This window comes from Flavobacterium sp. ov086 (assembly GCF_900187965.1).
GTDB lineage: Bacteria > Bacteroidota > Bacteroidia > Flavobacteriales > Flavobacteriaceae > Flavobacterium.
The window spans coordinates 57,672-115,342 of sequence record NZ_FZNL01000022.1 but is presented as its reverse complement, the minus strand read 5'-3'; the positions used below and the strand labels follow the sequence as shown (position 1 = coordinate 115,342).

55 protein-coding genes (2 of these 55 cut by a window edge) are annotated in these 57,671 nt (G+C 34.2%); 14 read left to right on the top strand and 41 right to left on the bottom strand.

The window, feature by feature from the left end; translation table 11 throughout:
- On the bottom strand, nucleotides 1–817 hold part of the coding region annotated (locus CHB81_RS20970; RefSeq protein ID WP_217899736.1) for a SprB repeat-containing protein (this coding region is incomplete at its 3' end). 3,331 nt of the annotated region lie to the left of the window's left edge; 817 of 4,148 annotated nt are visible.
- 510 nt (nucleotides 818–1,327) lie between these two features.
- Between CHB81_RS20970 and CHB81_RS20965 the strand changes: the two genes are divergently transcribed.
- The 7 genes from CHB81_RS20965 to CHB81_RS20935 all read left to right on the top strand — a co-directional run bounded on the left by CHB81_RS20965 (nucleotide 1,328) and on the right by CHB81_RS20935 (nucleotide 11,644).
- Nucleotides 1,328–2,668 carry a regulatory iron-sulfur-containing complex subunit RicT gene (locus tag CHB81_RS20965; protein ID WP_089353789.1) on the top strand — a complete coding sequence of 447 codons (1,341 nt, stop codon included), beginning with the start codon at nucleotides 1,328–1,330 and terminating at the stop codon, nucleotides 2,666–2,668.
- Complete coding sequence (locus CHB81_RS20960; RefSeq protein WP_089353788.1) at nucleotides 2,652–3,131, top strand: gliding motility lipoprotein GldH; 480 nt, start codon at nucleotides 2,652–2,654, stop codon at nucleotides 3,129–3,131. Before CHB81_RS20965 ends, CHB81_RS20960 begins: the two co-directional genes overlap by 17 nt.
- A gap of 9 nt (nucleotides 3,132–3,140) precedes the next feature.
- Nucleotides 3,141–5,447: a penicillin-binding protein 1A gene (locus tag CHB81_RS20955; protein WP_089353787.1), complete on the top strand. Its 2,307-nt coding sequence runs from the start codon at nucleotides 3,141–3,143 to the stop codon at nucleotides 5,445–5,447.
- Nucleotides 5,448–5,728: 281 nt separating this feature from the next.
- Complete coding sequence (locus tag CHB81_RS20950; protein WP_089353786.1) at nucleotides 5,729–6,430, top strand: CoA transferase subunit A; 702 nt, start codon at nucleotides 5,729–5,731, stop codon at nucleotides 6,428–6,430.
- Between the two features lie 404 nt (nucleotides 6,431–6,834).
- Nucleotides 6,835–7,719: a class A beta-lactamase, subclass A2 gene (bla, locus tag CHB81_RS20945; RefSeq protein ID WP_089353785.1), complete on the top strand. Its 885-nt coding sequence runs from the start codon at nucleotides 6,835–6,837 to the stop codon at nucleotides 7,717–7,719.
- 115 nt (nucleotides 7,720–7,834) lie between these two features.
- The gene (locus CHB81_RS20940; RefSeq protein WP_089353784.1) at nucleotides 7,835–8,491 is read left to right on the top strand and encodes a 3-oxoacid CoA-transferase subunit B; all 657 of its coding nucleotides are present in this window, start codon (nucleotides 7,835–7,837) and stop codon (nucleotides 8,489–8,491) included.
- Nucleotides 8,492–8,860: 369 nt separating this feature from the next.
- A complete protein-coding gene (locus CHB81_RS20935; protein WP_089353783.1) occupies nucleotides 8,861–11,644 on the top strand; it encodes a M4 family metallopeptidase in 2,784 nt (927 codons plus the stop codon).
- A 282-nt stretch (nucleotides 11,645–11,926) separates the two neighbouring features.
- Here the strand turns inward: CHB81_RS20935 and CHB81_RS20930 are convergent, their stop codons facing one another.
- Nucleotides 11,927–14,581: a TonB-dependent receptor gene (locus tag CHB81_RS20930; RefSeq protein ID WP_089353782.1), complete on the bottom strand. Its 2,655-nt coding sequence runs from the start codon at nucleotides 14,579–14,581 to the stop codon at nucleotides 11,927–11,929.
- Nucleotides 14,582–14,795: 214 nt separating this feature from the next.
- Between CHB81_RS20930 and CHB81_RS20925 the strand changes: the two genes are divergently transcribed.
- On the top strand, nucleotides 14,796–15,683 hold the full coding sequence (locus CHB81_RS20925; protein ID WP_089353781.1) for an S-adenosyl-l-methionine hydroxide adenosyltransferase family protein: 888 nt from the start codon (nucleotides 14,796–14,798) through the stop codon (nucleotides 15,681–15,683).
- 155 nt (nucleotides 15,684–15,838) lie between these two features.
- Here the strand turns inward: CHB81_RS20925 and CHB81_RS20920 are convergent, their stop codons facing one another.
- Nucleotides 15,839–16,360, bottom strand: a complete 522-nt coding sequence (locus tag CHB81_RS20920) for a DUF6646 family protein (RefSeq protein ID WP_089353780.1) — start codon at nucleotides 16,358–16,360, stop codon at nucleotides 15,839–15,841.
- Nucleotides 16,361–16,412: 52 nt separating this feature from the next.
- Entirely contained in the window at nucleotides 16,413–17,147 is a 735-nt protein-coding gene (locus CHB81_RS20915; RefSeq protein ID WP_089353779.1) for a metallophosphoesterase family protein, read from the bottom strand.
- Between the two features lie 140 nt (nucleotides 17,148–17,287).
- Here CHB81_RS20915 and dinB point away from each other — a divergent pair, with 140 nt between their 5' ends.
- On the top strand, nucleotides 17,288–18,370 hold the full coding sequence (gene dinB, locus CHB81_RS20910; protein WP_089353778.1) for a DNA polymerase IV: 1,083 nt from the start codon (nucleotides 17,288–17,290) through the stop codon (nucleotides 18,368–18,370).
- A 100-nt stretch (nucleotides 18,371–18,470) separates the two neighbouring features.
- Complete coding sequence (locus CHB81_RS20905; protein ID WP_089353777.1) at nucleotides 18,471–18,968, top strand: PAS domain-containing protein; 498 nt, start codon at nucleotides 18,471–18,473, stop codon at nucleotides 18,966–18,968.
- 140 nt (nucleotides 18,969–19,108) lie between these two features.
- On the opposite strand, the gene CHB81_RS20900 is transcribed toward CHB81_RS20905, so the two are convergent.
- The 11 genes from CHB81_RS20900 to CHB81_RS20850 form a co-directional block, all read right to left on the bottom strand.
- The gene (locus CHB81_RS20900; protein WP_089353776.1) at nucleotides 19,109–20,713 is read right to left on the bottom strand and encodes a fumarate hydratase; all 1,605 of its coding nucleotides are present in this window, start codon (nucleotides 20,711–20,713) and stop codon (nucleotides 19,109–19,111) included.
- A gap of 70 nt (nucleotides 20,714–20,783) precedes the next feature.
- Nucleotides 20,784–21,512 (bottom strand): hypothetical protein, encoded by a 729-nt coding sequence (locus tag CHB81_RS20895; protein WP_089353775.1) that lies wholly within the window; start codon nucleotides 21,510–21,512, stop codon nucleotides 20,784–20,786.
- A 212-nt stretch (nucleotides 21,513–21,724) separates the two neighbouring features.
- Entirely contained in the window at nucleotides 21,725–22,186 is a 462-nt protein-coding gene (tnpA, locus tag CHB81_RS20890; RefSeq protein WP_089353774.1) for an IS200/IS605 family transposase, read from the bottom strand.
- A gap of 239 nt (nucleotides 22,187–22,425) precedes the next feature.
- Nucleotides 22,426–23,865 (bottom strand): nucleoside recognition domain-containing protein, encoded by a 1,440-nt coding sequence (locus tag CHB81_RS20885; RefSeq protein WP_089353773.1) that lies wholly within the window; start codon nucleotides 23,863–23,865, stop codon nucleotides 22,426–22,428.
- A gap of 112 nt (nucleotides 23,866–23,977) precedes the next feature.
- On the bottom strand, nucleotides 23,978–25,051 hold the full coding sequence (locus CHB81_RS20880) for a winged helix DNA-binding domain-containing protein (RefSeq protein ID WP_089353772.1): 1,074 nt from the start codon (nucleotides 25,049–25,051) through the stop codon (nucleotides 23,978–23,980).
- A 154-nt stretch (nucleotides 25,052–25,205) separates the two neighbouring features.
- Nucleotides 25,206–25,919, bottom strand: coding sequence for a 3'-5' exonuclease (locus tag CHB81_RS20875; protein ID WP_089353797.1), 714 nt, complete (start codon nucleotides 25,917–25,919; stop codon nucleotides 25,206–25,208).
- Between the two features lie 199 nt (nucleotides 25,920–26,118).
- Entirely contained in the window at nucleotides 26,119–26,595 is a 477-nt protein-coding gene (locus CHB81_RS20870; RefSeq protein ID WP_089353796.1) for a methylated-DNA--[protein]-cysteine S-methyltransferase, read from the bottom strand.
- Nucleotides 26,596–26,710: 115 nt separating this feature from the next.
- Nucleotides 26,711–28,600: a DUF2207 domain-containing protein gene (locus CHB81_RS20865; protein ID WP_089353771.1), complete on the bottom strand. Its 1,890-nt coding sequence runs from the start codon at nucleotides 28,598–28,600 to the stop codon at nucleotides 26,711–26,713.
- A gap of 197 nt (nucleotides 28,601–28,797) precedes the next feature.
- A complete protein-coding gene (locus tag CHB81_RS20860; protein ID WP_089353770.1) occupies nucleotides 28,798–29,616 on the bottom strand; it encodes an SDR family oxidoreductase in 819 nt (272 codons plus the stop codon).
- Nucleotides 29,617–29,729: 113 nt separating this feature from the next.
- Nucleotides 29,730–30,179: a GNAT family N-acetyltransferase gene (locus tag CHB81_RS20855; RefSeq protein ID WP_089353769.1), complete on the bottom strand. Its 450-nt coding sequence runs from the start codon at nucleotides 30,177–30,179 to the stop codon at nucleotides 29,730–29,732.
- Nucleotides 30,164–31,066, bottom strand: coding sequence for a LysR family transcriptional regulator (locus CHB81_RS20850; protein ID WP_089353768.1), 903 nt, complete (start codon nucleotides 31,064–31,066; stop codon nucleotides 30,164–30,166). The genes CHB81_RS20855 and CHB81_RS20850 overlap by 16 nt, the downstream gene beginning before the upstream one ends.
- A gap of 146 nt (nucleotides 31,067–31,212) precedes the next feature.
- On the opposite strand from CHB81_RS20850, the gene CHB81_RS20845 reads away from it, so the two are divergent.
- Nucleotides 31,213–31,608, top strand: a complete 396-nt coding sequence (locus CHB81_RS20845) for a rhodanese-like domain-containing protein (protein WP_089353767.1) — start codon at nucleotides 31,213–31,215, stop codon at nucleotides 31,606–31,608.
- A gap of 118 nt (nucleotides 31,609–31,726) precedes the next feature.
- On the opposite strand, the gene CHB81_RS20840 is transcribed toward CHB81_RS20845, so the two are convergent.
- The 4 genes from CHB81_RS20840 to CHB81_RS20825 are packed head-to-tail and all read right to left on the bottom strand — an operon-like array spanning nucleotide 31,727 to nucleotide 36,436.
- Nucleotides 31,727–32,146 carry an SRPBCC family protein gene (locus CHB81_RS20840; protein WP_089353766.1) on the bottom strand — a complete coding sequence of 140 codons (420 nt, stop codon included), beginning with the start codon at nucleotides 32,144–32,146 and terminating at the stop codon, nucleotides 31,727–31,729.
- A 10-nt stretch (nucleotides 32,147–32,156) separates the two neighbouring features.
- The gene (locus tag CHB81_RS20835; RefSeq protein ID WP_089353765.1) at nucleotides 32,157–34,550 is read right to left on the bottom strand and encodes a M28 family peptidase; all 2,394 of its coding nucleotides are present in this window, start codon (nucleotides 34,548–34,550) and stop codon (nucleotides 32,157–32,159) included.
- 12 nt (nucleotides 34,551–34,562) lie between these two features.
- Nucleotides 34,563–34,910: a hypothetical protein gene (locus tag CHB81_RS20830; RefSeq protein WP_089353764.1), complete on the bottom strand. Its 348-nt coding sequence runs from the start codon at nucleotides 34,908–34,910 to the stop codon at nucleotides 34,563–34,565.
- A complete protein-coding gene (locus tag CHB81_RS20825; RefSeq protein WP_089353763.1) occupies nucleotides 34,907–36,436 on the bottom strand; it encodes a bifunctional GNAT family N-acetyltransferase/carbon-nitrogen hydrolase family protein in 1,530 nt (509 codons plus the stop codon). Before CHB81_RS20825 ends, CHB81_RS20830 begins: the two co-directional genes overlap by 4 nt.
- Nucleotides 36,437–36,610: 174 nt before the next feature.
- Between CHB81_RS20825 and CHB81_RS20820 the strand changes: the two genes are divergently transcribed.
- Nucleotides 36,611–36,943, top strand: a complete 333-nt coding sequence (locus CHB81_RS20820; protein ID WP_089353762.1) for a single-stranded DNA-binding protein — start codon at nucleotides 36,611–36,613, stop codon at nucleotides 36,941–36,943.
- Nucleotides 36,944–37,011: 68 nt separating this feature from the next.
- Here the strand turns inward: CHB81_RS20820 and CHB81_RS20815 are convergent, their stop codons facing one another.
- From CHB81_RS20815 to metG, 14 genes are all read right to left on the bottom strand, one after another.
- The gene (locus CHB81_RS20815) at nucleotides 37,012–37,704 is read right to left on the bottom strand and encodes a DUF2461 domain-containing protein (RefSeq protein ID WP_089353761.1); all 693 of its coding nucleotides are present in this window, start codon (nucleotides 37,702–37,704) and stop codon (nucleotides 37,012–37,014) included.
- 98 nt (nucleotides 37,705–37,802) lie between these two features.
- Nucleotides 37,803–38,090, bottom strand: a complete 288-nt coding sequence (locus CHB81_RS27280; RefSeq protein ID WP_369597386.1) for a hypothetical protein — start codon at nucleotides 38,088–38,090, stop codon at nucleotides 37,803–37,805.
- Nucleotides 38,071–38,589 carry a ferritin gene (locus CHB81_RS20805; RefSeq protein ID WP_089353760.1) on the bottom strand — a complete coding sequence of 173 codons (519 nt, stop codon included), beginning with the start codon at nucleotides 38,587–38,589 and terminating at the stop codon, nucleotides 38,071–38,073. Before CHB81_RS20805 ends, CHB81_RS27280 begins: the two co-directional genes overlap by 20 nt.
- Nucleotides 38,590–38,682: 93 nt before the next feature.
- Nucleotides 38,683–40,131 (bottom strand): hypothetical protein, encoded by a 1,449-nt coding sequence (locus CHB81_RS20800; protein ID WP_132022515.1) that lies wholly within the window; start codon nucleotides 40,129–40,131, stop codon nucleotides 38,683–38,685.
- 206 nt (nucleotides 40,132–40,337) lie between these two features.
- Nucleotides 40,338–41,474: an OmpA family protein gene (locus tag CHB81_RS20795; protein ID WP_089353758.1), complete on the bottom strand. Its 1,137-nt coding sequence runs from the start codon at nucleotides 41,472–41,474 to the stop codon at nucleotides 40,338–40,340.
- A gap of 102 nt (nucleotides 41,475–41,576) precedes the next feature.
- Nucleotides 41,577–42,206, bottom strand: a complete 630-nt coding sequence (locus CHB81_RS20790; protein ID WP_089353757.1) for a chloramphenicol acetyltransferase — start codon at nucleotides 42,204–42,206, stop codon at nucleotides 41,577–41,579.
- Complete coding sequence (locus CHB81_RS20785) at nucleotides 42,206–42,913, bottom strand: HAD family hydrolase (protein WP_089353756.1); 708 nt, start codon at nucleotides 42,911–42,913, stop codon at nucleotides 42,206–42,208. Before CHB81_RS20785 ends, CHB81_RS20790 begins: the two co-directional genes overlap by 1 nt.
- A 307-nt stretch (nucleotides 42,914–43,220) precedes the next feature.
- Nucleotides 43,221–44,108, bottom strand: a complete 888-nt coding sequence (locus CHB81_RS20780) for a DMT family transporter (protein ID WP_089353755.1) — start codon at nucleotides 44,106–44,108, stop codon at nucleotides 43,221–43,223.
- 109 nt (nucleotides 44,109–44,217) lie between these two features.
- Complete coding sequence (locus CHB81_RS20775) at nucleotides 44,218–45,675, bottom strand: hypothetical protein (RefSeq protein WP_089353754.1); 1,458 nt, start codon at nucleotides 45,673–45,675, stop codon at nucleotides 44,218–44,220.
- A gap of 346 nt (nucleotides 45,676–46,021) precedes the next feature.
- Nucleotides 46,022–46,198 carry a hypothetical protein gene (locus CHB81_RS26955; RefSeq protein WP_176427562.1) on the bottom strand — a complete coding sequence of 59 codons (177 nt, stop codon included), beginning with the start codon at nucleotides 46,196–46,198 and terminating at the stop codon, nucleotides 46,022–46,024.
- Between the two features lie 40 nt (nucleotides 46,199–46,238).
- Complete coding sequence (locus CHB81_RS20770) at nucleotides 46,239–47,765, bottom strand: flotillin family protein (protein ID WP_089353753.1); 1,527 nt, start codon at nucleotides 47,763–47,765, stop codon at nucleotides 46,239–46,241.
- A gap of 1 nt (nucleotide 47,766) precedes the next feature.
- The gene (locus CHB81_RS20765; protein ID WP_176427560.1) at nucleotides 47,767–48,333 is read right to left on the bottom strand and encodes an NfeD family protein; all 567 of its coding nucleotides are present in this window, start codon (nucleotides 48,331–48,333) and stop codon (nucleotides 47,767–47,769) included.
- A gap of 212 nt (nucleotides 48,334–48,545) precedes the next feature.
- Entirely contained in the window at nucleotides 48,546–48,824 is a 279-nt protein-coding gene (locus CHB81_RS20760) for a hypothetical protein (protein ID WP_369597385.1), read from the bottom strand.
- Between the two features lie 250 nt (nucleotides 48,825–49,074).
- Nucleotides 49,075–51,132 carry a methionine--tRNA ligase gene (gene metG / locus CHB81_RS20755; RefSeq protein ID WP_089353751.1) on the bottom strand — a complete coding sequence of 686 codons (2,058 nt, stop codon included), beginning with the start codon at nucleotides 51,130–51,132 and terminating at the stop codon, nucleotides 49,075–49,077.
- A 594-nt stretch (nucleotides 51,133–51,726) separates the two neighbouring features.
- Between metG and CHB81_RS20750 the strand changes: the two genes are divergently transcribed.
- Entirely contained in the window at nucleotides 51,727–51,954 is a 228-nt protein-coding gene (locus tag CHB81_RS20750; protein ID WP_089353750.1) for a CDGSH iron-sulfur domain-containing protein, read from the top strand.
- Nucleotides 51,955–52,115: 161 nt separating this feature from the next.
- The gene (locus CHB81_RS20745; protein WP_089353749.1) at nucleotides 52,116–53,246 is read left to right on the top strand and encodes a DinB family protein; all 1,131 of its coding nucleotides are present in this window, start codon (nucleotides 52,116–52,118) and stop codon (nucleotides 53,244–53,246) included.
- 38 nt (nucleotides 53,247–53,284) lie between these two features.
- On the opposite strand, the gene CHB81_RS20740 is transcribed toward CHB81_RS20745, so the two are convergent.
- The 8 genes from CHB81_RS20740 to CHB81_RS20705 form a co-directional block, all read right to left on the bottom strand.
- The gene (locus CHB81_RS20740) at nucleotides 53,285–53,647 is read right to left on the bottom strand and encodes a hypothetical protein (protein WP_089353748.1); all 363 of its coding nucleotides are present in this window, start codon (nucleotides 53,645–53,647) and stop codon (nucleotides 53,285–53,287) included.
- Between the two features lie 11 nt (nucleotides 53,648–53,658).
- Nucleotides 53,659–54,561 (bottom strand): PhzF family phenazine biosynthesis protein, encoded by a 903-nt coding sequence (locus CHB81_RS20735; RefSeq protein WP_089353747.1) that lies wholly within the window; start codon nucleotides 54,559–54,561, stop codon nucleotides 53,659–53,661.
- A gap of 74 nt (nucleotides 54,562–54,635) precedes the next feature.
- Nucleotides 54,636–55,193 (bottom strand): YdeI family protein, encoded by a 558-nt coding sequence (locus CHB81_RS20730; RefSeq protein WP_089353746.1) that lies wholly within the window; start codon nucleotides 55,191–55,193, stop codon nucleotides 54,636–54,638.
- A gap of 122 nt (nucleotides 55,194–55,315) precedes the next feature.
- A complete protein-coding gene (locus tag CHB81_RS20725) occupies nucleotides 55,316–56,077 on the bottom strand; it encodes an MBL fold metallo-hydrolase (RefSeq protein WP_089353745.1) in 762 nt (253 codons plus the stop codon).
- Nucleotides 56,078–56,169: 92 nt separating this feature from the next.
- Complete coding sequence (locus CHB81_RS20720) at nucleotides 56,170–56,457, bottom strand: hypothetical protein (RefSeq protein WP_089353744.1); 288 nt, start codon at nucleotides 56,455–56,457, stop codon at nucleotides 56,170–56,172.
- Nucleotides 56,458–56,469: 12 nt separating this feature from the next.
- On the bottom strand, nucleotides 56,470–56,886 hold the full coding sequence (locus CHB81_RS26950) for a lysozyme inhibitor LprI family protein (RefSeq protein WP_089353743.1): 417 nt from the start codon (nucleotides 56,884–56,886) through the stop codon (nucleotides 56,470–56,472).
- 59 nt (nucleotides 56,887–56,945) lie between these two features.
- Nucleotides 56,946–57,293 carry a hypothetical protein gene (locus CHB81_RS20710; RefSeq protein ID WP_089353742.1) on the bottom strand — a complete coding sequence of 116 codons (348 nt, stop codon included), beginning with the start codon at nucleotides 57,291–57,293 and terminating at the stop codon, nucleotides 56,946–56,948.
- A 315-nt stretch (nucleotides 57,294–57,608) separates the two neighbouring features.
- Nucleotides 57,609–57,671 carry the 3' portion of an outer membrane beta-barrel protein gene (locus CHB81_RS20705; RefSeq protein ID WP_089353741.1) on the bottom strand. Its footprint extends 630 nt past the window's final position, so 63 of the gene's 693 nt are visible here — the last part of the coding sequence; the start codon falls outside the window, past its right edge — the gene reads right to left on this strand; the stop codon is at nucleotides 57,609–57,611.

Here is a 57,671-nt window from a genome sequence, read left to right as displayed (position 1 = left end):
TAACAATATTAACCGGTTTCTCTACCTTAACTTCAATATCCAGTAGGCTGCTTTCGCAACCAGACGGATTCGTTTGTTTAATCTTATACTTTGTATTATTTGTTAAGAAAGGAGTTGTATATGTTAAACCTGTACCAAGTAAGGTTTTTCCGGTTGAATCATACCATGAAAAAACAGCACCAGGCATTCCGGAAACTGTGAGATTAGTAGAACTACCGGAACAAGCTGTTTTTTCGATAGAGCCAGTAGTGGTATTCAAAATGCCTCCAATTAATGTAGGAGGATCTATGGTTGCAGTAAAGTTTATGGCATCTAAAAAATTTCCTACGGTTGCATTTCCGGAAGAACTTGAAAGAGCTTCAAAAACAAATCGAGTTTTATTCTGACCAGCAGGTACTTTGTAAATTCCGGTATAGAGTTTCCAGCCGGTTTTGTCTGTAGTGGCAGTTGCTATGACAGTTTGAATGCCGTCAGGAGGACCAGCTTTTAACACCATTGAGTCAATACCATCCCTACCCATATGGGCAAATGAATAAATAAAGTAAGTAGCTATAGACGTGTCATAATCTTGAAATAATCCTGATGCGTAATTAGCATTAAGTTCTACAAACTGGTTTCCAGAATAAGCTTTACGTGAAGTTCCTCCTTCGTATTTCCAAAATTCTATCATGCCATCTGGGGCTGTGGTTTTCCAGCCTAGTACGGAAGGATTGCTATTTTGATTAATGTTTTCTCCGGATCTTGATACAACCGGATATTCGAAATCAGCATTTATTGTATTAACAATGCATTGACTATGTATAGCGGAAGAAAACAATAAAAATACAAGTATTTTAGCTAATTTTAAATTGGTATTTAAATTAGATTTAGACGATAAAAAGATAGATATAAATAAATCAATCAAATAAAATTGAAAGAAAAACAACTTAATAAATCCAGTTTTTTGAGTAGTATTTTTTTGCATAGACGAATTAATATTATAGGATTGATATTAAAAAAGTTCTGCTTTCGCAAAACCGTGTATCTTTTTTATGACTTTTACAAGTCTTGAGTTCCTGTCAAAAAAAGATTTGACAGATTAAAGTTTTTTAAGGGTGCAAAATTCCTCCGTTTAATCAAATAGTCTTGATGGTATCAGGTAAAATAGTATTAGAATAAGCCAAATTGCTAATTATTTTTACAAGCTTATTCTTTAAAAATGAGCAGTTTACCTATTTAACAAACCTTAGAGATAATCGTTAAAAAGCAAACTAAAAAAAATACTATCTTTACCGATCAAACGTTTATGAACTTAAGTTGCTTTTTTTGCAACACTACATATATAATTATGGCATGTACAAGTTGTTCAACCTCAGATGGTGGCGCACCAAAAGGTTGTAAAAATAATGGGACTTGCGGCACCGATAGCTGCAATAAATTGACGGTTTTTGACTGGCTCGCGAACATGAGTCCGTCTAATGGAGAAGCAATTTTTGATTGTGTGGAGGTCCGTTTTAAAAACGGCCGTAAAGAGTTTTTTAGAAATTCAGAGAAATTAACTTTAAGTATTGGTGATATTGTAGCAACTGTTGCATCACCGGGACATGATATTGGGATTGTTACTTTGACAGGCGAATTGGTAAAAATTCAAATGAAGAAAAAAGGTGTCAATCACGAAAGTAATGAAGTGCCTAAAATTTACAGAAAAGCTTCTCAAAAAGACATCGATATCTGGTCTGTAGCACGTGATCGTGAAGAACCAATGAAAGTTCGTGCGCGTGAATTAGCGATTCAGCATAAATTGGAAATGAAAATTTCTGATATTGAATTTCAGGGCGACGGGTCAAAAGCGACTTTTTACTACACCGCAAATGACAGAGTCGATTTTAGACTTTTAATTAAAGACTTTGCTAAAGAATTTAGCACAAGAGTAGAGATGAAACAAGTTGGTTTCCGTCAGGAAGCAGCTCGTTTGGGTGGAATTGGTTCTTGCGGACGTGAACTTTGCTGTTCGACCTGGTTGACAGATTTTAGAAGTGTCAATACATCGGCAGCGCGTTATCAGCAATTATCGCTAAATCCTCAGAAACTTGCCGGACAATGTGGTAAATTAAAGTGTTGCTTGAATTATGAGCTAGACACTTATATGGATGCACTAAAAGATTTTCCGGATTACGATACTAAATTAGTGACCGAAAAAGGAGATGCAGTTTGTCAAAAACAAGATATTTTTAAAGGATTAATGTGGTTTGCTTACACGAATAATTTCGCAAACTGGCATGTTTTGAAAATAGATCAGGTAAAAGAAATTATTGCCGAAAATAAGTTGAAAAACAAAGTTTCTTCATTAGAAGATTTTGCAATTGAAATCACTTCAGAGCCTGAAAAAGACTTCAATAATGCAATGGGTCAGGAGAGCTTAACTCGTTTTGATCAGCCTAAAAGAAAGAAAAAGCCAAGTCGCAAACGCAAACCAAATGCAGAAGCAGCGGTGGTGGCAACTCCAACAAAACCTCAGGCAAATCCGAATCAAAATCAAAATAAACCTGCGGGAGGAAATCCTAATAAAGGAAACAAACCTAACAATAATAAGCAAAATCAAGCGAATAAACCCAAAAATTCGAACGACGATAAACCGGCTGAACCTAGAAAACCTATAATTATTACTAAAAATGAGAATAAAAAATAGCGGAATTCTTCTTTTGGTAGCGATTCTTCTTTTTTCTTGCGACAAAAAAAGAGTCTTCGATCAGTACAAATCTGTTGGAAGTGCATGGCACAAAGACAGTGTTGTAAGCTTCGATCTACCAGTTTTGGATTCTACAAAAAGGTACAATTTATTTGTAAATTTGAGAGACAATAACAATTATCCGTTCAATAATTTGTTTTTAATTGTTGCTATAGAAACGCCAAGTGGTTTCACAAAAGTGGATACTTTAGAATACCAAATGGCAAATCCGGACGGAACTTTGTTAGGAAACGGTTTTACAGATATCAAAGAGAGTAAACTGTTTTATAAAGAAGATGTAAAGTTTAGAGGGAAATACAAAGTACACATCAAACAAGCCGTTAGAGAGTCAGGAAAAATCCCTGGAGTTCAGGCTTTAGAGGGTATTACAGACGTTGGTTTTAGAATAGAACAAAAAGATTAGAAAATAGTTATGGCTGCTAAAAAAAACAATCAATCAAATAGCGTTAAAGATATTAATTACTATAAAAAGAAGTTCTGGAGAGTTTTTGCCTATACTTTATTAGGCATACTGGCTTTCTTTTTATTTGCCTCTTGGGGATTATTCGGTTCAATGCCTTCTTTTGAAGATTTAGAAAATCCGGATTCCAATTTGGCTACCGAAATTATTTCGTCAGATGGAGTAGTTATTGGTAAGTATTTCAAAACAAACAGATCTCAATTAAAGTATTCGGATTTACCAAAAAATCTGGTAGATGCTTTGGTTGCCACCGAAGATGCTCGTTTTTACGAACATTCAGGAATCGACGGACGTGGGACTTTACGTGCTGCTTTTTCTTTGGGAACCAATGGAGGAGCCAGTACTTTAACACAGCAGTTGGCAAAACAATTGTTTCATCGTGGAGGATCTAGCTTTTTACCTTTTAGAATAGTTCAAAAGATAAAAGAATGGATTATTGCCATTCGTCTGGAAAGACAATATACAAAAAATGAGATTTTAGCAATGTACTGCAACGTTTATGATTTCGGAAATTACGCTGTTGGAGTAAGTTCTGCAGCTCAAACTTATTTTTCCAAAGAACCTAAAGATTTAACTATAGACGAATCGGCAATATTGGTTGGAATGTTTAATAACTCCTCTCTTTATAATCCGTTACGCAACCCTGAAGGTGTTAAAAACCGTCGTGATGTGGTACTGGGTCAAATGGTAAAAGCTAAGATGATTACTGAGTCTCAAAGAGAGAAGTACAAAGCAATGCCAGTTGCTTTAAAATTCAAATTAGAAAGTCACCGCGAAGGAACAGCTACTTATTTCAGAGAATATCTTCGTGATTACATGAAGAAATGGGTTTCTGAAAACAAAAAACCAGACGGTTCAGATTATGATATCTACAAAGATGGATTGAAGATTTACACCACAATCGATTCAAGAATGCAATTGCATGCTGAAGAAGCGGTTTCTGAACACATGAAAAATCTACAACAACAATTTTTCATTGAACAAAAAAACAATAAAAACGCACCATTCGTAAATATCACGCAGGCAGAAACAGATAAGCTTATGATGCAAGCCATGAAAAACTCAACACGTTGGGCAATCATGAAAGATCTGGATAAAAGCGAAGATGATATCATTGCTTCATTCAAAGTAAAAACGAAAATGCGCATATTTACTTGGAAAGGCGAACGTGATACAACAATGACTCCAATGGATTCTATCCGTTATTTCAAACACTTCTTACAATCAGGTTTAATGGCAATGGAGCCTCAAACCGGAAACATCAAAGCGTGGGTTGGAGGAATTAATTACAAATATTTTCAATACGATCACGTTGGACAAGGAGCAAGACAAGTAGGATCTACATTTAAACCATTCGTTTATGCAACTGCAATAGAACAATTGAATATGTCTCCTTGTGATTCTATTCTTGATGGACCATTTATGATTCACAAAGGGCGTCATAATGTTACTGCAGATTGGGAACCAAGAAACTCTGACAACAGATACCGTGGAATGGTGACTTTGAAACAAGGTCTGGCGAATTCGATCAATACAGTTTCGGCAAAATTAATTGACCGTGTTGGTCCGGAAGCCGTTGTAGAGTTAACGCATAAATTAGGGGTTAAAACCGAAATTCCTGCGCAGCCATCTATCGCTTTAGGAGCTGTTGATATTACGGTTGAAGATATGGTCGCAGCATATAGCACATTTGCTAATCAGGGAGTGTATGTAAAACCACAATTTTTAAGCCGAATAGAAAACAAAAGCGGAGAGGTTATTTACGAGCCAATCCCGGAATCTCATGATGTTTTAAATAAAGACATTGCTTTTGCAGTAATCAAATTATTAGAAGGAGTTACTGAAACCGGTTCTGGTGCACGTTTACGTACAGAAGGAGGAGGAAGTGGCGATAACCGATGGACAGGATATCCATATGTATTTAGAAATCCAATTGCAGGAAAAACAGGAACAACACAAAACCAGTCTGACGGTTGGTTTATGGGAATGGTTCCGAATTTAGTAACAGGTGTTTGGGTTGGTTGTGAAGACCGTTCAGCACGTTTCAAAAGTTTGACTTACGGACAAGGAGCTACGGCAGCATTACCAATCTGGGGTTTTTTCATGAAACTTTGTTATGCAGATCCAGGACTTCAGGTTTCTAAAGCAGAATTTGAAAGACCTGCAAACCTTTCTATAAAAGTAGATTGTTACAGCAGACCCGCAGTTGTGAAAGATACAACTCAAACAGAACAAAATACTGACGAATTCGAATTATAGTTCAAAGTTCATCCATATATAAAATTATCCTTTTGTAATCTTCTGAAATCAGTTGAAGCAAAAGGATTTTTTTTGGAATAAGCATAGGAAGATTTTACCGCGAAGAGCGCAAAGTTTCGCCAAGCATATTTATAAAGCTTTGCGAACTTTGCGGTTCTGCCCTTGCGAGCTCTGCGGTTAATGTTAGTTCCTATTGGGAGATTTATTTTTACGAAATCGTTATAATTCAATCTAAAAATCTTATTTTTATCAAAAATATACAGTAATAAAGACAGTTTGTTATGATTACAAAAAAAGTAAACAACGTTCAGGACGCAATTGAAGGAATCAAAAGCGGAATGACCATCATGTTTGGAGGTTTCGGTTTATGCGGAATTCCGGAGAATACTATTGCAGCATTAGTAAATACTTCAATTTCAGATTTAACTTGTATTTCGAATAATGCAGGAGTTGATGATTTTGGTTTAGGATTGCTATTGCAAAAGAAGCAAGTCAAAAAAATGATTTCTTCTTATGTGGGTGAAAATGCCGAATTCGAGCGTCAGATGCTTTCAGGAGAATTGGAAGTTGAATTAACGCCACAAGGAACTTTAGCAGAACGTTGTCGCGCAGCACAAGCTGGAATTCCAGCTTTCTTCACTCCGGCAGGTTACGGAACTGAAGTTGCAGAAGGAAAAGAAGTTCGCAAATTCAATGGAAAGATGCACATCATGGAAGAGGCTTTTAAAGCCGAATTTGCGATTGTAAAAGCATGGAAAGGTGATGAGGCAGGAAATTTGATTTTTAAGGGCACAGCAAGGAATTTTAATGCCTGTATGGCTGGTGCAGCAAAAATCACCATTGCCGAAGTTGAAGAACTCGTTCCGGTTGGAACATTAGATCCAAATCAAATTCATATTCCGGGAATTATGGTGCAGCGTATCTTTCAGGGAGAAAAATTTGAAAAGAGAATCGAACAACGAACAGTGAGACAGAGAGCTTAATTAGATAATTGAGCTAATTTGTTAATTAGATAATTCTTTTGGATTGTGATAATAATTAGATAATGTGGCAATTTGATAATTAGACAATTGTTTATATTGTACGCCGCATAATATTATCTTATTAGTTGGTGTTTTTGATGAATTCGCTGATTAAATTAAAAACGCAACAATGATGCGTTAACAATTTATTCATAAGGCTAAAGTGGTTAAATTTAATATATTAAGTTTCTTTATGTAAAGTAAGTTATTAGGTAGGTGTCAATGTGATTAAGAGATACTTTTTTAAGAATAATTTATTTAGGTATAATTTGATAATTAAGTAATTACAATATATTACATAAAGTAAAACATTATCAAATTTTCTAATTGACACATTTTCTAATTAAAAAAGAACCGTAAATAAAATGAATAGATACACTTTAATCCTGTTTTCGTTTTTGTCTTTTCAGGCTTTCGCACAAACCACAAATGAACTTCGGCAACAATTAAATCAGATCATTTCAAGTAAGAATGCAACAGTTGGAGTTTCTATAAAAGGTATCGAAGATAAAGACACCTTAAGCATAAATGGAAATCTGAAAGCTCCGTTGATGAGTGTTTTTAAATTTCATATTGCTTTGACGGTTTTAAATAAAGTCGATGAGGGGAAGCTTTCATTGACACAGGAAATTTTCATTAAAAAGAAAGATTTACATGAAGATACCTGGAGTCCAATGGAAAAAGATTATCCAGAGGGAAATATGAATTTGACATTAGATAAATTGTTGCGATACACCGTTTCACATAGTGATAATAACGGATGTGATATTTTGATTGATTTAGTTGGAGGCACAAAAGAAGTTCAGAAATTTATCAATAAACAAGGGATTAAAGACTTCGTTATTAAAGTAAACGAAGAACAAATGAAAAACTGGAAAAATCTATATGTCAATACAACAACACCATTGGCAGCAACAGCGTTACTTGAAAAGTTCTATAAAGGAGAAATTCTAAAAGAATCGACAACAAAGTATTTGTATCAAATAATGGTTGAAACTTCAAGAGGACTGACCTGGATGAAAGCCGGACTTCCTGAAAATACTGAATTGGCACACAGAACCGGGATTTCGGGAACAAATGATGCTAATTTGAGAGTTGCAATGAACGATATTGGAATTGTAAAACTCCCAAACGGAAAGCATTTTATTATATCCGTATTTTTAAAAAATATAACAGAAACTCAAGAAGACACAGAGAAAATAATTGCCGATATAACAAGAACAACGTGGAATTATTTCACGAAAAAATAATTAGATAATTAGTCAATTTGATAATTAGATAATTGATATAGATTGCGTAAAGTGATTCATTATCTAATTATCAAATTGACTAATTTGCACATTAATAAATTGACACATTAGAAATATGTTAACAAAAGAAGATATTGCAAAACGAATTGCAAAAGAAGTAAAAGATCGATATTTTGTGAATCTTGGAATCGGGATTCCGACTCTAGTGGCAAATTATGTCAGAGAAGATATTGCAGTGGAATTTCAAAGCGAAAATGGCGTTCTTGGTATGGGACCATTTCCTTTTGCAGGAGAAGAAGACGCTGATATTATCAACGCAGGAAAACAAACCATTACGACATTACCGGGAGCGAGTTTCTTTGATTCGGCTTTTAGTTTCGGAATGATCCGCAGTCAAAAAGTTGATTTAACGATTTTAGGTGCGATGGAAGTTTCAGAAAACGGTGATATTGCCAATTGGAAGATTCCGGGTAAAATGGTAAAAGGAATGGGAGGCGCAATGGATTTAGTGGCTTCCGCCGAAAATATCATCGTTGCCATGATGCATGTGAATAAAGCAGGAGAATCAAAAATACTAAAAAAATGTACTTTGCCATTAACGGGCGTAGGGTGCGTAAAAAAGGTTGTAACGGAGCTTGCAGTTCTCGAAGTGACTAAAAAGGGTTTTAAACTCTTAGAACGCGCGCCAGGTATTTCTGTTGAACATATCATTGCTTCTACAGAAGCTGAATTAATAATTGAAGGAGATATTCCGGAAATGGATATAAAATAAATTCTTACTTTTTAGTTTTGAAATCTATGAAGGCTGGCTCTTAAAAGGCTAGCCTTTTTTTGTAAGAATAATTTAAGAATTTAGAAAACTCTTTTTTCCAGTAAAATTGGCATCTCAGCAGTTTTTTACTATTTAATATCGTATAAATCAATGGAATGATTAATTTTTGACCCTTCTTTTTGTGAAATCCTCACAGTTTGTTAAATAAATGTGAATTTTAAGTAAAAAATGTTGCATTTTATCGATTAAAGGTAAATTTAATCGATTATCTAACATAAATAAAATACTTTTATCCCAAAATAAAGTATTTACTTACATTAAATATTTTATTTATAAACCATTTAACCAAACTTAAATACCACATTTATTATGGAAAGAAAACTACCAAAAATTATGGCAGGAACCGTTGTTATTCTTACATTTTCGCTATCCGGATTTGCACAGACTACCGACAAAAGAGTAGCTCAAAAAAGTATCTCGGAAAATGGCCAGCCGAGTTTAATCACATTTAGTGAAAAATCCACTTACAAGGAAACAGATTATAATACTGTTTTTAAAGAACAATTGGGTTTAAAAGCAAATCAGTCTTTTTCGAAGATTAAAAAAGAATCAGACAAAGAAGGTTTTACGCATGAAAAGTTTCAATTGTATGAACAAGGAGTCAAAGTTGAATTTGCCAATTACACCATACATTCCAAAGGCGGAAAAGTAGTTTCGATGAATGGAGAGTTTTATGCTATCGAAAATGCTAAAACAGCTCCTAAATTATCAAGTCAGGCCGCTTTTGACAGAGCAGTTGCTCATATAGGAGCAAAACAGTATTTATGGGAGACTCCTGCAGATGCTGCCGCAATGGATTACCAAAAACCAAAAGGAGAACTTGTTTTGCTTCCTGCAATGGACGAACAAGGAAAAGAAAGAAAAAGTGATAAAGTACGTTTAGCCTATAAGTTTGATATATACGCTACAAAACCGTTGAGTCGTGGTGATCTTTATATCGATGCACAAACAGGAGAAGCGCTGTTTTATAATGCAACAATAAAACATCTTAACGAAAATAGTCATGGCAGATTAATTTCGGCTGCAGCCAAAGTGCAAAACAATGCTCCAACTTCAAAAGTAGCAATTGTTGCCGCAAATGCAGCGACGCGTTATAGCGGAACTCAAACTATTCAGACAACATTAAGCGGATCTTCGTATATTTTATCTGATGGTACCCGTGGAAACGGAGTTCAGACTTACAACTCTGCAAAAACAGCAACTTATCCAACAACAAATTTTACTGATGCTGATAATAACTGGACAGCGGCCGAGTATAATAATACCAACAAAGACAATGGAGCACTTGATGCACATTGGGGAGCCGAAATGACGTATGATTATTGGTCAGCCGTACACGGAAGAAATAGTTATGACAATGCCGGAGCAAAAATCAAAAGTTATGTTCACTATAATTTAGTTGCGGCAGGATATCCGGATAATAATAATGCATTCTGGAACGGAAGTGTTATGACTTATGGCGATGGAACCGGAACTGGAGGGTTTGATATCTTAACAGCAATGGATGTTGCAGGGCACGAAATTGGTCATGCTGTTTGTACTTATACTGCAAATTTGGCTTATCAAAAAGAGTCCGGAGCGATGAACGAAGCTTTCTCTGATATTTGGGGCGCTTGTATTGAATATCGTGCTGCACCAACAAAATCGACTTGGTTAGTAGGTGAAGATATCGAAAGAAGAAGCGGACATCTTGCTTTGCGTTCGATGAGCGATCCAAATTCTGAAGGACAACCGGATACTTACGGCGGAACTTATTGGGTTAATGTAAATTGTACACCAACAAATAATAATGACCAATGTGGAGTTCATACCAACTCAGGTGTATTAAATCACTGGTTTTATATCTTGTCTGTAGGTAAAACAGGAACAAATGATATTGGAAACGCTTACAACGTAACCGGAATCACGATTGATAAGGCAGCACTGATTGCTTTTCGTTTAGAAGATGTGTATTTAACATCTAACTCTACTTATGCAAATGCAAGAACTTCTGGAATACAATCAGCTATTGACTTGTATGGGGCAGGTTCTGCCGAAGTTATTGCAACAACAAATGCATTTTACGCTGTAGGTATTGGTGCTGCATATTCAGGATCGACAGATACAGTTGCTCCAAGCGCTCCAACTAATCTTGCTGCTGCGGGAACAACGGGAACAACAACTAATTTAACATGGACAGCATCTACAGATAATGTAGCCGTAACAGGATATGATATTTATCAAGGAACAACTCTCAAAGGTTCTTCTACAACAACGAGTTATACTGTAACTGGATTAACAGCTTTAACCGCTTATACTTTTACTGTAAAAGCTAAAGATGCTGCAGGAAATGTTTCAACAGAGAGTAATGCTGTAAATGTTACTACAACTGCTGCTTCAGTAACGTATTGTACTTCGAAAGGGAATAGCGCAACGGATGAAAGAATTGGGAAAGTTGTTTTTGGAACAATTAGTAAAACTTCTACAGCAACAACCGGGTATGAAGATTTTACGGCTACTTCTACAAATGCAACAAGAGGAACTGCTTATACGATAACAATTACACCAACATGGACTTCATCTGTTTATAGCGAAGGATATGCTGTTTTTATTGACTATAACCAAGATGGCGATTTTGCAGATTCAGGCGAAACAGTTTGGACAAAATCTGCATCTACAACAACTCCGGTAACAGGAACAATCACAATTCCGGCAACGGCAGCTCTTGGAACTACCAGAGTTAGAGTTTCTATGAAATACAACGGAATCCCAACATCTTGTGAGACTTTCTCTTACGGACAAGTAGAAGATTATTCTATTAACATAGCTGCTTCAGGAGGAATTACAACTCCGGAAATCACTGCAGGATTAGTTGAAACAGTTGAAACTTCAAGTTTTGCTTTGTATCCAAATCCGGTTGAAGGCGAATTGAACGTTTCATTTGCAAACAGTGATGGATATTCGTTTAGAATTATAAACACCTTAGGTCAGCAACTTTGCGTAGGCCAACTTTCTGGAAATCTTGTTGATGTAAGCAATTTGAGCACCGGAATTTATATCATCGAATTAACTAAAGGCGACAAAAAAATCGTGAAGAAATTCGTGAAGAAATAGTTTTCAGTTGCAGTTTTCAGTTTGATCTTGAAAACCAGAACTGAAATCTTAAATTGAATTAGTAAAATGAAAAGCCTCGCAATATGCGAGGCTTTTTTTGTGAAGATTTACGAGAAGTTCTAGTTGTCTGGCTGAGCGGAGTCGAAGCCTGTCACGTTTCATAAGCCTTCGACTTCGCTCAGGATGACAATCGTTTAACCAAAAAACTTAAATTTACTTATATAACTTATATGGTTTAAAATGAACTCTGCGAAAAACTTTGTGCACTTTGCGGTTAAATTTCTACAAACTAAAACTCATACGACCAAAATAATAAGCCCCTGTAGTTCCCATTTGCACCGGCGCATATTTAAACACTCCGTAATAACTGTTTTCATAAATTTGTTTGTCCGGGAAAATGTCAAATAAGTTGTTTGCTCCCAAAGCAATCTGAATTTTTGGAGTTATTTTGTATGCAACAGTCAAATCTGTAACCACTTTTCCGTTGTGTTTCTGGATTCCTCCAAAAGGGAAACCATCACGAATTACTTCTCCAAAATAAGTATTTCTCAATAAGAAATTCCATTTTGTCAAACTATAGTTTACAGCAAAAGTTCCTTTGTGTTTAGGAGTATTTGTTTCGATTAGACTTCTTTCCTGAGGACCATAATAAACATCTTCCTGACCAATAAACAATGGCGGAATATTATTCAATTGATCATCAACCTTGTTGTCGTTGTAATTATACAATAATGACAGATTCATTTTTCCCTGACCAACGTTCATATCATAATCAATAACAACATCAATACCATTTGTAGTAGTATTGATCGCATTAGTAAAGAAACGACCCGTTTGAGCACCGTATTGAGCAAATAAATCACGAAGCGCCGGAACGGGTTCTCCATAAGCATCATTTCCTAAATTTCCGGTTAGGATAATTCTATTGTCAATTCTAATATGATAGTAATCAGCTGTAATATGTAGTTTTTTCGTTGGAGAATAAACAATACCAAAACTGTAGTTTCTGGAAGTTTCCTCTTTTAATTTTGGAATTCCAAGTTCTTTTGCTACTTGACTGTCATTTCTAAAAATACCAGAATTTAAAAGTTGCCCGTCAACAACATCGGTTGCAATATTATTGAAGAATTGCTGGTGTAATGAAGGTGCTCTAAAACCTGTGCTAATTGCTCCACGAACAAAAAGGTTGTCTAAGATTTTATATCTCAAAGATAATTTTCCGTTAATGGTGTTTCCAAAATCAGTGAAATCCTCGTAACGACCGGCAACTCCAATTAATAATTTCTCCGTAACATCAGCTTCAACATCTGCATAAACGCCAACACTATTTCTGTTTTCATTTACAGCATTCAAAGGAGAAAATCCTGGAAACGATTGTGCTCCGCCGTCAACATAAGAAGCTTCTTCACCAGGAACAATTTTGTATTTTTCGAAGCGATATTCACCTCCAAAAGCAACATTCAAACCATTAAAAACATCTTTGTATAATCTTGAAATATCAGCATTTACTGTGTTTTGCAGGAAAGAGTGATTTCCGGCCTTGAAATCGGTTGGGCTATTATCGCCTAAAGAAACATTGTTTGTGTTTGAAACTTCATAGATAAATTTGTTTTCTCCGATAGTATTACTCACATCCAGTTTCCATTCGCCAAACTTAAATTTAAAACCAACAGAAGAAGAAAGATCTGTCACAACAGAATTTAGTTCCGGTTGAAATCCAAAAGGAAAAATAGAAGCTACAACATTCTCCGTTTCGCTTGGTAAACGTCTAAAACCGTAACCGGTTCCGTTTCTGTGGCTCACACCTCCAAATGCATAAAACTCAATTTGGTCGTTTAATGGAATAGAAGTATTAAAGAATCCCTGAATGTTTTTGATTTTAGCATCTCCAATTTGAAAATTGAAATCGTCACGTTTTAATCCGTTTTGTGCTAATAAATTATCATCAATTTGACGGGATTGCGCCGGATTATCGGCAAAATCATAAGCAAAGAAATTGCCTTCTGCAGACTGATCAAAGATAATCAGGTTGTTATTTTGTGAACGATTGGTCTTTTCACGGTTATTGAATTCACCTGTTAAGTTGATGAAACCGCCTTTGTTGCCAATTTTTGCCCCATAGTTTAAGTTCACATTTGTAGTTTGCCCATCATCTCGGGATGTTGAACCATAAGTTGCATTTACTTCAAGACCTGCATTGTCTTTTAAAACCAAATTGATTACACCCGCAATCGCATCAGAACCATATTGTGCTGCTGCACCATCGCGCAAAACCTCAATTCGTTTGATCGACGAAGCCGGAATTGCACTTAAATCTGTACCAACAGAACCGTTTCCAACTGTATTTTGATAATTTACCAATGACGTTGTATGTCTTCTTTTTCCATTTACCAAAACCAAAACCTGATCAGGACCTAAACCTCTCAAAGAAGCCGGATCGATATGTTCTGTTCCGTCAGATGAAGATTGCCTGTTGGAGTTAAAAGACGGAATCATATATGTTAAGATATCATTTGTCGTAGTCTGCGGCGTTATATTTCTGATTTTTGCCAAGTTTACCACATCAACAGGAACAGCAGTTTCAAGTTTACTTTTCTTGGGATTTCTGCTTCCAACAACCACAATTTCGTCAAGACTATTGTTTTCCAGAGCCAATTGAATATCTACAAAATGATCTTTTGCCACGACTTCTTTTGTTTGATAGCCAAATAGCGATATGACAAGTGTAGGGTTATTTGTTGTAGAATTTAAAGTAAATTTCCCTAAAGCATTACTAATAGCATTAATCTGAGTTCCCTTGATAAGAACGGTAGCAAACTCTAACGGATTCCCGCTTTCATTTGTAATTGTTCCTTTTATTTCGTGGTTTTGTGCATAAAACAAAGTACTTGACAAAGTAATAATTGCTGTTATTACGATTTTTAGTTTTTTTCTCATTGATAAAATTTGGTTTTGGATGATATTATAATATTCTTCGATCTAAATAGTGAAAAGAGGTATTTGTCTACTAATTAGATGGGTTTAAGAATAAAATGCAAATGTAATTGTAAATAATCAAAATCGATTTATAAAATCTTGTTTTTTCTAAGTTCATGGTGTCAATTTTTAAGTTTAATGAAATATCTTTGCGTAAAATTTAAAAAGATAAAAAATGAAATTACGATTATTACTTTTTTTGTGTGCTATTACATTCAATGGATTTTCGCAAAATAACGTATTGGTTTTTCAATCAGATTTTGGTTTGAAAGATGGGGCAGTATCTGCTATGAAAGGAGTTGCGATGGGAGTTTCAACCGATTTGAAAATATTTGATGTAACACATGAAATCCCGGCATTTAATATTTGGGAAGCAGCATACCGTTTGTCGCAAACGGCTCAATACTATCCTGCGGGAACTGTTTTTGTTTCGGTTTGTGATCCGGGAGTTGGAACTTCAAGACATTCAGTTGTTTTATTGACTAAATCTGGACATTATTTTGTGACTCCGGATAATGGAACTTTAACTTTAATCGCAGAACAATTAGGGATTCAGGAAGTTCGTGAAATTGATGAAGTAAAAAACCGTCGCCAGAATTCAAATGAATCTTATACGTTTCACGGTCGTGATGTTTATGCTTTTACAGGAGCTCGTTTAGCGTCAAAAACAATTACTTTTGAAGAAGTTGGGCCAAAATTGCCAAATGAAGTAGTGAAAATTGAATACCAAAAACCGGTTTTCGAAAAAGGAATCATCAAAGGTGGAATTCCAATTTTAGACATTCAATACGGAAATGTCTGGACAAACGTTGACAAAAAGACATTCGCTAATCTAGATTTGAAAGCGGGAGATGTGGTTAAAATCCAAATTTTCAATGGAGCCAAAAAAGTATATGACGGAAAATTAAAATTTGTACACACTTTTGGAGAAGTTCCGGTTGGTACTGATGTTTGCTACTTTAACAGCCTTTTGAATTTTTCATTGGCAGTAAATCAGGGAAGTTTCTCTGAAAAGTATAAAGTTTACAGCGGAGCAAATTGGAGTATTTTGTTAAGCAAGTAGTTTTTCTCTGTGTATAGAAAATAAAAAAACCGCCCAATCAGGCGGTTTTTATTATTTATAGTGCTTTGCGTCTCTGCGATTTTGCAAGAAATACATCGCGAACTTTGCGTATCCCGATAGCTATCGGGATTGTGTTCTTTACGGTTAAATAACTCTTATAAATTAAAAGAAGCTCCTAAACTAAAAGTAGTTTGATTATTTAAATGATCGAATACACCATCATTATTACCATATTTTGCGATTGGGAATCCAATTTCTGTGAAAACACCAAATCCGTCAGTAAAGAAATAACGACCACCAACGTGACCACCAAAATTATGTAATCCTAAACTTAAACCTGGATAAACGTCTAATTGGTCAACACCAATAACGCTGCTTAAATTAGCATTAATTCTTGCTTTAGCATCAAAACGATCACTGAAATCAGGTTTGTAATCATTATAAGAATTATCGTGATAGAAACCATTAAAATTATCAACGCCTAATAAATAATTAGTAACAAAACCAAAAGAGAAATTTTCTCCTAAACCAAAATCCACTGATCCCTGAATTCCTGAACCACCGTCTTGAAGGTTAGCGCCTACGTTAACTTTAATATCTCCTTTTCCTTTAAAGGCCTGTTGTGCTTGTACAAATCCAAATGATGCTAAAAACAAAAGTGTGATGATCTTTTTCATAAACTTAAATATTAATTATTTTTTTTAAAGTGCAAAAATAGTTTTTTATAGATTAATTCCTACCTTTTTCGTCAAAATACAATTCATTTAACGGTTCGCTTTGCCAGAATTCTTTGGTTTCGACATTCAATATTGTGAGCGGACCTCTAAAGGCGGCACCAGTATCTACATTCCAAACATTGGCTTTTTGTACCGGAACAGTTTCGCCAATTCGGGTTACAGGGGTGTGACCAATAAAGATTTCTTTGTATAAGGTAAAGCGTTTAGGATAAAACATGTCGCCCTCTTTTAGATTTGGATCTAATGAAAGTGCAGTTTCCCATAGCGTTCTGTCCCAGAAGAATAATTTTGGGAAATATTCATAAGTGATACCATTAACGTTTGTAAAGCCGGCATGAATATATAAACGATTTTCTTCGTCCAGATAATAATCTTCCAGTGATTCTAAAAACGCAATATGAATTTTGATTGTTTCTTCGCTTACTTTTTGGTATGCCAATACCGTTGCTTCACCACCATGTTTGTACCACGAAGTTTCGTCAATTTCTTCGGTTTCGTTTCTAAACCACGACAACAATAGATCATCGTGATTTCCTTTAATGCAAATACAGTTCTGCTTGCTTTTTAAGTCAATTAGGTAGTCAATTACTTGTGGCGACTGGCTCCATCCATCCACATAATCACCTAAAAATATGAGAGTATCTTCAGTCGTAATTTCGGCTCTTTTCATCACTTGCTCAAGTGCGCGTAATCCACCATGTATGTCGCCTATAACAAATGTTCGCATTTTATTTTATTTCGTGTAGAAGTACAAAAATAAAGAAAATGATTTGTTTAAGATCATTAAGTTGAGAATCTTTAAAAATTGATACGATTTATAACTATAGCGACGTTCTTTTTATTGCTTTTACTGTTTAAATTTGCATAATGTCAGATGCACCTACATATCGAAAAATTATCCATATTGACATGGATGCTTTTTATGCTTCGGTAGAGCAGATGGATAATCCGGCTTTACGTGGAAAACCCGTTGCTGTTGGTGGTTCAGAGAATAGAGGAGTAGTTTCGGCGGCAAGTTACGAAGCCCGAAAATTTGGTGTCCGAAGTGCCATAAGTGGAGTTTTGGCAAAAAAGTATTGTCCTGAAATCATTTTTGTCCGTCCAAGATTTGATCGGTATAAAGAGATTTCGAATAAAATTCATGAAATCTTTCACGATTATACAGATTTGGTTGAGCCACTTTCGCTTGACGAGGCTTATCTTGATGTAACACAAAATAAAAAAGGAAATCCAAGCGCGAGTTTATTGGCACAGGAAATCAGAATGCGAATTTTGAATGAAGTTGGATTATCAGCTTCAGCGGGAATTTCGATTAATAAATTCGTAGCTAAAATTGCCAGTGATGTCAACAAACCAAATGGACAAAAAACGGTAAATCCGGATGAAGTTGAAGCTTTTTTAGAAGAATTACCTATTAGAAAGTTTTATGGAGTTGGAAAAGTAACGACGGAGAAAATGTACCAATTAGGGATTTTTACGGGAACAGATCTTAAAAGTAAAACGGAGGAATTTCTGGAGAAGCATTTCGGGAAATCCGGGGCGTTTTATTATAAAGTAGTTCGCGGAATTCATAATAGCGAAGTAAAATCGGATCGTATTACCAAATCTGTTGCGGCGGAACATACTTTTGACGTGAATTTATCTTCGGAAATTTTTATGTTGGAACAACTGGACAGAATTGCTATTTCATTAGAAAAACGATTAAAAAAGCATAATATATCTGGAAAGACGGTAACGCTTAAGATTAAATACAGCGACTTTACCCAACAAACCAGAAGCAAAACATTGCCTTATTTTATTTCAGATAAAAGTCTGATTTTCGAAACAGTAGAAGAATTACTGTATCAGGAACGTATGAGAGACTCGGTCCGATTGCTCGGAATTTCTTTGAGTAATCTTAATACCGAAGAAAAGAAAGCTGTTGTGGTACAGCTTAAATTTGCCTTCTGATTTGATTAATGTATTATTAAAATTATAAAATTTTATGCTTTTGTGACGAATTTTCTTTCTATCTTTGAGAGAGACGTTATATTAACATCAATCATTTATAATGAAAGCCAATAAATTTGAAGAAGCTTCTAATCGAAATTCACTGCCAATTATGACATGGGAATTTCATTGTGAATATTTAAGAGAATTGAAGGCTGCTTTGACTGATTTGAAGAAAGTAAAAAAGATTTCGGATCAATTTGCCTGGAATGACGTTAATATTGATATTAAAGACAGAATTCAGGACGAAGTTGTGTTAGTCACAGATTTGGACCTGAAAATTATTTTTGCGTCAAATAGGATTAAAAGAATGACAGGTTATAAAGAAGAGGAAGTTCTTGGAAAAACACCAAAAATCTTTCAGGGACCAATGACTTGTAAAATTGCTGTAGAAGAAATGAGAGAAGCAATTAAATTGCAGATTCCGTTTGAAAAAACAATTCAGAACTATAAAAAAGATGGCCGAATGTATAAATGTAAAATTAATGCTTCACCAGTTTTCAATGTAAAAGGAAAATTGACACATTTTATAGCTTTCGAAAAAGATTTAAGCGCATAGTTTTAAATTTAACCGCAAAGTACGCTAGGATTTACACAAAGTGCACAAAGTATAAAAAAAAAACAAAACCGCCTTTTGGGCGGTTTTTATATTTAAAAAAACTTAGAACCTCAGTAACTTAGTACCTCAGAACCTAAGAATTAAAGATTTTCAAAGAAATCATTTCCTTTATCATCTGTGATGATAAAAGCAGGGAAGTCTTTAACGGTAATTTTACGAACCGCTTCCATTCCTAATTCTTCAAAATCGACAACTTCAACTTTTAGGATATTATCCTGAGCCAAAATTGCAGCAGGACCACCAATAGAACCTAGGTAGAATCCGCCATATTTATGACAAGCATCTGTAACTTGTTTCGTACGGTTTCCTTTTGCAAGCATAATCATACTACCGCCATGTTTCTGGAATTCATCAACATAAACGTCCATACGTCCTGCGGTTGTTGGTCCAAAACTTCCAGAAGCCATTCCTTCCGGAGTTTTTGCTGGTCCAGCGTAATACACTGGATGATTTTTAAAATATTCCGGCATTGGTTTTCCGGCTTCCAATAGTTCCATGATTTTTGCGTGAGCAATATCACGGGCAACAATTACAGTTCCATTTAATTTCAAGCGAGTTTTAATGGGATATTGACTCAATTTAGCCAAAATATCAGCCATTGGCATATTCAGATCAATTTCTACAGGAGCTTCTAAATGTGGCGCTGTTTCCGGTAAAAATTGTTTTGGGTTTACTTCTAATTGTTCAACGAAGATTCCGTCTTTAGTAATTTTTCCTTTGATATTTCTATCAGCAGAACACGAAACGCCTAATCCAACTGGACAAGAAGCTGCGTGACGCGGCAAACGAATTACACGAACGTCATGCGTGAAATATTTTCCTCCAAATTGAGCACCAATCGCACTTTCCTGACAGATTTTCTGAACTTTTGTTTCCCATTCTATATCACGAAAAGCCTGACCAGCCATATTTCCAGAAGTAGGTAAGTGGTCGTAATATCCTGCAGAAGCTTTTTTAACTGCACTTAGATTTGCTTCCGCAGAAGTTCCTCCAATTACTAAAGCTAAATGATATGGTGGACAAGCCGAAGTTCCTAAATCTTTGATTTTTGCTCGAACGAAAGCATCCATAGATTTTTCATTCAATAAAGACTTTGTTTGTTGGTATAAGTATGTTTTATTTGCAGATCCACCGCCTTTTGCCATGAATAAAAACTCATAAGAAGTTCCTTTTTTAGCATAAATATCAATTTGCGCCGGAAGATTCGAACCCGAATTCTTTTCTTCAAACATCGAAATCGGAACAATCTGTGAGTAACGTAAATTACGTTTTTGATACGTGTTGAAAATTCCTCTGCTCAACCATTCAGCATCATCAACACCTGTAAAGATGCTTTCTCCTTTTTTTGCCATAACAATCGCAGTTCCGGTGTCCTGACAGCTTGGTAGCTGACCTTCGGCAGCAACAGATGCATTTTGAAGTAAATTATAAGCAACAAAACGGTCATTGTCCGTTGCTTCTGGATCGTCAAGGATGTTACGTAGTTTTTGTAAATGTGTCGTTCTTAGCATGAACGAAACATCTGTTAAGGCTTCTTCGGCCAATAATTCTAGTCCTTTTGGATCAACGGTCAAAACTTCGCGTTCTCCAAATTGCTCTACTTTTACAAAATCAGAAGTAATTTTGCGGTATTGCGTATCATCCTTTAAAATAGGATAAGGGTCTTGGTATATAAAATCAATCATTGCTTTGTTTTTTACAAAGTTAGAAATTATTTACCGAAGAAAGAATTTGAATAAGGACAGTTTTAAGTGTTTATTTTTGATTGTGAAAGGCATCAAAACTCATTTTTTTCTCGAAATAGGTCTTGTCTTTTGCCGAAAGAAGCTGCTTTTTGTATCTATTTCCGCTTAAGCGAAAAACAATTGAATCTGAATGTGTAGCGGTTCCCATGTTTTCATCATTATCATCAGGCTCAAAAGAAACTGTTTTGCAGTAGAATGATTCAGGATTTGCTTTTCCATCAGGATTTTCAAATTCTACCCAACTTCCCCAACCGCTATCAGACATCGTATACCAATCATAAACCAATTGTATATCACTGTTTTTTAAATAATATAAATAATGGTTTTGATTATAACCGCAAGCAGGATATCCAAAACTAATTTGTATAAAAGGAGAATTTTTGGCATTTTGTGTTCCTAATCCATACAAAGCCGACCATTCTGATCCTTTATCAATTCCTTTAATAGTAATTTTTGAAGTAGTTGTTTTGGTTTTATTCTGATAAAAATCAAGCTGATATTTTGCCGTCACAATACTGTCTTTATCCGCTTTCTGATCTACAAGGTGGGCCAGAATATAATTTTCCTCTGATGTTTCGCCATAATCAGCAATAGAAATTGTATCTGTTTTTAAGAAATTATCTTTTGGTGCAATCGCTTCTGTTTTCGGTTTCGGGGTTGTGGCGATTGCCTGATCTACTGACTTTGGTTTTTGACAACTAATTAAAACAAATAAGATAAAAAGGGCTTGTGTTTTCATTTTGGGTGGTATTTATTTTCCTAATTTAAACTGGACTGAAGTCCAGCTCTACAAAATAATTTGTTCCTTCGGAACTTTGAAAAATTGGCTTTTAGCGTGTGTTGTATTTGATCTAAGAAACAATATGTTTTTCCTCAACTTCAAAAAAAGAAGCCATCGGCTACGATTTATATTGTAGGGCTGGACTTTAGTCCAGTTTATGTAAAGATTGGTTATATTAAATTTTCAAAAACACATCTTTTATCAAAATCAACATTGTATTTATTTAAAAAAGAGGAATATTCATCTTTGAAATTTTGTTTTTTATGGTGCGCCTCTTGATTTGCAATGTATTTATATACGGCATCAATATGAGATTTGCTATAAGAGAAAACGCCGTAACCTTCCTGCCATTCAAATTTGCATTTTGTCAATTGATGATCATTTATAAATCTAGAAGACTTTCCTTTTACAATTCTCATTAATTCTGAAATAGAAATGGTCGGTTTAAGGCCTAAAAGACAATGAACATGATCTTCTGTTCCGTTTACTATGATGGTTTTACAACCTGTTTCATTTATTAAATTTCCAATTACACTTAGTATTTTAGATTTGCATTCATTATTAATAAGTGCTCCTCTATATTTTACAGCAAAAACGGCCTGAATGTAAACTTGATGATATGTATTTGACATTTTATATTTATTGAAACGATTTAAATTCTTACAATAATACAAAATATTCTTACAAAATAATTATTAACTCATATATTCCAAACCGGACTGAAGTCCGGCCTTACAATATAAATCGTTCCTCCGGAACTTAAAAAGAGCCATAGGCTCAATATATATTGTAGGGCTGGACTTCAGTCCAGTTTAACAATATAATGGCCGGATTGAAATCCGGTTTTACGTAACGCATATCAATCATATTTTTAAAAAAACCACGTCGCCACAAAAATCGCTGTAATTACACAAATGACATCCACCAAAAGCATTGTGCCTAAAGCGTATCGTGTATTTTTAATATTAACAGAACCAAAGTAAACAGCGATTACATAAAAAGTACTTTCTGCACTGCATTGAAAAATACTACTCAATCTTCCCGTTAAGGAATCTGCTCCAAAAGTATTCATCGAGTCAATCAAAAATCCTCGTGATCCCGCCGAACTAAAAGGTCTAAGCATTGCAACGGGTAAGGCATCGGTGATTTGTTTGTTAACACCCATATTGGAGAAAACAAAAGCAATACCATCACTAATGATTTCAAACAAACCACTATTTCTGAATAGCGAAATAGCAACTAACATTCCTAAAACATAAGGAAAAATGGTAACTCCTGTTTTAACTCCATTATTTGCTCCAACTACGAAAGCATCAAAAACGGTAGTGTTTGCATCGGTAAATTTCTTTTCGTGTATGAAGGAGAAAATCAGCGTAGCTACAATAATTCCAATTAATATTAATCCCGAAAGATTAGAAGTGAAATAATTTTTTCCAATTAAATCCAAATGGTTTACATACATCAACAAACCAACAATGGCGGCGATTAATACCATTAAGGCAATAATAAGTGAAGCACTTTTGAAATTGATTTTTTGTTTGATTCCAACAATTAAAAAAGCTGCAATTGTACCAATAAACGAAGTTATAATACACGGAAGCATTACATCTGCCGGGTTACTTGCATTTGCTGCAGCGCGATATCCAATAATCGAAGTTGCGATTAAAGTTAAACCTGAAGCATGAAGACACATAAACATAATTTGTGCATCACTTGCTTTGTCTTTATCGGGGTTTATTTCTTGTAAACTTTCCATTGCTTTTAGACCAAACGGAGTTGCAGCAGAATCTAATCCTAAGAAATTAGCGGCAAAGTTTAGGGTCATATACGATATTGAAGGATGATTTTTTGGGATACTAGGAAACACTTTTACAAAAACCGGACTCAAGGCTTTGGCTAATTTTCCGGAAACTCCAGAAATGATTAAAAGTTCCATCAATCCACAGAAAAAGGCTAAATACGCCATTAATGGTAAAATTAAATCCAGTAAAGTCGTTTTACAGGTTGGTAATAAACCATCTGATTTTTGAACTCCGCTATAAATTTTTACAGTTTTGTTTTTATAAACATACGTTGTATCGGGATTAAGCGTATCACGATTGATAATCATCGTTTGATCCGGCGCTTTTTTGATGCTGTCTTTGATAAAAGCGGGAAGTTGTTCCGCATACTTTTCTGAAATCAGAATCGGATCGTCTTTTTTTCCATTCAAAACATAATCAATGGTATAAGTATTGGCAGTAAACAAGCTGATTATAACAAAGATAATCGACGAAATAAAAATAGTTAACCAAAATCTACTTAATACCATAGCGCTGTTTTTTTTTGTAAATGTAATTATTTAGCAATAAAATGCACAAAGAATTTGCCGATGAAACCCGAAGAATTTATCAGAAAATGGAATGTTTTCGCGAAAAACGGATTTATTCGATAGTAATTTTTGTCTCGAGATAGTTTTCAAAAGCTTTAATCCCTTCAAACAGAATTGCTTTTTTATGACTTTCGGTTCCATGAAAAAACTGCGTTTCTATTTTAGCGTGATCTTTTTTAATGGTTCTTTTCCAGATTCCAATTACTTTTCCGTTTTCGAGAATAATCGGTTTGAAGATTCCATTATTGGTAAAAGCTTTTGATTGATGTTCTGATAAAATTGAAGCTTCTCGAGTTTTATACGAAATCAAGATCTCATCAAAAGCGGGAAGAAAATGTACGCTTTCGCGGAAGTTAGAATCTTTAGAAATATCATTTCCAAACCAATACTTCTGGTTTTCAATCTCAATAGAATTCAATTGCAACTCTATTGCGTTAATAGCTAATTTGCATGTAGTTGGCGGAAAACCTGACCACCACGAAAAGTCAGTGAGTGTAGCAGGGCCGTGGCTTTCGAAGTATCGTTTGGCTAATTTTGAAAGCGCTTCTTCTTTCGTTAATTTGGATTTTGGTTTAGAAACTCTTTCTTCAAGTAAGGCATAAGTGATTTGTTTTCCTTTCATTTTTCCATTACAGACCAAACCATCCAATTCGGCATTCATCATAATGGCCGCACTCAAAAAATCTTCGCTTGAACTTTTTTTGATGTTGAGTTCCTGCATGATTTCGTCACGTGTCAAATGATTATTGCCTGTTAGTAGTTTTTCGATTTTAGTATTAACCTGATTAAATTTCTTTTCATCATAACCATATTTTTTACCGGCCGAAGCAGTAAATCGTTTGACCTGTGGTGCCGAAAGATCCAGCATCCAATAAATATCATCGGAAGCAACAAAATGCCAGGTTGGTCTTAAAATATGAGTTCTAATAATTTTGGCTGAATTTATGGCCTCTTCAATTACTTTTTCAGAAGAATCACAACGAGAACCAATCGCCCATTTTGCCATCGCATAATCTTGTGCTTGCATGGCGCCCAAATGCTGTACAATTTCTTGTGGTGAACATGGAGTTGTTTTATAAAGCTTTTGCGAAGCCAGTCTATAATGTGAGATTTCCGGATGTGTCATTTTCTAAAAAAATTAAACCATATAAGTTATATAAGTTCATGAACCTTTGTATCTCTGTAATTTTGAACCTTTGCAACTAAAAATCAAACCATATAAGTGATATAAGTTCATTTTAGCTTTGTTCCTTAGTACCTGTGAACCTTTGTACCTCTAGTTAAACATGAATAATTTCATCGTCAATCAATAAATCTTCCCGACGTAAACGAAGGAAAACCTGCGCTACGGCGATTGTATCTTTTTCACAATACGTTATAATTCGGTCGATATCTTTTTCGACATAATACACGTGACCAACCTGACTTCCGTCGATATCGCCTTTTGGCGATGGAACTCCGAGAATCTTAGTCAGTAATTTTAAAGACGTAAAGTGTTTATAATCGCCAAACTTCCATAATTCTAAAGTATCCAAATGTGCAATTTCCCAAGGTTTTTTTCCAAATAAATTCAGTTTGTCCGGAATTGCAATTTGGTTAATGATCATTCTTCTGGCGATAAACGGAATATCAAATTCCTTTGCGTTATGTCCGCATAAAAGATGTTGAGGCTGATTGAAGTGATTGTTCAGTAAATTATTGAAGTCACGAAGAATCTTCTTTTCATCGCCAAAGAACGATGTTACACGAAAATTTCTGACATCGCCTTTAATCGTGAAATATCCAACAGAAATGCAGATGATTTTTCCGAATTCGGCCCAAATTCCGGCACGATCGTAAAATTCTTCCGGTGTAAAATCGTCTTTTCTTTGATATTGCGTTTTATGATCCCAAAGCGATTGCATTTCCGCATCAAGTGAATTAAAATTCTCTTCTTCAGGAACGGTTTCTATATCCAGAAACAAAATGTTGTTGAGGTTTATTTTTTCAATCATAATTTTTGCCACGAATTGCATGAATTAACACTAATTCTTTGTGTAGATAAATGTACACAAATTCATTTTAAAATAAGAAATAACTTATAAATTAAAGACAAGGATCTTTTGCCACGAATTTCACCAATTTTCGCTAATTCCTAGTTTGTTAGTAACTAATTTTAATTTGTGTTAATTAGTGAAATTCGTGGCAAAAAAACTAAAACAAACTTTGTTGTGTTGTTGGGTTCTCATGTTCAAGCAGCCATTTTTTGCGTGGCAAACCTCCGGCATAACCGGTTAAAGATCCATTTGTGCCAATCACACGATGACAAGGAACTACAATCCATAACGGATTTTTACCATTTGCTGATGCAACAGCGCGAATAGCTTTTATATCACCCAGTTTTTTAGTCTGGTCCATGTAGCTTATCGTTTTTCCGTATGGAATTTCTAACAGCGATTTCCATACTTTCTGCTGAAATTCGGTGCCTTTTGGGTTTAGTTTGAAGCTGAAATCGGTTCTTTTTTTATCAAAATATTCCTGAAGCTGCAAAACGGCTTCTTTCAAAACATCTGGAATCTCCTGTGAAATCTCATTTGTTCCAACATCTGAAACAGAAATTACAGAAACGCCATCGTCGTCTCCAACGATTTTGGTGATTCCTAAAGGCGAATTGATATAAGCTGTTTCCATAGTTTTAGTTTTGATCGCAAAGAATGCAATCCCGATAGTCATCAGGATACGCAAAGTTCGCAATTTTATTTAAATCGTATAAGTGATGTAAGTAAATTTAAGTTTTGTGTCAATTCTACCAGCCACCGCCTCCACCGCCACCTCCACCTCCTCCGGAGCTTCCACCGCCAGAACTTCCGCTGCTGGAAGAACTCGAAGATGAAGTATAAGTATCATAAAAGTGGGTTATGTTCAGATACGAAAAGCCAACAGAACCATCGCTGGTTTTTATCCAGTTGCTGGTGTAGTTTAAACTTTTTAAGGCTTCAGCAAATTTTAGATTCCATTCTTCTTCAATGCCCAATGCAAAAGCGTATGGTAGATTTTCTTCGTAAGCGCTTATAATGTTAGTACGTTGTTCTACGGGATAATTTAGTAATTGCTGTTTGAATTTTTCAATTTGAACTTTTGTAATAATTCCCAGTTTAGTATAAGAATTAATTAGGCTAAGAAATATTGTAAAACCTGTAACGATTAAAAATATAACTAGTGCATTTAGAGCCGAATAGTTTTTGTCGACATTTATGGCGAAAAAAGATGCAAAAGTAAAAGCTGCTGGAAAAATGGCTACAATCATACATGGAAATGCTACAGAAAATTGTCTTTTCATAAATGATTTTATAATTACTATAAGCAATATTGCAGTAAGATTTAGAGATGTAAAGCCAACGACAACAAAGATCAAAGCTGTGCCCACTGTTAAGTAACTGTAAGCAACAATTGTTATAATTGTAATTATCGATGCTATTAAAATTTGTTTGAGATTGCTTAAAAAGTAATCTTTTAAATTGTGCTGATTCTTAAGTGATTTCTCAAGCACTGTTTCTGCTTGGCTAAAAACAGTGTAGGATTTAGAATTGATAGCAAAAGTGTCACTTTCCTTAAACAAAACATCTAAAATGGCATTTTCTTCCAATGCTAAATTTGTGTTTTTTGAGCCTTTTACCAGATAATACTCGAATTCCTCTCTCCAGGTTTGAAATCCATTACCGGTAATTTCTATTGCACCCTTAATTGAAAGACTAATTATTGCAACCAGAAGTGTTTTTGAGTTAGAGTATCTCTCTTTTATATATTGCAGTGAAGTTGCGGTATAGTGATTTTTTATATCAATGAATTCATTGCTTTCATTTGAAACTAAAGGATCTTCACCATACTTTTTCCACGAGAAATAATAAAAAAGCAAGCAAATTGAAACGGCTAGAAGCCCGAGGAATAATTTTTCTGCAGAGACAAATTCTTCTATTTTATAATGTGGCAAGAAGAAGGGTTGATGAACAATTCCCTTTGGAAATCCAACCGCTACAGTAAAACCTTCTTCTTTTTTTAGATTTTTTGAAGTAAAATAAACCGAAGTTCCTCCAATTTTTGAATCACATTCACTTTGCTTCGATCCTAAAACACCAGTATAACAATGAGTTTGCAATACAGATGCTCCGTTTGGTAGAATTACTTTTGCAGATACATTTTCGATATCAAACTGCCAATAGTTTCCAGTTATATTCCAATAAACTTCGTCAAAATCATTATACGAATGTATTTGTGCTTCAACCTCATAAGTTAGTTTGTAGGTGTAAATTCCTTCGCTAAGAGAAAGATCTTTATCGCCAATATAAATCTTGAAATTTTCGCCATCTAGATCTGTGTGATAAGGCTCTTTAATCCAGTCTTTGGTAACATTCAAGATTGTATAAAAATTATTTCTGGAGACTTTCGAGGAATAGTTTTTCATCGGAAGTTGACGAAAGATACCGTGATCTATTTCTTGTTGTGCGGCATAAACGGTAATAGTTTCAGTAACAACAATGTTTCCGTTTTCCTTAATAAGAATGTCAGCATGAAATTGTTTTATTCTTTCCGTACGTTCATGTTCCTCTGTAAGTGTTGAATCAGTTTGACTAAAACATTGGGATAATGAAAGTAATACTAAACTGAGAGTGAATAGAAACCTGAAATGTCTTATCATGAAAGAAGTTATTTTGCGAAGTGAAAATAAGAATTTTGTTTCTAAACCATGTAAGTTATGTAAGTGAATTTAAGTTTTATCTTTTTAACGTAAAGTTCGCAAAGGTTTTACGCAAAGTCTGCAAAGTTTGTTGTTATTGCATTTTACTTTGGAGATCACAAAGCTTTGCGGTTTGGAACTTTTATCACTTATATGGTTTAATAATTCTCCAGTCTAAATTGGTAATTTAAACTGGTTTCTATCTTTTCGCTTGAAATAGTTTTCTTGATATTCGATTTTTCAAGACTGAATTTTGGTAAAACTAAGTTCAGTTCCTTTGCTTGTTGCGTATAATATTCCTCCCGACTTGGATGAAAAGGCGCAACGGCATTAAAAACTTCATTCCATTTTGATTGATTAATGATCATTTCGATCATTCTGATGCAATCATTTTGATGAATTAAATTTACTGGAGCGTCAGGGTTTTCAAGGTTTTCTTTTCCTGCAAGAAATTTTACGGGATGACGATCTTCGCCAATTAATCCACCGAAGCGCAAAATTGTGGTTTCGAAGTTTTTATTTTTTTGAAGAATCGCTTCCGCTAAAAGCAATTGTTTACCGCTTTCTGTTTCAGGATTCGGAATAGTTTCTTCGGTAATAATCCCGTTTTCATTGCCATAAACTGCGGTTGAACTTACAAAAAGTACTTTTTTTATGGTAGATTTTTCTATAAACGGAATTAGATTTTGAATTTTTTCAACGAAAACCTTTCGGGAAGAATCATCGTTATTTCCTCTCAATTTTGGTGGAATGTCAATAATCAGGATTTCGCTTTTAGCCAAAAAAGAAGTTGTACTTTCAGAAACACTTTCGCTTTCAAGCGCCACCAAAAATGAATTTATACCGGCGTTTTCAAGAATAGAAAGTTTATCTTCAGAAGTGGTAGATCCGTTTACTGAATAACGCTTTTTTGCGATTAAGCTTTTCGCCAAAGGTAAACCCAACCAGCCGCAGCCTAAAATACTTATTTGTGTCATTTTTTATTTTGAAGGTTCAAAGGTACAGAGGTTCAGAGTGACAAAGATTTAAAACTTTGTCTTTTTCTTTGCGACTTCGCACCTTTGCGAGATTAAATTTTAAGCATTGATGATTACAAATCTAGCGTAAAACGAATTTTGTCTTTTCCTTTTCCGCCAATTCTGTTGTAGAATTTTATAGCTCTTTCGTTAAATTCCGGTGTTTGCCATTGTATGTTGACGCAGTTTTTCTCCGTTCCAATTTGTTTTAGTTTTTCGATTAGAATTTCACCAATTCCAAGACCTCTAGTTTCTTCTTCCAGAAACAAACAATCCATGTAGATAAAAGTTGCTGCATTCCAAGTCGAAAAATCAAAAGTATAAGAAACGTAACCTACAATTGTCTCTTTTGTGGCAACTACCAAAGAATGTAGTTTTGGATTTTCGTCAAACAAAGCTTTTTTTAAACCTTCTTCTTTTCCTTCGGGAGAATAAGCTGCTTTTTCGTATTCAGCATGTTTTTGGCATAAAACAACGAGTTTTGGTAGATCAGATACTTCGCAGTTTCTTATTGAATATTCCATTGCAGATTGATTTCGTTTTGTAAAAAGGTTATAAAATGATGAAAATAGTCGGGATATTGCTCGTTTTCTCTAATGGCGATAAAGTGTTTTCTTTTTAAGCCGTTTTTCCCAATTTTAATGGCTTTTATGGGATTGTTTTTCAAATGTGGTAACAATGCCCATTTTGCCATAGACATTACGCCCATATCTGCTTTTACCATTTCTAGAGACGCTTCGGTCAACGGGAGAGGAGTGATCTTTTTGGGAGTTACTTTGGCTGGAGCCAAAACAAATTGGTGAATCGTCACAGTTTCCATCGGAAGGGAATGAATCAGTAAATGTTCGTTGATAAAATCCTCGGCAACAACGTATTTTTTATCCGCCCAAGCGTGATTTTCAGAAACCGCCATAACTACTTCGTCCTGAAAAAGCTCAATGTATTTGATGTTATTATCTCTGATTTGATCGCTTATAATCGCAATATCGATTGTGTTTTCTAATAATTTTTGTAATGGAATATGTGTGGCTTCGGTTATAATTTTCAATTCTACATTTGGATACAAATTATGGAATTGTTTTAAAACCGGTGGCAACCAGTGATAACTCGAATAACATTCGGTACTAATTCTGATTTCGCCATGTTCGCCATAAACCATTTGTTTGATTTGCGATTGTGTTTGAGATAGTTTGTCCAGAATTTCATTGGCAAGTTCGTAGATTTTCTCGCCTGCTTTAGTCAAAACCAGTTTTTTGTTTGTCCTCAGAAAAATGGGAGTTCCCAATTGGTATTCGGCTTCTTTAAGTTGATGACTCAGAGCCGATTGTGTCAAATGCAATTTGTCAATTGCTTTGGTAATGCTTCCTTCTTCGACAATTGCCTTTATTAATTTTAAATGACGGATTTCCATTTTTGAGGATTTGTATACAAAGTAACGAAATTTAGGAATGGTTTTTCTATGAAAAAAAGTAATCAAAGTGATGAATTCTTTTCGTTTTTATGGAAAGTGGTGTTAGAGTACTTTTGAATCAACGAAATCATTAAAACTATAAAAAAATGGAAGCACAAATTAAACATTATGAGAATAAATTAGCCTTCGAAATGGATCCGTCTGATTTATTTGATGCTTTGAATAATGGAGAAAAAGTAATTGTAATTGATGCCAGAAAAGCATTTGGGTTTGAGGCAGAATATATCCCAACGGCGATTAATATTCCTCATCGGGAAATGACGATCGAGAATACAAGCCACTTAGACAAAGAGATTTTGTATGTGACGTATTGCGACGGAATTGGTTGCAATGCTTCGACAAAAGGAGCATTGAATATGGCAAAACTTGGTTTTAAAGTAAAAGAATTAATTGGCGGAATAGAGTGGTGGAAGTTTGATGGTTATGCCACCGAAGGCACAAAAGGAGTAAAAACGGGTTTGAAAATTGAATGTGCCTGTTAATTTTCTAGGTACAAAGGTTCAAAGTTACAAAGGTTTTCAAGGTATTCTAAAAAACAAAAAGCACTATAAAAATAGTGCTTTTTTAAACCTTTGTGCCTTTGAACCTTTAAGCCTAATTTTAAGATTCGATCAAAGCTTTTAGAGCTTGAAGAATTGGATTTTCTTCGCCTTGCGGAGCTTCCTGAAGTGCGCCGGGACGATTGTCTTCCTGAATAATTTCTAGTTTTACTTTCTGATTTTCTTCAGATAAAATGTAACTCATTATGAAATAATTCTCCGGTTTATCTTCAAGTTCTGGTCTTGGAAAAAACAAAGAATACTTGATTTTCTGATTCGGAGTAACTTCTAAAACCGTTCCCCATTGTTCAAAAACCTGGCCTTCCCATTCATTTCTAAATCTGATTTCGTTACCAACTTTCCAGTCTGTAATTAAATCGCTTCCGTATTGCCATTGTTTGACCAATTCTGGTTGTGTCAATGTGTTCCAAACTTTTTCTATTGGCGCATTTAGATGGATTGTCGAAATATTTGTTGCCATAACAAGTGTTTTATTGTGGTTTTACAATAGGTTTCAAAGTATCTTTTGCAATAGCTGTACTGTCTTTTACGACTGTTGCAGCTGGAATAGTGGCTACAGGAGCTGTATATTTTTTGATTTTTTGCTGAATTAATACGGCATCGTTCAAAACAAAAGGTGTTGGCATCATCCAGTCGCTTCTAGGTTTTATTTTAAACAACGGATTTGTCATTAAATCAAACGAGCTTTCGATTAAATCCATATCAAAAACAGATGATTTTTTGATGTAGAATTCCATTACAAGCGGCTCATTACCCACAACATAATACGATAAAAGTCGCATTCCTTCTCGCTCTAATTCAATTCCTTTTTGTCCTAAAGTAGAAACACCATTTGCTTTGAAATTATAAAACGTCATTTTAGGATTTGCGTAGATATCGTATCGGTTTACTTTTCGGTTTGGTGTGATTTTTATTTTTAGAAATCTGTTATTTCCAACAACGCTGTCTTGTAAAAATGCTATTGTTGGTTTTGGTACGTCCACAACAGGCGCAATCGCACTATATGTAAAGCCCGAATTGTATTTGCTGGATATTGGCAGGTTGTTTAAGCCAACCGCTTTTTGATTTTTCTCGCCTAGATAACTTTTTGTCCATTCGTCTAAATTTACATCGTATGTTGTCCAGATTGCAGAGTTAGTGTTGGCATTATAAACATACAATAAACTGTTTGATTTTGCTTTTCCGTGTTCATAATCAGAGTGATATCCGGCGTAAGCAAAGAAACCAATCGAAGTAATAAAGAAGACCATTATCCAGACTCCTTTTTTAGCAAAAGAACCAAATATTGGCAGCAATAATCCGAAGGCTAAAACAGTTAGAACGGCACTTCCGTAAAGTATTTTCAAACCTAAACCTATAGGAAACATTACGATAAAAGGCGCTACGATTGCTAAAGCCGGAATTGAGAATAATAAATTTAGTCCTAAGCTGTAATGTTGCGTCAGAACGAATATTCCAAATAACAGAATTCCAAAATAGACCGGAATAATCAGAAAACCTGCTCCGGTTAAGTTATTTGCTAAGAATCCGTTGATGACGATCCAGAGAAGCAGAGGCGCAACAAAATGATTCATTGTAACCTTTGTTTCTGAGAAATGATGGTAGAATGCAAAGCAAATTGCGATGCTAAGTGTTACAAATGCTCCAATGTAAGCATGACCGTTGTAGGTAAAGCCGTTAAGAAGATCTGAATATTGCGGATATATTTGTAATATTATTTTCCATCCTAAAAAGGTAACCAAACCTGCAATAATTATCGATCCAAGTAGTGGTATAAATCCTTTGAAAATTTCGCGGAATGTAATAACACGTTTTGCTTTTCCGATAAAAATAAAGAGAATTAATAATCCTAAAGCAATAACAGTCATAGGAAAAACCCATGCAAACGGATAACTAATAAATGAAAATGGTACGCTAAAGTAAACATCATCATCATCTGAATTTGTAGCGTTTAGATCTGTATTGGCAAAATATTTTAGTAAAGGCATCAAATAAGTTCCCTGATGCGCCAATGTTGTTTTGCTTAAATGCTGAACATCGTCTTGTTGTGTGTGATAATTATAATGTCCGTCTATAAAGGCAAAGTTGAATCCCTGGATGTTTCCTTGTTCTCTAAAAACCGTTAAATCAGTATCATTTGGGAGCATTTTATAAATACTGTACATCAAAGAGTTTGAAACCGGATAAGAAGTCTTTGCTTTGGAGAATTCCTTAACAAGAGCTTCGTTTCCTTTATTGGTTTCCATCAACATATAACTTGGTCCTGAAGAACCTCTGGCTTCAAAGTTGATAACCAATCCAACTTCTTTTGCCCATGGATGTTTGTTTACAAAAAGTGCGGCTCCATTTAGACCCAATTCTTCAGCATCTGAGAAAAGGATTATAATGTCATTTTTGTGAGGTTGTTTAGAATATAAAAAAGCACGAACTCCCTCAAGTATAGTTGCAACGCCAGATGCGTCGTCACTGGCGCCTTTAGAAAAAGAATGTGGTGCACTGTCATAATGCGAAAGCAATAAAAGGGCTTTTGAGTTATTTGTTCCTTTTATACGGGCAAGAATATTTTTTGACTTTACCAGAAGTCCTTTGTCATTGAGGGTAAAACCTTCCTGAACGCTTGTTTCTAATCCAATTCTATTAAGTTCCAGTTTTAGATAATTAGCAACTAATTCATGATTTGTCGAACCTACATAATGAGGTTTTTGTGCAATGATCTCGATTTGATTTAGTGCTCTTTCAGTAGAAAAATCGGCAAGTGCTTCATCATTTTTTGAAATATATTGAGGCATCATCGTTGCGTAAATGATTGCTAGAATTGCTAGAATGCCAATGATGCCGAGAATTGAGGTCTGGTTTTTTTTCATGATTGATAAGTACTAAATTTCTTTTTTTACGAGCATAAAATAATCATTGTCCAAAGAGCGATATCCCTGATCGTACAAGAAGTAGTAGGTGTTTCCTGTTTTTGTTTGTAAAACATTCGTAAAAAAGTCGAAATCGAAACCTTTGTTTATCATTTTATCCCTTGTTGCTTTAGATTTTCCATCTGTATTTAACTCGGACAAAATACGGTAATTTTTTCGTAATTTGTTGTTTACATTACGCATGAAATTAGTACTATCTTTATTTATTTTATTGTTGTAGGCATTGCGGCAACTGTCTGAACAGAATTTCTTATCTTCTCTACCTACCAGTTTTTCGGAGCATTCGAGGCAAGTCTTCATGATTCTATTTTTTTAATTTCATATAAATCAGTTCTTCTATCTTTTAATATTCGTACACTTCCGTGTTCGTGAAGTTGTTTGAGCAGGTTCAAATCAACATCAACAATTAGTGTCATTTCAGTGTTTGGGGTCGCTTCGGCTTTTATACCATTACTGGGAAAAGCAAAGTCAGACGGCGTAAATACTGAGGCTTGTGCATATTGGATATCCATATTGTTTACCTTTGGCAAGTTTCCAACACATCCTGCAATTGCCACATAACATTCGTTTTCTATTGCGCGGGCTTGCGAACAATGTTTAACACGCGTGTAAGCATTTTGCGTATCGGTCAAGAACGGAACAAATAGAATATTCATCCCTTCGTTTGCCAGAATCCTCGAAAGTTCAGGGAATTCAACATCATAACAAATCAAGATTCCAATTTTACCACAATCCGTATCAAAGGTTTTAAATTCAGATCCGCCTTTCATTCCCCAATGTTGTACTTCGTTTGGTGTTACGTGAATTTTGGTATAGATCTCTGAAGTTCCGTCTCTTTTGCATAAAAAACCAACATTGTATAAATTACCATTTTCCAGATAAGGCATACTTCCTGTAATAATGTTGATGTTGTAAGAGATGGAAAACTCCTGAAAACGCTTTCTGATTGGATCAGAATAACGGGCAAGTTCGCGAATGGCTTCAGCTTCTGATAAGTGATTATAATCGGCCATTAAAGGCGCGATAAAAAGTTCCGGAAATAAGGCAAAATCGCTTCCGTAACCGGAAACTACATCGATAAAAAATTCTGCTTGCTCAAAAAACTCTTCCAGATTACTCAATTGACGCATTTGCCATTGAATCAAACCTAATCTGATAACGCTTTTTTCGAGATTAATTAATTTAGGACTTTCGTCATAATAGACATTATTCCATTCTAAGAGAACGGCAAATTCTTTCGATTCTTCGTCGCCTTCTAAATAGTTTTTGATAATTCTCAACACGTGAAAATCATTACTTAACTGAAAAGAAAGAACCGGATCGTGCAATTCTTTATGTTTTACTTTTTCGATATAATTTTTTGGAGTCAGTTTTTTGGCATATTGTCCATAATTAGGAATCCTGCCGGCAAAAACAATTGCTTTTAGATTAAGTTGTTCGCAAAGCTCTTTTCTGGCATCATATAAACGGCGTCCCAATCGTAAACCGCGATAATTTGGATGTATAAAAACATCGATACCATATAGAATCTCTGCATCTTTATTGTGTGTAGAAAAACTATAATCGCCAAGAATCTGTCTGTAATTATGTCTTTTATCTACTAATTTTTCATCGACAATAAGTGATAATGCTGATCCAACTACTTTTCCGTCTGCGAGAATTACTAGTTGGCCTTCGGGGAAAATGGAAAGTAATCTTTTGATATCGTCTTCCTTCCAGTAAGAGTCGGCCATTTCAGGATATGATTCAACCATTGAGTCCTTCAATTGTTTGTAATCATCAAATTCTAAATTTCGCAACTCAACTTTATTGATTTTTGTCTGCATATCGTAAGATTTATCTCAAATATACGAAATTATTTCCACTTACAAACGCTTACAAATATTTACAACCGAAAGTAATTAGTTGACAACCGAATATTTATCGAGAGTCGGCGGATCTTTGCCTTGTTGAATTTGATAAACGAATTCTTTTATATGAACATTTAAATAGTATACGCCATGAACGGAATGAAAAACAGAGTGCAATTGATTGGAAACGTAGGAAACGATCCAGAAATCAAAACATTAGAAAACGGAAGTAAATTAGCTCATTTGAGTATTGCGACAACCGAAAGATATAAAAATGACAAAGGCGAAAAAGTGGAACAAACAGAGTGGCATCGTGTTACTGCCTGGGGAAAAACTGCCGAAATTATTGAAAAATATGTCGAAAAGGGAAAAGAAGTAGGTATTGAAGGAAAGCTAGTTCACAGAAGTTATGATGATAAAAACGGTGAGAAAAGATATATTACCGAAGTAGTTGTCAGCGAAATTTTGCTGCTCAGTAAATAAGTTTATTAAGATTTGATATTTAAACCCGACAGGTAAAACTTGTCGGGTTTTTAGTTTTATAATCGAACTTACAAAATGGAAGCTCCGTTTATATCTGTTGTGAGGATTTCGCTCATATAGTCAAAAAAAGGTCTCATATTTTTGAAAGTGTCTAAAGCTTGCTCTAAAAAATGATCACTTAAAACTTCCGCATCAGTGAAACGTTTGATAACCAAAAACTGTTTGTAGCGAAGTAAATCAATTGCTTTATGATCTGTTTCGTAGCCTTTTGGCGCAGTTTTGAGTTGTTCACCTTGCAGGTTTCCAAAATTGCTGATAAAAGATTTTGATTGCAATATTTTTTGCATTGGTTCATCATCATGAGCAAATTCAGCTCTTATGCGTTTTAGGTCTTCGGTATTTGGTCCCCAGAATCCACCACCGAGAAAAGTGTTTCCTTTTTCGATATGAAAATAATAACCGCCGCGGCTCTCTTTTGTTGCTCTGGTATAACTGCCGCCCCAAAAGGTTTTAAAAGGAGTTTTATCTTTTGAGAAACGAATATCACGATAAATTCTATAAACACTTTTTTTGCCGGAAGCTGTTTCCAGAACATCGGTTTTGGAAAGTTCGTGGAGCAACGCACCTGCAAAAGTTTCAATGTGATTTAGCTCGTTTAAGTAGTTTTGTTTATGTGCATCAAACCAAGGTTTGTTATTGTTTTCTTTGAGTTCAGTCAAAAAATCAAGACTTGATTTGGGTATAATAATGTTGTTTTCCATAGTAGAAATTTTGAGTCTTTTTAAAAGTCAGAATGCGAATGTAATTTAAGCATAAAAAAACCCACCAAATTTTCTGGTGGGTTTTTTTATATATAAGTTTAAGCAGTTTTTTTGAATAAATCAAACATAGGACAACGTGAACAACGTTTCTTTTCGCTTTTTTTGTATTTCTCACAACAAGAAGATTTACAGTTTTCCAACTTCTTAATGTTCTCAAGGATAGCTTTATTCTTCTTTTTCTTTTTATCCTTTTTTTTGTCCTTGTCTTTTTCTTTCTTGCTCACTTTTTCCTCTGTATTATAAAAACAGTGGCAAATATAAACAGAAAATGTTATTTTTATATATTCTAAATAAACTTTAACTTTTTTATTTTGGGTTGATTGCAATCGAGCTTGTAACTGTTAATTGCTGAATATCACGATCAAACAAGTAGAGTCCACCTTTGTCATCTCCAATTAAGTTGATTTTATCTAAAATAGATTTAGCAGTAGCTTCTTCCTCGATTTGTTCTGCAACATACCATTGTAAGAAATTATGTGTTGCATAATCTTTTTCTGAAAAAGTAATGTGTACCAATTCGTTAATAGATTCCGAAACAAAAATTTCGTGGTTATAAAGAGCTTCAAACATCTCTTTAAATGTTGTATAAGATGTTTTAGGCGCTTTTAGATCGGTAATATGAGCGTGACCTCCGCGTTCGTTTACATACTTTATTAGTTTAAGCATATGTGCACGTTCTTCGTCTGATTGTGTGTACATAAATTGAGCAATTCCTTCTAATCCGTGTACTTCAGCCCAACAAGCCATAGAAAGGTAGGTTTGCGAAGATTCCGCCTCTATACGAATTTGCTTGTTTAATGCTGCTTCTATATTTTTTGATAACATAATGGTGTCTTTTTGGTAAAGTTAAAAAAAATAATTCAAACCACTTTTTGAAACCTTCAAAACATGGGTCATTTGTATTAATTCTCAATAAAATTAAGGTCTGTCAAATTTAAAGGACTTTGAAAAAACAGCTTTATCAATTAATGGGTTTGTTGTTTCGTCAGGAATAAATCCATCAGTGAATTTGCGCATAACAAATTGTTTTGTCGCAGGATCATAATAACTCAGAATAGAATAATTATCCAGAGTTAAGGTGTTTTGCAAGGTTATTTTTTTGTTTCTGTCTAGAAAATAAAAAATATTATCACTGGCAAAAGGTTCTTGTCTTTGTTGTACAAATTCGGAATTTGGATCTAGAATACTTTCAAAAAACACAGTTTGGTTTTGACCATATTGTGAAAAGTTTAGTTGAAAAGGTTGTAAATCATCATAAAAACTATAATAAGGTCTTTCGTCTTTTGGTACCCCTCCGAGTGTTATATAGGTGTTTTGGTTGTTTTTAAAAGCAGAAATACCAATATCCAATGCCGATAAATATTTTAAAAACGTACTTGTCTTTTTTATATCTTTTGGTTTTTGATCTTCAACTTGAAGTAACAATGGCGAGTTTTTGAATTTAATAGTGTCATTTTTCGAAATCTTGACATTTTTAATAGTTTCGCCGGTATTATAATTTTTTATGTCAATTATAAGTTCTTCCTGATTAGTATTAATTTGATAAACTTTATTATCGAGGAAAAATGAATTACTCAGTTTTTTTGGCTTTTCAGAAACTGGTTGAGGAAAATTCTTTTCCTTTATTTCATAAGTTTCCAGATTGACTTCGAATATTTGCGTTTTTGCAGGATTTTGGTCAAATGTCAATATGAGCGTGTTATCAAGCATATATACTTTGCTTTTTTTAATGCTTCTGGAAAGTGGATTATAATCTCCTACTTCAATTTTTTCAATAGGATAATCTCTAATAAATTGATTGAAAGTTAGAAATTGTGTGTTTTTATTTTGAAAAGTAAAAGTAGAAAAGTCGAGCGGTTTTTCTTCGACAGTATCATTTTTAAACCTGTACAGTGTTAATGTTTGTTCTGCACTGTCTTTAGAAAGGATGTAGAAAATGTTATTTTTTTGAAATGTAGCTATGAAATATTGTTTTGAATATGGGAAACTAAACTTTAAAGGTTTAATAGTCTTGTTGATCATATCGTACTTAATCAGGACAATACTTTTAAAATCTTCTGTAGACCAATATAGAGTTGGATTTTGATCTTCGTCAAAGCTATATCCAATTATTAATTTATCTTCTATATTGCTTCGGGAAGTCTTTAGTTCATTTGTTAAGAACAATGCTTTATTATATTGCAATACGCTAAGATTTTTGTCGTCTGCAATGAAAGCAAATATATCGTGCGTTTTTGCATTTTCAATATTTAAAATCTGACCATATCCTCCTGAATTTCTCATGTTTACAGGATAAGAATTCAATATTGTCTGGCTTAATACTATTGATTTGTATAATAGAAGGAAGAATAGGAAGGTATTTTTCATGCGTTTTCACCAATAAATCATATCAAATGTATCATTTTTTGTTTTATGATTACTGATTTATGTGTGTATAAATTATTAGTTATTCATTTGAAGCTTGGCTAATAATTGTATTTAATAGAGATTTACGATTTAAACTAAATTTTAACACATAAAAAAAGCCCTAAAAGATTTCCTTCAGGGCTTAGTTTTTAGCTTTAATCGATTAGTTATTTTATTCTAAAAGTAACTCTTCGTGCTAGTCTTCTGGCTTCTTCTGAATCTTTTTGAATAGAAGTATCAGCTCCGTCAGCGATAACAGTTAATCTTGAAGATGCAATACCTGCTTTTTCAAAAATAGTTTTAATGTTGTTAGCTCTGGTATTTGATAATTTAGTATTATACTCTGAACTGCCAACCTGATCAGCATATCCAATAAGATCAAGCGATGCAGATGGATTTTTTCTTAAATAATTTAAAACAACATCAATAGCTGCAGTAGAGTTTTCTATTGGAGTAGCTTTATTAAAATCAAAATAAACGCTATAATATTTAGCATTGATCATTTCTTTTATTAGATCCTTATCATTTACTATTGTATTAGTAATAGGTTTTTCGATAATAACTTGTTTTTCCGGAATTTTGCTTATTAAAGCTTCAAGGTCAGCAATTTTGCTTTCAAGTGGAGAAAGATCAACATCTTGTGAGACAACTACCCAGTCAGCATGTTTTGTGTTTTTACCTAAGTAAACATTTAATCCAACCGTTCCAGTAAACATAAGTGCTGAAAAGCCTCTGTTGTCCGGAAGATATGCACCATCAAAAGTATAATCTTGAGAAGCATTAACTATTGTAGAGAAATCACCAGTTAAGGCAACTCTATTCGATAGTCTGATTTGACCCGTAACACCGGCAATAAAATTACCAACCCAGTCTTTTACATCTAAGTCTTTGTGTTCTATTTGACCCACTCCAAAACCAGCATGTCCTAAAAGTCCAAGTGTATTTGTCCAGGTTTCAAAGTTCATGATTCGGCCCAGATTTGCAACCGCTTGTAAATCTACTCTATAGTATTTTGAATCAAAATCTATTGAATTGTTTTTTCCTGTAAAACTGTTGTATCCTAAATCAGCTTTTAAACCAAATTTGTTATTAAACATATATCTTGCTCCCAAGTTGGCAACATAAGGGCTTGGAGTAGAAGTGAAATAACCAGACGTAAATGGTTTCTGAGCTTTATTAACTCCACCATCTAATTCAATAGACCACTTGTTGTAGTTATTTTCTGTAGTTTTTTCTGTGGCACTTTGTGCATGCAGATTCGCTAGACCTACCGAAAATGCTAGCATTGTTACAATTTTTTTCATAGTCATTTGAGATTTTAAATTTTCCCCAAACAAACAATTAATTGTAAGAAATAACCTCCTCAATAAGTTATAAGTATAACAGAATAAGGTAAGAGTTTTTTGTTACTCGTTCATTAATTCCTGAAGCATATCAACAAACTGTCCCAAATGTAATCCGTCCATTAAACCATGATGAACATGAGCTGACATAGCAATTGTTCTTTTTCCTGTTTCTGAAGTCATCATTTTGCCAAATGAGATTTTAGGACAGCTATCCGGAAAAGTATAACTTCTGGCGTGAGAAAGCGAAGTGAAGTTTAACCACGGAATTGCCGAGAAATGTATAACATTATCATTATCAAACGATCTTGTAAAAATTCCGGCTGTGGTTTGAATTCGTTCTGTTTCTTTTAAGGCATTTTGCTCAAATGTTCTAAAATTTGAATTGTATTCGATTAAAGAAAAACCAAAAGTACCATCTTCACGTCCAATTGTTGCCGAAGCATCAATTCGGTCATTAATATAAATTTTGCCTTCATCAATTCGGTATCTGAAATTTTCGATTGAGTTTACAGCAACGAGGGTTTTATGCAAATAATAAATGAAAAAAGAAGCTTTAAGGTCTTTGGCAGTTTGGTACGCTTTTGTGCAATCAATCTCAACAGTAGCGCCAAAAAAAGGTTCTTCCATTTTACAGAAATGCGCAAAATGCTCTTTTCTATTCCAGTTTTCTAAATCTAAAAGTGTTTTCATTATAGTAAGTTATGAACTATTTCTGTAATTTTTTCGAATGAACTAAAATGTTCATGTTCTACCTTATGACTGATTTTTTCGTGTTCCCAAGTGGTGTGAAACGGAATATGAACGGCATAACCTCCAATTTCTAAAACGGGTAATACATCAGATTTCAATGAATTTCCTATCATTAAAAATTCATGAGGCTGAATATCTAAACGCCCTAATAGTTTTTGATAATCAATTTCTTGTTTGTCTGACATTACTTCGATATGGTGAAAATAATGCCCTAAACCAGAACGATGCAATTTGCTATGCTGGTCTTTTAAGTCGCCTTTTGTGGCAACAACCAATTTGTATTTTCCGTGTAAAGATTGTAGCGTTTCTTCGATTCCGTCCAGAAGTTCAATAGGTTTCTCGAGTAATTCTTTTCCATATTGAATGATTTTTTCAATTACCTCAATCGGAATTGTATTGTTCGAAATATTCATCGCAGCTTCAATCATCGAAAGAATATATCCTTTGATTCCGTAACCGTACAAAGGTAAATTCTCAATTTCGATCTTGAATAATTCCTGCGAAATTCCCTGATGAGAAAGATAGTCTTCCATCAAAGCACAAAATTTGTGTTCAGTTTCCTGAAAGTATGGTTCGTTTACAAACAAAGTATCATCGGCATCAAATGCGATTACTTTTAAATTGGGTATTTTGCTTTTATGTAACATAAAGATGTTGTTTTTTTAGTTTCAGGTTTTCTGCTGGACGCAGATTTGTTTCAGGTTTCAGGTTTTCTTTGTTTCAGGTTTTTTCCGTCACGAATTCACGAATTTTTTTGACACAGATTAAATGATTTTAAAGATTATTAAAATATCTGCTTAAATCTTTTTCAATCTGCGTGAAACTTTTTTGCCACGAATTCACGAATGATCACTTTTTTTTGCCAGAGATTTTAAAAATTATCTGTTTAATCTGCGAGAGACTAAAAGATAAATCTGTTTAAATCCGTATTATCCGAGTGCCATTTCTCAATCCTTAATTCTTAGAAAACAGTCTTTTTAATGAAATAGTTTTGTCGTAAAACGTAATTCTAATTCCAAGAAGTAAAATGATTCCGCCGAAAACCATTTGTAAAGTTATTTGTTCTTCCAAAAACAACCAAGCTAAAATAGATGTAATTACAGCCTGACTCAATAAACTTAGCGAAACGCGTGTTGCACGCATATGTTGCGTTGCATAACTAATCGAAAGCCAGGCACACAATTGACAAATAACTGCTTGAAGTACTAACACAAACCAACCAGTATCAGAAAATCCGGTAAAAGGCTGATCTAAGCAATAGCAAAGTATTCCCAAATAAATGCTTGAAGCCAATAAGCTAATCGTCATAAAGGATAAAACATCAACATCTGAAAGTACTTTTTTACTCACTAAAAGATAAATCGAATATAAGATTCCGGATAAAACGGCAAACAAGAAAGCCTGATCAAAATTCAAATCCATAAAAAAGCTAAAACCAACCAAAGTGATCATTCCGAATAATGAAACTGCAGTTCCAATCCAGAAATTTGTAGCGGGTTTTATCTTCAAAAAGAAGAAAGAACCAATTCCAACCCAAAGCGGCGATAAATTCGTCAACAACGAAGCCTGAGTCGCGCTTGAATCCTGAATAGCGATATTCCAAACAGCAACATCCGAAGAGAATAAAATCCCGCAAAGCATTGCTAAAAGCAAGAATTTTGTCTTTGGTAATTTGAAGCTTTTTGTAATCAGCACATAAGGCACAAGTAAAATCATCGCAAAAGTCATTCGGTAAAAAGCCGAAATTAATCCTGGCGCCAATTTCAGTTTTATCAATATTGGGAAGATCGAAATACAAAGTATTCCACAGATTAAGGCTAGTCTTGGTTTGGTAATTTTCATAGGATAACAAAGATCTTATTTTTCTTTAGCAAAAAAAAAGAAAATCTATTCTTAGGTACTAAATGTTGGTAGAAAAAGAATCCCGAATTTTAAATCTGGATTTTTGTTTTTAATCAGCAAATCGTCTAATGACATATTCATTTATTCTATTATCATAATACCCTAAATAATAGTAGTTCTCCATTTTAAATAAAGTTTGAGAAGAAACATCTTTATAAGCGTCAAAAAATGTTCTGATTTTGTCAAATGCTAAAGGCTGCAATTCAGATTTTACATGATTATTATCTTTGTCAAACAGGCAATCTATTTTTACTACTTTTCTATTAGAATAAGAGTTAAAATTACTCAAAGTCGAATTATAATACCCCATTATCCCACCGGCTGCTGCGCTAAGGCCTACACCAATTAGTCCGCCGCCCAAATACATAGGAGTAATTGCTTGTTTAGTCTCAGACGCGCTTCCCAGAGTAATTAATGTATTTTCTCCAATATGGTAGCAAGAAATCCCAGGACTTAATTTGTTTATTTTTCGAATGAATTGCGAACTGGTTTCTAAAACTCGTGTTCCTCCAAAATCACTGCCCACGACACTAATTTCTGAGTTTTTAAAATCAATAGGAGTTTCTGTTGTAACATTGAATTCTTTTAAAACATTCCCGTCAAGGTCTTTTATTGTGAAATAAAATTGATCCGGAGAGGTTTTTATCTGATAAAGTTTATTATCAATAAGAAAAGAATTAGAATTCAAACTGGTACGTAGAACACCACCCATAATAAGAGGTTTTTGAATCACTTTTTCTGTTACAGTATAAGTTTTGAGATCAATTGTATAGATTTGAGTAAAATCGATATTTGAATCCAATGTTATTATTAATTGATTTTCATTAAAATAACACTTTCTTTTTTTGGCTCCGTCTGTTATAGATGTTGGATTTTCGGTGGTAATATTTTGAAGTGAAAATGAATTTTCATAAGGTAATAGAGGTTCCTCAAAAACACCATAAAGATCTGTTTTGCTATTATCACGTTTGTAAAATCGATAATTGCTAAAATTAATAATTTTTGTTTCGTGATCTCCATCCTGATCAAAAACATGAAGCTTAAGGATGTTACTTTGTTTTACAAGACTTAAACTGTAAAATCTGTTTTTTGAACTAAAACTTTCTAATACTTCTTCATTATTAGCAAACAAAGTGGTTTGTTCAGTCGTTATTTTTCGGGTTTTAAAATCGTACAATTGTGTAAAAATCAGATTTCGATCTCTTGACGACCAAAATAATCTAACATTAGAATTATTGGTATTGTAACCAATAATTTCTGTAAATTTTTTACGATCTGGTCTTTCTGTAGAAATACTGTCTGTAATTTGCAATAAATCGTTTAATAGAAAAGCCTTAACTTTTATTTTGTCGCTAATAAATAAAGTAACTTGTTTTTTGTCATTGTCAACGGTTTGAAAAACATCACGATTGTTTTTTAATACAACAGGAGTAGAGTGAACTACTTCTTGAGAAAAAGACGTTAAATAGGTTAAAAACAGAGAGGTGAAAAGTAATTTTTTTAACATTGATAAAGTACTTAAATTTTTGGCGAAGATCTTATTTTTTCTTTTGCAAAAAAAGAAACATAAAATAAAACCCCTATTTTATCAGGAAAGAAATATGTAGAATTTTAATTTAAAAATGCAAATCAAGAATCAAAATGTGCCATTAGGCACAAATGATTGGTAGAAAAGATTAGGTTAAAAAATTCCGTGGCGTGCCGTAGGTACGCATCAAAACGATTTTCATGCGTACCTACGGCACGCTAAATCTATTGCAATTCTTTTTTTGTACCAACCTTTAGTGCCTAACAGCACATTTCTAATTGTGCTTGATTATAAAATTTAGGATTAAACTTGTTTTTGAGTGGTATTATGCATTCATGATTTTCTTGCAGGCATTGTTGATTTCCGTATCCGAAAAAGGACCAAGTGCATTTGCCAACATTTTACGGGTTCTAATCAAACTTACCATTTTGATTCGGAGATCTTGGTCATCGCCCATTTCGGTATGTTTAAAAACTTTATAAAGCAAAATTGCGTGAATCAAAGTTCACGCAATTTAAGAATTTATAATAAAAGATAAATTGTTATTCTTCTTTTTGTGGTGCTTCAATTACTGGGAGAACCTTTGGAGTATCTTCACCTTTTAGGTAAGTTGGTAGATTAAGTCCAGCCATATTAAATAAATCGTTCAATGGCGGTACTGTTTTCATCATTCCTGAAACAAAGTTCGCAGTTGACGAATTTCCATTTTCTCCTTGACCATTTCCAGAATCCCAAACTGTAATTTTATCGATTTTAATATTTTTAACAGCTTCGACCTGAGTTCTAACCAATTCAGGAAGTTTCTCTAAAAGCAATAATTGGAAAGCTTTGGTCGGATCTCCGCCGGCAGCGGCAACAACCTCTTTATAACCTTCAGCTTGTTTAGTTAATATTTCGAAAAGACCTTTGGCTTCAGCTTCCATTTTAGCAAAAATAGCATCTGCTTCACCTTTAGCGTTTTCTCTTATTGTTTCTGCAGCGGCTTGCGCCTCAATAATTGCTCTTTGTTTTGCTATTTCAGCAGGAACTACAATGTTTGCAATTTGTGTAGAACGCTCTCTTTCAGAACGTGCCAATTCAGCTTTTTGTTCTGCAACATATGATTCTTCCAATGCTCTTGCTTGTTGAACTTTCTCTGCTGTTATTGCAATACGCATTGATTCAGCTTCTTTTTCTCTACGTAGTGCCTCTGAATTTGCAATTGCAATCTTTGACTCATTCTCTCCTTGTATTGCGATAGCATTTGCTTCAGATGTTTTTACTCGTGTATCTCTTGCCGCTTCTGCTTTTCCAATCGTTTCGTCTTTTACTGCTGTTGCAATACTAATTTCTTTGTCTTTTTGTGTAATTGCAATTTTCACATCCCTGTCTCTATGTGTTTCAGCTATTTGAGTGTCTTTTTCTCTGTCGGCAAGAGCTTTACCAGTTTCTCCGATTTTTTCTTGTTGCGCAACACTAATTTTTGCTTCGTTAATAGCTTTTGCGGCGGCTTCTTTTCCTAATGCCTCAATATAACCAGATTCATCTTTAATGTCTGTAACGTTTACGTTTATTAATTTTAAACCAATTTTCTTTAATTCACTGTCGACGTTTTTTGAAATATTATCTAGAAATTTATCTCGGTCTGAATTGATTTCTTCAATCGTCATTGTTGCAATTACCAAACGTAGTTGACCAAATAAAATGTCTTTTGCAAGTTCTTGAATTTGTTCAGATGATAATCCTAAAAGTCTTTCAGCTGCAGTATTCATACTATCAGATTCTGTAGAAATAGCAATTGTAAATCTACAAGGAACATCTACTCGGATATTTTGTCGGCTTAAAGCATTTGTTAAGTTCGCCTCGATAGAAAGTGGTTTTAAATCTAAAAACGCATAATCTTGAATTACTGGCCAAATAAAAGCTCCTCCACCGTGAACACATTTTGCAGATGTACCGCCAGTTCTTCCGTAAATCACTAAAATTTTATCAGAGGGGCAACGCTTGTATCTTGATATTAGTGCCGAAATTGTTACAAATAAAACGATTGCAGCAACGGCAATCAAAATTATTGGATTCATATTTATCATATTAAATTGTTTCTACTATTAAAATATTGTTGTTTTCTATTTTGATCACTTTTACTACTGATCCGGATGTAATTTGATTGTTTTCTGTCATAGCTTCTAATTCATGAAATGCGCCATTTACGCTAATCATAATTTTGCCTTTCCCTTTTTTGTTTTCTGGAATCGTTAAATAAACTTCGGCTGTTTTGTGTAGTGTATTCGTGATTTTAAAGGAATTATCTTCGGCTAATTTTTGAACCTGTTTGATAATGAAGAAAAAAAGAAGAACAAATAGCACTCCCATTATTAAAGACAAAATGATAAGTAATGGTTGGTTATTAATAGTTTTGTAGAAGGAAATTCCAGTCCAGCTAAATCCTAAAAGAAAATTTATTAAGTTTCTTAAGGAAAAAAGTTGAAAATCGCTGCTTCCGCTATTCAAGTCAGCGTCAAAATCCGATTCTATATTATCTATTAAGTCTAAGCCTGTGAAGGTTATAATGGCTTGAATAATAAAAATTAAAGTTGTTGGAATGGCTATATACCAAAAAGATGTAAGTAAGTAAGGTAAGTTGTTTAATAGCTCCATAATTTATATTTTGAAGCGAATGTCTTACTTTTAATCGATGGAAGCTAATTTTTGTAAATATTTTCAGTATAATTTATGAATTGAAAAAAGCATGAATCAATTAATATTAATCGTTTCACGCTTTTGTAAAATGTTTAAATGCTATTGCCTAACGGCACATTCAAATTATACTTGATAATAAAAAATAGGATTAAATTTGTTTTTGAGTGGTATTATGCATTCATAATTTTCTTGCAGGCATTGTTAATTTCCATATCCGAAAAAGGACCAAGCGCATTTGCCAACATTTTACTTGTTCTAATCGAACTTACCATTTTGATTCGGAGATCTTGGTCATCGCCCATTTCGGTTAGTAAAATTGTCTCGAAAATTTCGGACAAATGTTCCGGTTGATCTCTAAAATCATCTTCAAACCAAAGGTCTGAAAGAAATTTTGCCATTGCACACATTACATCAGGTTCTGATGTTTTTTCATTTTCTTTTTGCATCATAGAAAATATTAGGTACACGAAAACCACGCTTTAGGTGTGCAAAACATTCATTACAAATGATTTTAGGTAGTTTCCATTCCCTTCACCATGGCGTGGTTTCCGCTATGTTTACGTAATAAGTTTTAGGATTTCTCCTAGAGGTATGAATGTTTTGCAAAACAAACTTACGACTATAAACTCGACTAAAAAGAAAAAACATGAGAAATTTCCCATGTTTTAACATTTCCCATCTAACCTTTTACAAAAAAAGCTAGTTTATCGTTTCACCATTTGGAGCGTCAGTATCTGGATTTACAAATACTAATTTTCCTTCGGCGTTTGTTGTCATTAAAATCATTCCTTGGCTTTCAACTCCGCGTAAAGCTCTTGGCGCTAAGTTTGCTAAAACCGTAACACGTTTACCAATAATTTCTTCTGGCGAAAAGCTTTCGGCAATTCCCGAAACTATCGTACGAACGTCGATTCCTGTATCAATTTTAAGTACCAAAAGTTTGTTTGCTTTTGGCATTTTCTCTGCTTCAATGATTGTTCCTACGCGTAAATCCATTTTAGCAAAATCCTCATATTGAATCAATTCTTTTTGAGGTTCTGGTTGTTTATTTTCGGCAAGATTTGCAGTTTTTGTAGCTTCCAATTTATCTATTTGTTTTTGTATTTCTTCGTCTTCGATTTTTGCAAAAAGTAATTCATTCTGACCAATTTGGTGTCCTGATGGAATTAAATCTGAATTCTCAGAAACGTCGTTCCATTTCAATTTGCCTTCGTTTTTTAATATTCTTGATAATTTAGCCGCAGTAAAAGGCAAAAATGGTTCGGCTAAAATGCTCAAAGCAGCAGCAATTTGTGAAGCTACATATAATTGAGTTTTTACACGCTCCGGATTCTCTTTTATAACTTTCCAAGGCTCTTCTTCTGCAAGATATTTATTTCCTAAACGAGCAACATTCATCAATTCGCCCAAAGCTTCACGGAATCTGTAACGTTCAACCGAACTTGAAATCACGGCTGGATAAGCTTTTAATTCTGTCAAAGTCGCTTCATCACGTTCTGTAAATTCATTTGGAGTTGGGATATGTCCGTCGTAATTTTTGTTGACTAAAACGGCAACACGATTAATGAAGTTTCCAAAAATTGCTACTAATTCATTGTTATTTCTAGATTGGAAACTTTTCCAAGTGAAATCATTGTCTTGTGTTTCAGGAGCATTTGCAGTCAAAGCATAACGCAAAACGTCTTGTTTCTCCGGAAATTCTTCTAAATATTCGTGCAACCAAACTGCCCAGTTTTTAGAAGTCGAAAGTTTATTTCCTTCCAAATTCAAAAACTCATTTGCAGGAACGTTGTCCGGCAAAATATAGCTTCCTTCGGCTTTAAGCATCGCAGGGAAAATGATACAGTGAAAAACAATATTGTCTTTCCCAATAAAGTGAACCAGTTTCGTATCTTCATCTTTCCAGTATGGTTCCCAGTCTTTTCCTTCGCGCGCTGCCCATTCTTTCGTAGACGAAATATATCCGATAGGCGCATCAAACCAAACGTATAGTTTTTTTCCTTCTGCACCTTCAACCGGAACATCAATTCCCCAATCAAGGTCACGCGTTACCGCACGAGGTTCAAGTCCGCCATCAACCCACGATTTTACTTGTCCGTAAACATTAGGTTTCCAGTCGTTTTTATGTCCAACCAAAATCCATTCTGTTAAGAATTCAGTATATCTGTCCAAAGGTAAAAACCAGTGTTTTGTAGATTTCAAAATCGGAGTTTCTCCGGTAATTGTTGATTTCGGGTTAATCAAATCTGTTGCGTTTAGAGTCGATCCGCAATTTTCGCACTGATCTCCGTAAGCTCCGTCGTTGCCACATTTTGGGCAAGTTCCCACAACAAAACGGTCTGCAAGAAACTGATCTGCTTTTGCATCGTATAATTGCTCTGTTGTTTCTTCAATAAAATCACCATTATCATACAGTTTTCTAAAAAATTCCTGAGCCGTATCATGATGAATTTTAGCCGAAGTACGAGAATAATTATCAAACGAAATTCCGAAATCAGCGAATGATTTTCTAATAATTCCGTCATATTTATCAATAACTTCTTGTGGTGTAATTCCTTCTTTTTTGGCTTTCATCGAAATTGCAACGCCATGTTCATCACTTCCGCAAATAAACGCAACGTCTTTTCCTTGCAAACGTAAATATCTCGAATAAATATCTGCAGGCACGTAAACCCCCGCCAAATGCCCAATATGTATAGGTCCGTTGGTGTAAGGCAATGCTGCCGTAATAGTATATCTCTTTGGATTTTGTATCATAACTCAATTTTATTGAGTGCAAAAATAAGCAATAGAATTGAGAATTCTAAGTTTCGCAGAGATTCACGAAGCTTTTCGCAAAGATTCACAAAAGTTTTTTAATCTCGCAAAGACGCAAAGGCGCAAAGTCTAATTTAAAGTTGGCGCTTAATTGCACTTTTAAACAAGGAAAAACTTTGCGGCTCTGTGTCTTTGCGCGAAACTGATTTGATATTTCTTAGTAGTTTTTTTAGGAGCTAATCCCGCTATCCGTTCCAATCTTTTGTGCCGAATCCCGGCACAAAAGGATTTCCACTTCTATCGGGGCTAAAAAAACAGTTTTCATAAGAATGATTTCGTTTGTCAGGCTGAGCGAAGTCGAAGCTCCGTTTGCTGAATCACTTTGCGGGACTTCGACTTCGCTCAGCCTGACAAAAGCAAGAAACTTTGCGTCTTAGCGCCTTTGCACGATTATTTCAACCCAACCCATAAAATCTCCGCGAAAACCTCTGCGGTAAAACCCCATAAAATAGAACCAGTTTAAACTAGCACTTCAATTAAAATCTTAAAAATTTATTTTGCAATCTTTGCTCTCGAAAAAAACAAAAACAAGTTATGAGCAAGACAAAATTAATCATCAATAAAAACGGATCTATAAAAATCGAAGGTGATTTCGAAATCATGGATTCTGAAGGAGCAGTTTACGGACTTCAAGGAAGATCTGCATTAGGACTTTGCCGTTGCGGATTATCTGCAAACAAACCATTTTGCGATGGTGGACACCGTAACAACTTTGAGCACGAATCAATCGCATTCGATTTACCACCGATGAAAACGAACTAAAAAGTTTAATTTTCTGGTTTGAATATAAAAAAAGCTGCATCAAACGATGCAGCTTTTTTTATGGACAATATTTATGATTTGAAAGAATTTTCGAATGAATAATTATTTATAGTCTTAAATAAACAGTATATCTTTACAAAAGAAAGTTAAAACATATAAAAATGAAAAAGATAGCAAAGTTATTATTGTTTCTGAGTTTTGCTTTGGCACAGGCGCAGACACAAAAAGTTGTTTCGAGCGATTGGACTTCCTTCAATCAGACAATTGATATTCAAACTTCCGTAAAGAAAAAATTCAGAGTAATCGCTTCCATAAAAGTAGAAACTACAGAACCGAAATCGTGGGCAGGAGTCTGGGCACGCGTGGATACTAAAAACGATGAAGACGGTTTTTTTGACAATATGAGCGACAGACCAGTAAAATCAAAAGAATGGCAATCATATACTGTCGAAGGAACGATTGATGCAAATAGCAAATCACTAAGTTTTGGAGGATTATGTTTGTATAACGGCAAATTCTATTTTGATAAATTTGAATTACTTATCGAAAATGACAAAGGTGTTTTTGAGCCTTTAGCGGTTTTAAATTCAAGTTTTGAAACTCCAATAAAAGACGGAAACATTCCGAAATGGGGTTTTGGAATATCGAAAGACAATGTTGTTAAAGTTAAAGAATATAAAATTTCTTTGGACAAATCCAGTGTTGATGGTAAAAACAGTTTACTATTAGAAGGAACCGGTATCAAGCCAAGACAAGAAGCGAAGATTGGAAATGTCGAAGGAGCTTCGCCTAAAATTGGTGACATGATTTCGATGCTCGAAGATCTTAAAGGTCGTGTAGAGAGAACGGTTAAAAATATGAGTCAATACGAAATTGATTATCTACATGATGATCAAGCCAACCGAATTGGAGCTCTTGTAATGCATTTGGCTGCTGCCGAAAAGTATTATCAGGTTTTTACTTTCGAGAACAGAGGTTTTAACGAAGAAGAAAAGAAGATATGGCAAAAAGCTCTGGACTTAGATCAAGGCGGGCGAGATGAATTTAAAGGTCACGATATACAGTATTATTTAGATATCTATAATGAAGTGAGGGCAAAAACCATTTCAGAATTAAAGAAAAGAGACGATGCATGGTTTGCTGAAGTTCAGACAAGATATGACTGGACAAATCAATATTGTTGGTTTCACGTTATGGAGCATCAATCAAGTCATTTGGGACAAATTTTGTTTTTAAAGAAAAGAATTCCGCCAGAGCAAAAGCAAACATTTCCAAAAGAGATTAAGAAATAGAAAAAGAAAAACTGCATTATTTAATGCAGTTTTTTTATTTATAGATCTAAAAAAGTATCGTGTTTACTATAATAGTTTAAGCATTCAGTTAGTTTATAGGTATTTACATTAGCATTTTGTGAAGTAGCCAAATCAATAACATCCTGAAAGTTATCGCAGGAATATTCGAACCAATAATCCATTTTTATGACAATATCGGGATAAATTTCTTTGTCATTGTCATCAACTTCAACCGTATTTCCAACGTAAATAATTGTTTCAGGCGAAAGTTGATCATCGTTATTTGGGGCATATATATCATAGGTATAATTGGGATTATAGTTTAATGAACGATCTTTTTTTGCCTGAACAAATTTGATGAAATCACTTAGAATCCAAGTTTTATTTTTAAAATCTGGCATTAATTATTTTTTTATAAATAAAGTTCCCCCTTCATTGTTATAATCGATGAACCGCCAACCAAAATATCCTCGTCGCGATTCATAACTTCAATCACCGAAGGCTGCTTTAATTTTACGCCTTGCAAAATCTTATACTCTTTGTCTGATTTGGTGAATTTCTTTTGAGTTAAAAAACCAATTAAAGGGCCGGCAGCTGTTCCCGTTGCAGGATCTTCATTTATGCCAATTATTGGGTTGAAGAATCTAGTTTCGACCACATGTTCCTGATTTTCGTCAGAAAGGGTGAAACAATAGAATCCTTCAAAATTATATTCTTTCGAAATTTCGATTAAAAGTTGATTGTCCGGAATGCAACTGTTGAGCACTTGACTGTTTTTTATGGGAACCATGGTGTGTGCGACTTCTGTTTTGACTATTGTAGGTACAAAAGCATTTACATCTAAATCCTCAATTTTTAAACCAAGTGCTACTGCAATTCTGTAAGTTGGAATTTCTTGTTTGATCACTGCCGATTTTTGATGCATTTGCACCACCGGATCTTGCGTAACAGGATCAAAACTTACCGTTAAAGGTATCGGTGAATTTTTCATGATTACAAAACGTTCACTTTCATTCTGTTCTTCAAAAATGGGCATATTTTTAAGTAACGCTCCACAAACAGCACCTAACAAATTGTGTCCTGCGCCATCTATTTCGAAACCTGTTGGAGTAAACGAACGAACTTTTAGCGCTTTTTTCTTGGTAGAATAATAGACAAACGAAGTTTCAGAATAACCAAATTCCTTTGAAATGTTTTGATAGATTTCTAAATCTAAATCACCATCGGTAAAAACAACAGACAACGGATTTCCTTTGTAACTTGTATTGGAGAATACATCTAAAACGTAGTATTGTAAGGTTGTTCTTTTTTCCATTGTTTATCTCTTTTTAGCTAAAACTTTTTTCATGGAATAAAGTTACAGTTTAAACTATATTAAAACAATAGTGTTTACAACATTCGTTTTCCTTCGGCACTAAATTTTATTGCTTTCTCCAATCTGGAAAGTCTGGTTTTTTCTTGTTTGGCGCTCATAATCACGTGAATTATTACTTTTTTGTACGATGGTGCCTGATTGTTGAAATATTCCCAAGCTATTTTATTGGCTTTAAATTGCTTTTCGAATTCAGGATCGAGAACATACGCTTCATTTTCATGCGAGTAAATTTTAGATCTTTCTTCAGATCTGAATTCGAAAGCTTTTATTCCGGCTTCTTTCATCAGTCCGGCTTTTGTAAGTACTTCGATTTTCTTGATATTTATTGCGCTCCAAATACTGGTTTTTTTTCTTGGTGTAAACCTGATTGTGTAACTTTCTTCATCAATAGATTTGCGAATGCCATCAATCCAGCCAAAACAAAGTGCCTGATCTACAGATTCTGACCAGGACATAGATGGTTTTTTGCTATTCACTTTGTAGAAACCAACCAATAATTCGGTTTCTTCTTGGTGATGCTTTTCTAGCCATTCTCTGAATTTTTCTTGGGTGGAGAAGAAGGTTGGGTTCATTTTGTCAATTTTTCAAAAAAAATGATTAGTAAATCAATGTTTCTAATAATGAGTGAAACTATTCCAATTATCACTATATAGTTACTCCATTTTTTTCATCATGTTGGTTTTTGTTTGTTCGTTTAGTTCTTGTAAAAGTTAAACTCTTCTATATCGTGATATCCAAAAACTTCAATTTCGGGATGTTCATTTATCAAATTCCTGATTTTATCTAATGTGCTTAATCTTAGATCATTGTCTTCGGCTCTCATTTGGGCCAATTGATTCACCGGATGATCGTTATCAGTTAGTTCTATTCGCATGTAATAGGCATCGGCAATATAAAACAACCATCCTTTTTCTGTTTTTATAACAACGCCGCAATGTCCTAAAGTATGCCCGAAAAGTGGAACAAGAAAAATTTCTGTTTCGGTATTTGTATTGATTTTTCTAGCTTCAAATCCAAACCAATTGAAATCCGATTTGTTATAAGTCTTGATCGTTGGGTTATGAGATAATGGTGTTTTTAAATATCTAGGACTTCCGGAATTGAAGTTTTCATATTCTTCAATTCCAATATGAATGTTTGCGTTTGGGAAATCTGCCAAACCACCAATATGATCATTATCTAAATGCGAAATAACACAATCTGTAACTTTTTTAGGATCAAGCCCCAGTTTTTCGATTTGTTTTATGGCAGTTTGATTTTCATTAAAGCGATATCCAACCATATCAATAAGTTGCTGCCCTATTCGTTCTAATGGTTTTTGAATGTCTAAGAGTCCTATTCCTGTATCTATTAAAATGAGTTTGTCGTTTTCTTTAATCAAAAGGCAATGTCCACAGACGTTATCGTTAACAGGAGAAACAATTTTCACACAGTTTAGGTGATGTATTTTTGTCATTTTTTTTATGTGTTAGTTTTTTAATGGAGGTGGTGGAGGCGGAAGAATATATTTTGAACTAAAGAACGTTAATTATTATTTGTGAGAAAATATTAATCGATTATAAAATTCGCAATCGCTCTTATAATCCATAAAAGGACAATAAATGCAAGAAAAGAGAATTGAACTTTATTCACTTTTTGATTTCCGAATTTCCGAACCAGAAAACGATCAATCAATATGATAAACCCAACGGGAATCAAACCAAACAAAATGTAAATTCCCATTAATCCATCTTCGGCAGAGTTTCCGTTGATTAGGATTATAGCATAAATTATCCCTGCAATAATCGAAAGTATTCCAAAGACAAAGAATAATGTTAGGTTTTTTGGAAGATTCATTGCGCTGAAGTTCTAGTTTTTGAAGTATATTTTTTCTAATTCAATAATTCTATCTTCTACAAATAAAGCATTTTCATGAGAACAGATCATCCTGAAATCTTGTGATGAATTTTCTCCATCAAGTTCTTTTGTTGTTTCTGCTTCGATTTTTTTAAAATACAGATCTCTTTTTTTAAGCCAGAACAATTGCTGATTTTTTAATTTTTCTTGCTCTGACTTGCTTAATGTAGTTCTGATTTTTTTATATGTTATATTTAATAAATTGTCCATTTTGTTGTAATATTCAAATGTACAATTCATCATATTATTCTCAGTGTCGTCGAGACATTTTTGAAGTTCTGTATTTAATTTTTGTATTGTTTTGTTTTCTTGAGAATAAGAAAAGAAGCTAATTAACAAGACAAGAATCAGTAGATGTTTTTTGTTCATGTTTGTATTATTGTTTCAAGAACGAATGGTTTAAAAACATTTTCAATTTGTTAGACACATTATTCATGGCTGCCAGAATTCTCTTTTTTATTTGTGGTTACAATTACAACCCCGGCTTCGGCGAAATTTCCATAAATAGCGATTCCCTTTTGTTTGTCAAGCAGGGTTATTTTTTCGATTTGATTTTTATACAAAGGAAGTTTCTCTTTTTCTAAATCCTGAAAACGATAGGGTTTTCCATCAAGAACAATAATGGGTTCAGTTTTAATTATTTTTCTTTCTGCCATTTGTGTAATGAAATCAAAAAGGTAAAGTTTGTCTTTTCCTTCATCTTGCAGTTCGTATCGGTTTTGCGAATACATGGAAAAAGATAAAAGCGAAATAATTGTTATAATGATGGTTTTCATAGTTGTCGTTTTTTAATTGTAAAGTTATGTCATATTGTTTATGAGCAGATTAAAAAAACAACACTTTTCATGATTTTATTTAAAAACGACTTTTTTATTAGTTTTTGGTATTTTAATAATATGGAAAGGTTGGGTAATTACAGCATTAATTCCTCCCGATTTTAAGTATCCAACTTTGACTTTTATAAAAGCTTGTGTTGAGGTTTTTATTTTCTAAATAATTAAGGACTTAATTAATTTTATGTAATGATCATAATTGTACGGCACAGATTGTAAATCCATGCCGACAAAAATGATGTGAATTCTTTTATAATCTTATTTTCTAAAATGAAATATGTTATAACTTATACCAAATGATATAGTGTTGGTTTTGCCTTC

What these genes read in the sequence shown, in the direction of transcription:
- CHB81_RS20965 (WP_089353789.1), top strand. Translation starts at nt 1,328, where the DNA reads ATGGCATGTACAAGTTGTTCAACCTCAGATGGTGGCGCACCAAAAGGT.
- CHB81_RS20960 (WP_089353788.1), top strand. Translation starts at nt 2,652, where the DNA reads ATGAGAATAAAAAATAGCGGAATTCTTCTTTTGGTAGCGATTCTTCTT.
- CHB81_RS20955 (WP_089353787.1), top strand. Translation starts at nt 3,141, where the DNA reads ATGGCTGCTAAAAAAAACAATCAATCAAATAGCGTTAAAGATATTAAT.
- CHB81_RS20950 (WP_089353786.1), top strand. Translation starts at nt 5,729, where the DNA reads ATGATTACAAAAAAAGTAAACAACGTTCAGGACGCAATTGAAGGAATC.
- bla (WP_089353785.1), top strand. Translation starts at nt 6,835, where the DNA reads ATGAATAGATACACTTTAATCCTGTTTTCGTTTTTGTCTTTTCAGGCT.
- CHB81_RS20940 (WP_089353784.1), top strand. Translation starts at nt 7,835, where the DNA reads ATGTTAACAAAAGAAGATATTGCAAAACGAATTGCAAAAGAAGTAAAA.
- CHB81_RS20935 (WP_089353783.1), top strand. Translation starts at nt 8,861, where the DNA reads ATGGAAAGAAAACTACCAAAAATTATGGCAGGAACCGTTGTTATTCTT.
- CHB81_RS20930 (WP_089353782.1), bottom strand. Translation starts at nt 14,581, where the DNA reads ATGAGAAAAAAACTAAAAATCGTAATAACAGCAATTATTACTTTGTCA.
- CHB81_RS20925 (WP_089353781.1), top strand. Translation starts at nt 14,796, where the DNA reads ATGAAATTACGATTATTACTTTTTTTGTGTGCTATTACATTCAATGGA.
- CHB81_RS20920 (WP_089353780.1), bottom strand. Translation starts at nt 16,360, where the DNA reads ATGAAAAAGATCATCACACTTTTGTTTTTAGCATCATTTGGATTTGTA.
- CHB81_RS20915 (WP_089353779.1), bottom strand. Translation starts at nt 17,147, where the DNA reads ATGCGAACATTTGTTATAGGCGACATACATGGTGGATTACGCGCACTT.
- dinB (WP_089353778.1), top strand. Translation starts at nt 17,288, where the DNA reads ATGTCAGATGCACCTACATATCGAAAAATTATCCATATTGACATGGAT.
- CHB81_RS20905 (WP_089353777.1), top strand. Translation starts at nt 18,471, where the DNA reads ATGAAAGCCAATAAATTTGAAGAAGCTTCTAATCGAAATTCACTGCCA.
- CHB81_RS20900 (WP_089353776.1), bottom strand. Translation starts at nt 20,713, where the DNA reads ATGATTGATTTTATATACCAAGACCCTTATCCTATTTTAAAGGATGAT.
- CHB81_RS20895 (WP_089353775.1), bottom strand. Translation starts at nt 21,512, where the DNA reads ATGAAAACACAAGCCCTTTTTATCTTATTTGTTTTAATTAGTTGTCAA.
- tnpA (WP_089353774.1), bottom strand. Translation starts at nt 22,186, where the DNA reads ATGTCAAATACATATCATCAAGTTTACATTCAGGCCGTTTTTGCTGTA.
- CHB81_RS20885 (WP_089353773.1), bottom strand. Translation starts at nt 23,865, where the DNA reads ATGGTATTAAGTAGATTTTGGTTAACTATTTTTATTTCGTCGATTATC.
- CHB81_RS20880 (WP_089353772.1), bottom strand. Translation starts at nt 25,051, where the DNA reads ATGACACATCCGGAAATCTCACATTATAGACTGGCTTCGCAAAAGCTT.
- CHB81_RS20875 (WP_089353797.1), bottom strand. Translation starts at nt 25,919, where the DNA reads ATGATTGAAAAAATAAACCTCAACAACATTTTGTTTCTGGATATAGAA.
- CHB81_RS20870 (WP_089353796.1), bottom strand. Translation starts at nt 26,595, where the DNA reads ATGGAAACAGCTTATATCAATTCGCCTTTAGGAATCACCAAAATCGTT.
- CHB81_RS20865 (WP_089353771.1), bottom strand. Translation starts at nt 28,600, where the DNA reads ATGATAAGACATTTCAGGTTTCTATTCACTCTCAGTTTAGTATTACTT.
- CHB81_RS20860 (WP_089353770.1), bottom strand. Translation starts at nt 29,616, where the DNA reads ATGACACAAATAAGTATTTTAGGCTGCGGCTGGTTGGGTTTACCTTTG.
- CHB81_RS20855 (WP_089353769.1), bottom strand. Translation starts at nt 30,179, where the DNA reads ATGGAATATTCAATAAGAAACTGCGAAGTATCTGATCTACCAAAACTC.
- CHB81_RS20850 (WP_089353768.1), bottom strand. Translation starts at nt 31,066, where the DNA reads ATGGAAATCCGTCATTTAAAATTAATAAAGGCAATTGTCGAAGAAGGA.
- CHB81_RS20845 (WP_089353767.1), top strand. Translation starts at nt 31,213, where the DNA reads ATGGAAGCACAAATTAAACATTATGAGAATAAATTAGCCTTCGAAATG.
- CHB81_RS20840 (WP_089353766.1), bottom strand. Translation starts at nt 32,146, where the DNA reads ATGGCAACAAATATTTCGACAATCCATCTAAATGCGCCAATAGAAAAA.
- CHB81_RS20835 (WP_089353765.1), bottom strand. Translation starts at nt 34,550, where the DNA reads ATGAAAAAAAACCAGACCTCAATTCTCGGCATCATTGGCATTCTAGCA.
- CHB81_RS20830 (WP_089353764.1), bottom strand. Translation starts at nt 34,910, where the DNA reads ATGAAGACTTGCCTCGAATGCTCCGAAAAACTGGTAGGTAGAGAAGAT.
- CHB81_RS20825 (WP_089353763.1), bottom strand. Translation starts at nt 36,436, where the DNA reads ATGCAGACAAAAATCAATAAAGTTGAGTTGCGAAATTTAGAATTTGAT.
- CHB81_RS20820 (WP_089353762.1), top strand. Translation starts at nt 36,611, where the DNA reads ATGAACGGAATGAAAAACAGAGTGCAATTGATTGGAAACGTAGGAAAC.
- CHB81_RS20815 (WP_089353761.1), bottom strand. Translation starts at nt 37,704, where the DNA reads ATGGAAAACAACATTATTATACCCAAATCAAGTCTTGATTTTTTGACT.
- CHB81_RS20805 (WP_089353760.1), bottom strand. Translation starts at nt 38,589, where the DNA reads ATGTTATCAAAAAATATAGAAGCAGCATTAAACAAGCAAATTCGTATA.
- CHB81_RS20800 (WP_132022515.1), bottom strand. Translation starts at nt 40,131, where the DNA reads ATGAAAAATACCTTCCTATTCTTCCTTCTATTATACAAATCAATAGTA.
- CHB81_RS20795 (WP_089353758.1), bottom strand. Translation starts at nt 41,474, where the DNA reads ATGAAAAAAATTGTAACAATGCTAGCATTTTCGGTAGGTCTAGCGAAT.
- CHB81_RS20790 (WP_089353757.1), bottom strand. Translation starts at nt 42,206, where the DNA reads ATGAAAACACTTTTAGATTTAGAAAACTGGAATAGAAAAGAGCATTTT.
- CHB81_RS20785 (WP_089353756.1), bottom strand. Translation starts at nt 42,913, where the DNA reads ATGTTACATAAAAGCAAAATACCCAATTTAAAAGTAATCGCATTTGAT.
- CHB81_RS20780 (WP_089353755.1), bottom strand. Translation starts at nt 44,108, where the DNA reads ATGAAAATTACCAAACCAAGACTAGCCTTAATCTGTGGAATACTTTGT.
- CHB81_RS20775 (WP_089353754.1), bottom strand. Translation starts at nt 45,675, where the DNA reads ATGTTAAAAAAATTACTTTTCACCTCTCTGTTTTTAACCTATTTAACG.
- CHB81_RS20770 (WP_089353753.1), bottom strand. Translation starts at nt 47,765, where the DNA reads ATGATAAATATGAATCCAATAATTTTGATTGCCGTTGCTGCAATCGTT.
- CHB81_RS20765 (WP_176427560.1), bottom strand. Translation starts at nt 48,333, where the DNA reads ATGGAGCTATTAAACAACTTACCTTACTTACTTACATCTTTTTGGTAT.
- CHB81_RS20760 (WP_369597385.1), bottom strand. Translation starts at nt 48,824, where the DNA reads ATGATGCAAAAAGAAAATGAAAAAACATCAGAACCTGATGTAATGTGT.
- metG (WP_089353751.1), bottom strand. Translation starts at nt 51,132, where the DNA reads ATGATACAAAATCCAAAGAGATATACTATTACGGCAGCATTGCCTTAC.
- CHB81_RS20750 (WP_089353750.1), top strand. Translation starts at nt 51,727, where the DNA reads ATGAGCAAGACAAAATTAATCATCAATAAAAACGGATCTATAAAAATC.
- CHB81_RS20745 (WP_089353749.1), top strand. Translation starts at nt 52,116, where the DNA reads ATGAAAAAGATAGCAAAGTTATTATTGTTTCTGAGTTTTGCTTTGGCA.
- CHB81_RS20740 (WP_089353748.1), bottom strand. Translation starts at nt 53,647, where the DNA reads ATGCCAGATTTTAAAAATAAAACTTGGATTCTAAGTGATTTCATCAAA.
- CHB81_RS20735 (WP_089353747.1), bottom strand. Translation starts at nt 54,561, where the DNA reads ATGGAAAAAAGAACAACCTTACAATACTACGTTTTAGATGTATTCTCC.
- CHB81_RS20730 (WP_089353746.1), bottom strand. Translation starts at nt 55,193, where the DNA reads ATGAACCCAACCTTCTTCTCCACCCAAGAAAAATTCAGAGAATGGCTA.
- CHB81_RS20725 (WP_089353745.1), bottom strand. Translation starts at nt 56,077, where the DNA reads ATGACAAAAATACATCACCTAAACTGTGTGAAAATTGTTTCTCCTGTT.
- CHB81_RS20720 (WP_089353744.1), bottom strand. Translation starts at nt 56,457, where the DNA reads ATGAATCTTCCAAAAAACCTAACATTATTCTTTGTCTTTGGAATACTT.
- CHB81_RS26950 (WP_089353743.1), bottom strand. Translation starts at nt 56,886, where the DNA reads ATGAACAAAAAACATCTACTGATTCTTGTCTTGTTAATTAGCTTCTTT.
- CHB81_RS20710 (WP_089353742.1), bottom strand. Translation starts at nt 57,293, where the DNA reads ATGAAAACCATCATTATAACAATTATTTCGCTTTTATCTTTTTCCATG.